Here is a 57,671-nt window from a genome sequence, read left to right on the forward strand (position 1 = left end):
ACCACCCAAAGGGCAGTCCCACCTGCCGGCAAGATACATTGGCACACTATCGAGTTCTCAAACATCACGTGTACACCATCTCAACACCGGAACAACCAGCGCCTCAACAGCGACTCGTCCAACCCTAGCCACACACCCGGATCATGTCAACCCGAGGCAACAACCAGAATCAAACCACCAACCCGACCAACCGGACAAACCCGCCGGCCGCGCTGACCCGAATCAATCTACACACACCACCCCACACACGCAAAACACCAGGCCAGAGATAGTATTGGCGTCCCGATCCCGATGAGGTGCCGGGTCGGGGAGACCCGACGATGGCCCGTATCCCGAAGAAACCCCGGGAGAAACAAATCCCCCTCGCCACCGACGTACGGCGGGCCGAGGGGGATGGGACGGAAGTGAACGTTCGGTTACGCCGGAGTTGTGAAGTGCGCGCCCGCGAAGTTCTTCTTGCCACGACGCAGCACGATCCAGCTCCCGTGAAGGAGATCAGATTCGGTGGGCTGCCACTCCTCATCCGAGATCCGGACGTTGTTGGCGTAGGCGCCCCCCTCCCGGATGGACCGGCGCGCGGCGCCCTTCGATTCGGCGAGCCCGGTCGCGACAAGGAGATCGACGATCGTACGCGGTGCATCAGCGTCGATCTCGGCGACCGTGGTCTCCGAGACCGCGCCTTCGAGGGTGCGCTCGTCGAGATCGGCGAGCTCGGCTCTCCCGAACAGTGCCTGGGCCGCCAGTTCGACGGCTTCGGTCGCGTCAGCACCGTGGACTAGGGTCGTCATCTCCCGGGCGAGGCGCCGCTGGGCCTCACGCTTGTGCGGACGTTCGGCCACCTCGATCTCGAGCGCGTCGAGCTCCTCCCTTTCGAGGAAGGTGAACCAGCGCAGGAATTTGACGACGTCCGCGTCGTTGGTGTTGAAGAAGTACTGGTACCAGCTGTAGGGGCTGGTCATCTCGGGATCCAGCCAGAGCTTCCCTCCCCCGGTGGACTTACCGAACTTGTTGCCCTCACTGTCGGTGACCAGGGGAACGGTCAACGCGTGGACGGTGACACCGTTGACGCGACGGTTGAGGTCGACCCCGGAGACGATGTTGCCCCACTGGTCGCCACCGCCGACCTGCAGGACACATCCGTGGCTACGGTTGAGCTGCACGTAGTCGTTGGCCTGCAGCAGCATGTAGGAGAACTCGGTGTAGGAGATGCCGTCAGAGTCGAGACGCCGCCTGACCGTGTCACGATTCAGCATCGTGTTCAGGGAGAAGTGCTTGCCGACGTCCCGGAGGAAGTCGACCACGCTGAGGTTCGTCGTCCATTGCGCGTTGTTGACCATGACAGCGGCGTTGTCGCCGTCGAAGTCGATGAATCGGGCGAGCTGTTTCTGGATCCGTTCCAGGTTGGCCGCGACCGTCTCCTCGGTGAGCATCGAGCGTTCTCCGACGTCACGGGGATCACCGATCATGCCCGTCGCTCCCCCGGCGAGGGCGACCGGACGGTGGCCGGCCCGCTGGAACCGGCGCAGGAGGAGAAGGGGAACGAGGTGTCCGGCGTGCAGGGAGGGACCGGTCGGATCGAAACCACAGTAGAGGGAGATCGGGGACTCGGTTTCCTCGCGGAGTTTGTCGAGGTCGGTGGACTGGTTGATCAGGCCACGCCAGCTCAGCTCGTCAATGATGTTCATCGTCAATTCCTCTTCGTTGGGAGACTGCTCGGAAAGGTGTCGGTGGGTCAGTCGGCGGACGGCCAGGGAACCGCCTCGTCAATGAGAAGCACGGGGATGTCGTCGTCGATGCGGTAGGCGAGACCGAGCCTCCTGTTGACGAGCAGCTGGTCGTCCTCGAGATACTCCAGCGGCCCCTTGTCCTTCGGACAGGCGAGCACATCAAGCAACTTCGGATCGATACTCATGGGCACCGATCCTACCCGGGGGTACGGGCGCGTCAGCACCGTGCCCCGGTGATACATCCTGGACACGGTGGGGCACGGAGCTCCCGACCGTGGCACCACACCACGATTCACGGGTAGAAAGGTCGCAACGGATTCAGGTGAACGGGAGAAAGGACTGAATATGGGCGCACAGACGGGTCGGAACTCAGACGGGATCGACCGGAAGGTCGCGGTGATCACGGGAGCGGGTGACGGGATCGGGAGGGCGATCGCACTGAAACTCGCACAGGACGGTGTCGCGGTCGTGGTCAGCGACATCAACGACGAGAAGGGGCGTGCGGTGGTCGCGGAAATCTCGGACCACGGCGGTACGGCCAGCTTCATCCACGTCAACGCGGGAAGTGTCGAGGACAACGAGGCTCTCGTCACGTTCGCTCTCGACGCCTACGGGCGCCTCGACTACGCGGTGAATAACGCCGGTCTGGGTGCTCCCCCGCACAAGCTCGCCGAGATCGACGACGCCGCATTCAACCGCGCCATCGACGTGACCCTCCGGGGTACGTTCTACGGACTACGGGCCCAGCTCGCACACATGAATGAGCGGGGTTCCGGTGCGATCGTCAACATCGCGTCGATCGGGGGGTTACGGCCGTCCAGGCTCCTGTCCCCCTACATCTCGGCGAAGCACGGGGTCGTCGGCATGACCCAGACCGCCGCACTCGACTACGCGGCAGAGGGGATCAGGGTCAACGCGGTCGCGCCCGGGCCGATCCGCACCGCCGCACTCGAGAGTCTCCCGGCTGACCGTCTCCGCGAGGAGGAGGGGAAGGTTCCCCTGCAGCGTCTGGGCGAGCCAGGGGACATCGCGGAGGCTGTGGCGTGGCTTCTCTCAGACGAGGCCGCCTTCGTCACGGGTGTGGTACTCCCGGTCGACGGTGGCGCGAGCCTCACCTGACCGGTCCGTGCCGGCGGGGAGAGCCGGTACCCGTGAACCGGGCACCGGACTAGACTTGGCGCCCATGTCACGCCTCGTATCCCGACTCAGTCACTTTCCCGAGACCATCTTCGCCACGATGACCACCCTGGCCGTCGAGAGGGGAGCGGTGAATCTCGGTCAGGGATTCCCGGACGAGGACGGGCCCCGGTCGATGCTCGAGGAGGCCGTACGGCAGATCCGCGCGGGCAACAACCAGTATCCGCCCGGACGCGGTTTCGCCGGGCTCCGCGCCGCGGTTGCCGCGGACCGCCGGCGGAGTTACGGACACAGCCTCGACCCGGCCACCGAGGTACTGGTCACCGTCGGTGCGACCGAGGCCATCTCCGCGACGGTGCTCGCGCTCGTGGAGCCAGGCAGCGAGGTGGTGGTGATCGAGCCGTACTACGACGCGTACGCGGCCGCGGTCGCGCTCGCCGGCGCGACCCTGGTCCCGGTTCCTCTGCTGCTCGACGCCGGCAGCGACACCGGTTGGCGACTGGATCACGCCGCGCTCCGCGCAGCGGTGGGCGCGAATACGGCGATGATCATCATCAACACACCGCACAACCCGACCGGGCACGTGTTCGGCGCCGACGATCTGGAGGTCGTCGCGGATCTCGCGCGGCGGCACGATCTTCTGGTCCTGGCGGACGAGGTCTACGAGAAGCTCCTCTACGACGGCCGCAGGCACTCCCCCATCGCCCTGCTACCGGGTATGCGGGAACGCACGGTGACCGTCTCCTCAGCCGCGAAGTGCCTCAACGTCACCGGTTGGAAGACCGGCTGGGCGATGTCAACTCCGGAGATCATCGACGCCGTGACGAAGGCGAAGCAGTTCCTGACGTTCGTCGGGGTCGGTCACGTCCAGCCCGCTGTCGCACACGCCCTGGAAAATGAACAGGCCTGGATGGAACGGCTCCGCGGTGACATGCAGCGGCGCCGCGACCTGCTCATGGACGGGCTCGACCGGGCCGGCTTCGACGTCAAGGCCTGCGCCGGTGGCTACTTCGTCATCGCGGACGCCGGCCCCCTCGGGGTCACGGATGCCACGGACTTCTGCACCGGGGATCTCATCGACCGGGGAGTGGTCGGGATCCCGGTGTCCGCGTTCGCCACGAGCGGAGACGCGGGACACCTCGATCCCCTGGTCCGGTTCGCCTTCTGCAAGCGGGAGGACCTGATCCGGGACGCCGTCGCGCGTCTCGTCTGAGACCTCGGCGGAGACGCCCCGGCGCCCGGTGGATCAGGGATCCGGTCAGCCGCGGACCGGGGTCTGTGCCCAGGTGCGGAAGCCGGCGGACCGGTCGGCGACCCGCTCACGCTGTTCGATGACGCGCACACCGGCGGTGCCGCCACGCGTCGCGCGTGAGGCGACCGCGCCCTCGACCGTGAGGACCTTCCGGACCTCGGGGGTGAGACGCGGATCGACACCGGCGAGCTCGTCATCGGTCAGTTCGTCCAGGCCGACACCTCGGGCCTCGGCGATACGGACGCAGGCACCGGACGCCTCGTGGGCCTCACGGAAGGGGACCCCCTGGCGGACCATCCACTCGGCCAGGTCGGTGGCGAGGGTGAACCCCGCGGGGGCCAGTTCCGCCATCCTCTCCGGGTGGAAGGTGAGGGTGGAGACGAGACCCGTCATCGCGGGCAGCAGGAGGTTGAGCTGCGCGACGGAGTCGACGATGGGTTCCTTGTCCTCCTGCAGGTCGCGGTTGTAGGCGAGCGGCTGCGCCTTGAGTGTCGCCATCAGTCCGGTGAGGTTGCCGATGAGGCGACCGGTCTTTCCCCGCGTCAGCTCCGCGACGTCCGGGTTCTTCTTCTGCGGCATGATCGATGAGCCGGTCGACCAGGCGTCATCGAGCGTGACGTACCCGTACTCGGGGGTGCACCAGTAGATGATCTCCTCGGCCAACCGGGACATGTCGACGGAGATCTGAGCGAGCACGAACGCCGTCTCGGAGGCGAAGTCGCGGGAGGAGGTGCCGTCGATGGAGTTGTCCGCCGCCGAGTCGAAGCCGAGCTCCTCGGCGATCGCCTCGGGGTTGAGGGTCAGGGAGGACCCGGCGAGGGCACCGGAGCCGTAGGGGGAGACCGCGAGACGCTTGTCCAGGTCGCGGATGCGGTCGACGTCGCGGAGCAGGGGCTGTGCGTGCGCGAGCAGCTGATGCGCGAGGAGCACGGGCTGTGCGGCCTGCGAGTGTGTCTTGCCCGGCATGATGGCGTCAGGGTGCGCCTCGGCCTGGCCCACGAGGGCGTCGACGAGATCGGTGACGCCGAGAGCGATGTCCCGGACCGCGTCCCGGACCCACATGCGGAACAGAGTCGCGACCTGGTCGTTGCGGGAACGACCGGCGCGGAGCCGACCGCCGACCTCAGGGCCGACGATGTCGATGAGCCCCCGTTCCATGGCTCCGTGAACGTCCTCGTCGGTGGGTTCGGGTCCGAACTCCCCTGAGGCGACCTTCTCCCCGAGTTCGTCGAGGCCGGCGAGCATGGTCTCCAGATCGGCGTCGGACAGGAGTCCCGCGGAATTGAGGACCTTCGCGTGGGCCTTGCTGGCCAGCACGTCATAGGGTGCGAGTACCCAGTCGAAGTGGGTGGACACGCTCAGTGCGAACATCGCCTCGGAGGGGCCTCCGGAGAAACGGCCGCCCCAGAGGGCACCCTCGTTTGTCTTGTGCTGTTCCACGGTTATCGTCGGCTCCTTCGGGAGTGGCTTACTTCTTCGGTTCTCTTCTGGTGTGCTGCGTTGTCGCGCGGTGGCCCACGGAGTCATCGGTCACGGCGAAAACCCCTCCACCGATGGCGCCGTGCCCGGTTCGGGTGACGTCATCGGTGGAAGGGCGCGTGCATGACCGTGGATTCTACTTGCCGGCCTCGCGGTCGCGGCGGCAGGCGATCTTCGAGGACAGGCCGTGCAGCTCGACGAAGCCACGGGCGAGGGTCTGATCGAAGGTGTCGCCAGTGTCGTAGGTGGCCAGGTTGAAGTCGTAGAGGCTCGACTCGGAGCGGCGGCCGTTGACGGTCACCCGGCCTCCGTGGAGGACGACGCGGATGTCACCGGTGACGTTCTCCTGGGTGGACTCGATGAAGGCGTCGAGGGAGCGCTTCAACGGGGCGAACCAGAGACCGTCGTAGACCTCCTCGGACCAGCGGGCGTCGATGAGCCGCTTGTAGCGGGCGAGTTCCCGCTCGACGGTGACGTCCTCGAGCGCCTGGTGCGCGGTTATGAGGACCATGGCACCGGGGGCCTCGTAGACCTCGCGGGACTTGATGCCGACGAGGCGGTCCTCCACCATGTCGAGCCGGCCGACACCCTGGGCGCCACCGCGGCGGTTGAGCTCCTCGATGGCCTCCAGGACGGTGACCTTCTTGCCGTCGATGGCGACCGGGACACCGTGCTCGAAGGAGATGATGAGCTCGTCGGGGGCATTGCCCATCGCCGGGTCCTCGGTGTAGGCGTACAGATCCTTTGTCGGCGGGTTCCAGAGATCCTCGAGGAAACCGGTCTCGACGGCACGACCCCAGACGTTCTGGTCGATGGAGAACGGCGACTTGGTGGACTGTTCGATCGGGAGGTTGATCTCCTCGGCGAAGGCGATCGCCTTGTCCCGGGTCCAGGCGAAGTCCCGCGCGGGGGCGATGATCTTCAGGTCGGGGTTCATGTCTGCGAAGCCGACCTCGAACCGGACCTGGTCGTTGCCTTTACCGGTGCAGCCGTGGGCGACGTGGGTTCCACCGTGTTCCTCAGCGGCCTCGACGAGGTGCTTGACGATCAGCGGACGGGAGATGGCGGAGACCAGCGGGTACTGCTTCATGTACATGCCGTTGGCCTTGATGGTCGGCAGACAGTACTCCTCGGCGAACTCGTCCTTGGCGTCGACCACGACCGCCTCGACGGCGCCGCAGTCGAGGGCACGCTGACGCACGCTCTCCATGTCCTCGCCGCCCTGGCCGAGGTCGAGGGCCACGGCCACGACCTCGCCGCCGGTCATCTTGGCCAGATACGGGATGGCCACCGAGGTGTCGAGGCCGCCGGAATAGGCGAGAACTACGCGATCAGTCATGTCTTCTCCTTGAGAGGTGCTTCATCGTTTGTATTGTGGGTTCTACCAGCGGCGATCACGATGCCTCCGGGTAACTCATGTGTGCACCACACACTAACAGTGCGGATGGTGCGGGTGCAGCAGGTGCCGGTGCGTGAGATCCGGGCGCCGCTGTCCGACAACCGCAACTCTAGACGGTTTATTCATTCAAATGCAAATTATGCAGTCGCCGCCCGTCGCCCCGTGCGCCGGCGCCGTCCTCCGGTAGTCGACGTACGCCGTGGGCGCACCACCTGCGCGGCGGAATCCCCGGACAGGGTCTCCGGAGGCGGACCGGCGGGCTGCACCGAATACGCGCAGATTGGCGTTGCGTGTCCGTCTGTTCCGCCCAAGCTGGCTCCGGCGCCGGCAACCGGGATCCGACGGATGCGGGATCAGCGTCGTTCGAACATCTCACCGAGCTGTTTGCCCGTCAGGGGTTCGCGGGCGATGACGAAGATCGTGTCGTCCCCCGCGATGCAGCCGACAACCTCGTCCATCTGGACCCGGTCGATGAAACTCGCCAGGTACTGGGCGGCACCCGGCGGGGTGCGCAGCACGGCGGTGTTCCCGGAGGAGTCAACGCTCACGAGGAGGTCCTCGAGCATCCGGCGGAGTTTCTCCGCCGGCCCCCGCATCTGCTCGGTGAGCGGAGCCTCCGCGGGACCGATCGTGTAGAAGGCCCTCCCCCCGTCGGGCCGGACCTTCTTCGCACCGAGCTCATCGAGGTCGCGCGACAGGGTGGCCTGGGTGATGTCGATGCCCTCGTCGAGCAACAGCTCGGAGAGCTGGACCTGCGAGGAGACGCGGTACTTCTCGAGGATCTCCACGATCCGGCCCTGCCTCGCGGCACGGGTCACCGGTGCGGGCCGACTCATCGTGCCGCACCACCGGGCTGGTTCTCCAGCAGCCACGCCATCAGGGCCTTCTGGGCGTGCAGGCGGTTCTCAGCCTCGTCGAACACCACGGACTGCGGTCCGTCGATGACCTCGGCGGTGACCTCACTTCCCCGGTAGGCGGGCAGACAGTGGAGGAAGATCGCGTCGGCCGCGGCGCGGGCCATGACGGCGTCATCGACCTGGTAGGGGCGGAAAACCGCGGCGCGGTCGACCCCGTCGTTCTCCTGGCCCATCGACACCCAGGTGTCCGTGATGACGATGTCCGCACCGTCCACACCGTCGAGACCGTCGGTGACGGTGATCCGGGCACCGGTCTCCGCGCCGATGGCGCGCGCGCGATCGACGAAGCGTTGTTCAGGCTGGAAGCCCGCGGGCGCGACGATGGTCATGTTCACCCCGGCCGTCGCGAAGCCGATCAGGTAGGAGTTCGCCATGTTGTTGGCCCCGTCACCGAGGTACACGGCGCTCCTGCCCCGAATACCCGCCGGACCCTGTTCGGGCGCGAGTTTCTCGATGCAGGTCTGGAGGTCCGCGAGGATCTGGCACGGGTGCAGGTCATCGGAGAGCCCGTTGACGATCGGGACCGTCGCGGTCTCCGCCATGGCGAGCAGGTTGTCGTGGGCGTAGGTGCGCCACACGATCATGGAGACGAACCGGGAGAGCACCGCTCCGGTGTCCTGGTAGGTCTCCCCCTTCCCCATCTGCGTCTTGTCGGCCACGGCGACGATGGCGTTGCCGCCGAGCGCGGCGATACCCGCGTCGAAGGAGAAGCGGGTGCGGGTCGAGGTCTTGTCGAAGAGCACGGCGACGGACTGCGGACCGGCCAGCGGCTTGCGTGAGTACGGGTCGGCCTTGAGCTCGGCGGCGAGGGTGAGGACCTCCGCCTGCTCCGCCGGGGTGAGGTCGTCGTCGGCGAGGAAATGCCGGACGTTCGGTGTGGTGGTCATGTGTCTCCTACCCTTCGTTGTTCTGCGTGGCTTTCCGGGCCTGGGCCCGGGTCTCGGCGAGAACGGCGCCGAGGCGTCGTGCCGCGTCGTCCAGCTGCTCCGTGGTGATCACGAGCGGCGGGGTTATGCGGATCACGCCCTCCGACGGAGCGTTGAGGATCAGGCCGTGCGCGAATCCGACCGTGACCGCCTTCTTCGCCACCGGCTCATCCAGGACGAGGCCCAGCATGAGGCCGCGTCCGCGGACCTCGTCGACACCGTCGACGGCCTTCATCGCAGCCGTGAAGTGCTCACCCTTGGCCCGGACATCGGCGATGAAGTCCTCGTCGATCGTGTCCAGCACCGCGAGCGCCGCGGCACAGGCGACGGGGTTTCCGCCGAAGGTCGTGCCGTGGCTTCCCACACCGAACAGGGATGCGGCCCTCCCGTGCGCGAGGCAGGCACCGATGGGCAGGCCGGCCCCCAGTCCCTTCGCCATCGTGACGACGTCGGGCAGGATGCCCTCGTGGGCGTGGGCGAAGAAGTCCCCGGTCCGACCGACGCCCGTCTGCACCTCGTCGACGATGAACAGGATGCCGTGCTCGTCGCAGAGTTCCCGCACCGCGGCGAGATAGCCGTCCGGGGCGGGGATCACGCCCGTCTCGCCCTGGATCGGTTCGAGGATGATCGCCGCGGTGTCCGTCGGGTTGACGCCGACGAGCTTCCGCAGGTAGTCGATGTCGCCGTAGGGGAAGAACTCCACCCCTCCCGGCAGGGGCTCGAAGGCGGTGCGCTTGTCCGGCTGACCGGTCAGCGCCAGGGATCCCATGGTCCGGCCGTGGAATCCGTGCTCCGCCGCCAGTACCCGCCGCTTCCCGGTCAGTCGGGCGAGCTTGAAGGCGGCCTCGTTCGCCTCGGCACCGGAGTTGCAGAAGAACACGCGGGTCGATTCCGCGACCGCTGCGTCACCGTTAGCGAAACGTTCCTTCAGCTTCTCCGCCACCTCGACCACCGGACGGGACGCGAAGAGGTTGGACACGTGGGCGAACCGGCGGATCTGCTGTTCGACGGCCCCGATCACGGCCGGATGCGCGTGTCCGAGGGAGTTCACCGCGATACCCGCGAGCAGGTCGAGGTAGACGGTTCCGTCGGCGGCGGTGACCTCCGCACCGTCACCCGAGACGAGATCGAGCGCCGGGGCGTAGGTATTCATCAGCGCGTCGGGCCACCGGCCGAGGGCGTCGTAGTTGTCGGTCCTGGATTCGTTCATGGTTTGACCTTCTGGAACTCGGTGGGTGCTGGGTAGTCGTCTCGGTCGTAGGTGTCCGGAAGGACCATTGTGCCGATTCCGCCCTCGGTGAGCAGCTCGAGCAGCACGGAGTGCGCGACACGACCGTCGATGACGTGCGCGGCGTGGACGCCCTGACGGACCGCGTTGAGGCAGGACTCCATCTTCGGGATCATGCCTGCGTCGAGGGACGGGAGGAGATCGGAGAGGTCGCCGACGGAGATTTTGCTGACCATCGAGGAGGTGTCCGGCCAGTCGGTGTAGAGACCCGGGACGTTCGTGAGGATGATCAGGCGTTCCGCACCGATGGCGCTGGCGAGCGCCCCCGCCGCGGTGTCCGCGTTGATGTTGTGGACCTGTCCGTCCTCGTCCGGGGCGATCGTGGAGACCACCGGGATCCGGCCGGCATCGATGATGTCCATGAGTGAGGAGGCGTCGACGTGCGTGATGTCACCCACCAGGCCGATGTCGGTGAGTTCACCGCCGACCTCGACGAGGCGGCGCTCCGCGGTGAATAGCCCCGCGTCCTCACCCGAGCAGCCGACCGCATAGGGGCCGTGGCAGTTGATCAGGCCGACGAGATCCCGGCCGACCTGCCCGAACAGAACCATGCGGACGATCTCCATCACTTCGGGGGTGGTGACCCGGAATCCACCGCGGAACTCCCCCTCGATACCGAGCTTCTGCAGCATGGCGTTGATCTGGGGGCCACCGCCGTGGACGACGACGGGTTTCGCGCCGACGGTCCGGAGGAAGACCATGTCGGCCGCGAAGGCGGCGCGGAGATCCTCGTCGATCATGGCGTTTCCGCCGTACTTGACCACGACGATCTTGTCGCGGAAGTGCTTGAGCCAGGGCAGCGCCTCGGCGAGCACGTTGGCCCGTACCTCGGGTGTGATGTCCTTCAGCATGTCGTTCATGTCTCGTCCCGGTTTCTGGGGTGTCGTGGAGGGGTCTTCGCGCCGGTGGGCGGAGACCGTCTAGGTGGAGTACGCGGAGTTGATCTCGACATAGGCGTGGGACAGGTCGGTGGTGCGCAGGGTCGCGGTGCCGGGCCCACCGGTGCCGAGATCCACGGTGACGTCGATGTCGCGGCCGGAGAGGTCGACGTCCCGGGCGCCGGGCGCACCGCATGAATCAAGGCAGACAGGTTGACCGTTGAAGTGGACGGAGATGTGCTCAGGGTCCATGTCGGCGTCCGCCATGCCCACGGCGGCGAGCACCCTGCCCCAGTTTGGGTCGGAGCCGAACATCGCGCACTTGAACAGCGGGTCACGGCAGAGGGTGCGGGCCGCGTTGGCGGCCTGGGTGTCGTCCGTGGTCCCGGTGACGGTGACGGCTACGCGCTTGGTGACGCCCTCCGCATCCGACTGGAGCTGCTTGGACAGGTCCGTGCACACCCGCAGGACAACCTCGTTGAGATCCTCCTGATCCGGGGTGACACCGGACGCCCCGGAGGCCAGGAGGATCACGGTGTCGTTGGTGGAGGTCGAGCCGTCGATGTCCAGGCAGTCGAACGTCACCGCGGTCGCGGCACGCAGTGCCGTGTCGGCCATCTCGTGGGTGACCGCCGCGTCGGTGGTCAGGCAGACGAGCATCGTCGCGAGAGAGGGAGCCATCATACCCACGCCCTTGGCCATCCCGCCGACCGTGTATCCGGCACCGTGGGCGACCGACTCCTTGACGATGGTGTCGGTGGTCATGATCGCCTCGGCGGCTGCCCCACCGTTGTCACCGTCATTCACGGTGAGTCCGTCGACGAGCTTGTCCACGCCGGCGAGCACGATGTCCATCGGCAGCGGTTCCCCGATGAGCCCGGTGGAGCAGGCCGCGACGTCCCCCGGCTCGACCCCCAGCGACTCCGCGACGCGTTCGATCGTAGCCGTCGCGTCGGCCTCTCCCCTGGATCCGTTGCAGGCGTTGGCGTTGCCGGAATTGTAGACGACGGCTCTGAGACGGCCGTCGGCGACGTTGGCGCGGCTGATCTTCACCGGCGCGGCGACGATCCGGTTCCGGGTGAAGAGGGCCGCCGCCGTGAGGTCGGGCCCCTCGTTGACGATGAGGGCCATGTCGGGCTTGCCCGACGCCTTGATTCCGGCGGTCGTGGCGGCGGCTGAGAATCCTTCGGGGGCGGTGATTCCGGTGTCAGACATTGGGTACTTCCTGGGCGTTGGTGATCGGTGGGGTGACGGTACGGCTGCGGTGGATCAGGGGGCCACCCCGCATCGGGGCAGGCCCGCGGTCTCGTCCAGCCCGAGGGCGAGATTCATGCACTGGACCGCGGCACCGGCGGTGCCCTTGGTCAGGTTGTCGATGGCACTGGTGACCAGCAGGCGGCCGGCATCATCGTCTACCTCGACCTGGACCTGACACATGTTCGAACCCAGCACGTTCTGTGTCTGGGGCTGGGTCCCCTCCGGAAGCAGCTGAACGAAGGGCTCGTCAGCGTAGGCGTCGCGGTACGCGGCACGTGCGTCCGCGGCGGTGACTCCCTCAACCAGCGGGGCTGACGCCGTGGTGAGGATGCCCCGGGGAAGCGGCGCGAGGACCGGGGTGAAGGACACCGTGACCGGGGATTGACTGTGGAGGCGGAGATTCCTTGCGATCTCCGGGGTGTGCCGGTGCCTTCCCGCGGTGTTGTAGGCCTTCAGCGATCCCATGGTCTCGCTACCGAGCAGCCCGACGGAGGCCTTCTTTCCGCCGCCGGAGACTCCGGTGACGGAGACGATCGCGATGTCCGGGGTGATGAGGCCGGCGGCGACCGCCGGAAGCAGGGCCAGCGTGGCTCCGGTGGGGAAACAACCCGGGACGGCGACGCGCTTCGTTCCCCGCAGCAGCTCCCTGTTCCCCGGCATCTCCGGGATGCCGTAGGGCCAGGTGCCCGCGTGTTTCGACCCGTACCACCGTTCCCAGTCGCCGGCGTCGTCGAGCCGGAAGTCGGCGGCGCAGTCGATCACCACGACATCGGGACCGAGCTGTTCGGCGATCTCCGCGGAGTGTCCGTGGGGCAGGCCGAGGAACACGACGTCGTGCCCGGCCAGTTCCTCGGCGGTCGTCGGTGCGATGATCCGGTCCGCGAGATCGGTCAGGTGGGGCATGAGCTCGCCGACGGTGCTACCGGCGGTGGAGGCACCGGTCAACGCTCCGATCCGCAGTCCGCCGTTCCCGTATTCGGGGTGTCCGAGGAGGATCCTCAGGATCTCTCCTCCGGCGTATCCGCTGGCACCTGCGACTGCAACTGTGACTGACATGGATGCAACCATATCATTTATGCGCCCTTATGCAAATTATGCATTCCCTCGTTGGCCACCACCTCCGTTCCCCCCCCGCTTAGGACGGAGTCGCTCCCCTGCTGCGTGGCGAACCCTAGAATCGGCGGTAGCAGCTCCGCATCCGCCCCGGTGTCACTCCGCACCGGCGGTACCACCCACCCGGAGGAAACCATGTTCACGACAAGACGGACCACCGGCAGGCTCCCCCGACTGGCACTGTCCGCCGTGCTGACTGCGGGAGCCCTCACCGCGTGCGGGGGAGATCCGTCCCCCGAGCCGCCGACCCGCACCGAAGTGTCACCGGCACCGACCCACCGGGCCGCGGACACGATCGAGGCCCCGGTCCGACAGCCGACCGAGGATGAACTCCGGTGGAGATCCCGGATTCCCGACGGTGAGTACGTCACCGCGGTCTGTCAGGGGTACAGCGACCTCCAGTTCACCAATTTCAAGGCCGAGGAAGGGATCGCCCCGGAAGTGATCGCGGGCGATCTCAGGCGGGCCATCACATCATTCCGGACGGCCACCTCGACCCTGCCGGAACCGGCGAACGAGGTCATCGCCCGCTCCGGTGACGACCTCGCATCGAGATTCGACCGCATCGAGCCGATGGTCTCCCCGGACGCGTCTCCGGCACAGATGGCGGAGGCCCTCCCACTCCTCACCGGCCACCCGGAGATAAAGGGCATCTACTACGACTTCAGCACGGAGGTGGGTAATCTGCCACCGGAACAGGACGCAGCAGCCAGACGGATCCCGGCCTGCTCCCACGTCTTCCGGGACTACGACAAGGTTCTGGACGACCGTGTCGTGCTGCCCCTCGCGGATGCAGCGGTCAGACTGCAACAGGCAAGGGACGGCTGGACCATCGCCATGGAGGAGGCCGGCATGCTCCGGAAGGATCCATCGGCCGAAACCGTCACCGATTACCCGAGATCGGAGGGGGAACCGCTCATCCCCATCCTGCCACCGGATCCCGACGAACTCGGGCCGCCCAAGGAGTACTTCTTCGCTCTCGCCGACAGGGACCCGGAGAAGTGGCGTGCCGTATCCGATTCCATGATCGAGGGAGCGGACATCCTGGACACCTGGGAGAACACCGCGACGGACCCGATCGAGTTCGACGCGGCACAGGAGGTGGTCGTCTACCGGGAGAACCTGAAGTACGCCCTCTACGACGCCGCTGCGGCACTGAGCGAAGCCGCGGACCGGGCGGACGGGATCCTCGACGACACCGGCACGGATCTCTCCGGAAAGCTGGACGCGCTCACGGCGTTCGACGATGACGTCGACGCCCGCATCAGGAACGTGGAACTGATGGCCAGGATGCTGCTCAAGCTGACGCTCGAAAAAGCCGGCCTCATGACACAGGAGGCGGTGGAAAACGCGGTCAAACTACAGAACAGGGAGGACGTGGGGCAGAAGATTCTCGAGGATTTCGACGAGGACCTGAGGGAGATTCTCTGAATCGGTGCCCTGGCCGGCGACACCGCAACCGGCGGCCGGGGCACTCTCAGGAGGCCGGAACCCCCGCCGCGACGGCCTCCGAGTTCGCGGTTCCCCGGGTCTTCTCCGGTCGTTCGAGCGCCATGTCGCCGGGACGGATCCAGCCGGCCCGTCTCATTGCCTCGGAGATCAGGAGCGTCACCAGTGCGGGACCGACGATGTTCAGTCCGAGGATCATCAGCGTGAGGGACACCGCACCGTGGTCGGGGGACATGACGCTCCAGGTCATGAGCTGGCCGACGAGGCCCGAGGTCCCCATGCCCGACCCGGCCGGGTTGTTCTCCATCGCGAACACGGTCGTGGCGATCGGCCCCAGGATCGCAGAGGCGATGATCGGCGGCAGCCAGATCACCGGACGACGGACGATGTTCGGCATCTGGAGCATCGAAGTGCCCAGCCCCTGGGACACCAGACCCGCCCAGCGGTTCTCCCGCCAGCTGGCGACCGCGAAACCGACCATCTGGCAGCAGCAGCCCACTGTTGCGGCACCCGCCGCCAGTCCCGACAATCCGAGGATGATGCCCAGGGCCGCCGATGAGATCGGCAGGGTCAGGCAGATGCCCATGATCACGGCGACGAGGATGCCCATCAGGAACGGCTGCCGCTGAGCGGACCAGTTGATCATCTCCCCCAGCGCCGTCATGAACTCGGAGATCGTCGGGCCGATGAGCAGGCCGACCGCCGAACCCGAGCAGATGGTCACCAGCGGGGTGACGAGGATGTCGACGGGGGTCCGTCCCGACACGAACAACCCGCACTCGACAGCGATGAACGCGGCGATGAACGCCCCCAACGGCTCTCCCGGGCCGAGGAGCTGGAAGGACAGGCCGTCGACGACCCCTCCCCCGAGGATCTTGCCCGCGTGGGCACCGACCATGCCCGCGACGCCGGTACCCGCGATGACGAAGGTCGACGCCGAGAGCCGGTGGGCGACACCGATGCCGATACCGAATCCGGTCAGCACCGAGGCCACGGATCCGGTGACGACGAGGAACTCGCCGATGGTCCCCGGAACGTGGCGGCCCAGCTGGACCATGATCGTTCCCACGATGAGGGTGGCGAACAACCCGAAGGCCATGCCGGTCAGTGCATCAATGAAGAACAGGGACGCCCATCTGCGTATCAGTCGGTTCACAGCAGTTGACTTTAGTGAGTTCAGCGCAAAACCGGAACTATACGGGCATCGTGGAAGCCAGCCGCCACCCCCGACATACACCTCTCCCACCCCGGTCGAGAAAGCGGCCCGCCCCGTCACGGGCCGGGCCGTCGGAATAGGTGCGGATCAAGCGCGGATTGTGGCGCCGTGCTCCCGACCCGCCGCGTCGGCCGCGGCGAGCCGCGCCTCCGAACACTCGTCGTCGGTCAGCGTACGGTCGGTGGCCCGGAACCGCAGCGCGAACGCCAGCGACTTCCGGTTATCGCCGAGGCTCTCCGAGCGGTAGACGTCGAAGAGCTCGACGCTCTCGATCAGCTCCCCAGCCGCCGACAGCAGGGTCCGGCGCACGTCCTCCGCCGGAACGTCCTCGTCGACCACGAGTGCGATGTCCTGCATCAGCGCCGGGAACGGGGACAGCACCGGCGCCGGTGTCGAGGGGGCGAACGGCAGTGCCGTGACGTCCAGCTCCATCGCGCAGGTGCGCGCGGGCAGGCCCGCGCGCTCCAGGATCTGCGGATGCAGCTCCCCGGCGTACCCGACGACGGTTCCGTCGACACTCAGCGCGGCGCACCGGCCCGGGTGCCAGGGAAGCTGTTCGGCGGCCGAGACCTCGATCTCGACATCGGCGGCTCGGGCGACGACGCGTGCCGACTCCACCGAATCAGCCCACGTGTAGGCGCGGGAGGATCCCAGCGGGCCGGCGGCCTCGATGTCCCCGGCACCGACGGTGGCGACGTGCAGCGGCTGCGCGGGCAGCGAGGCGAGGAGTTCCGAGACAGCCTGATCCGACGGACGGCTCCGGACGTCGGGCATCGGTGACCGGTCGATCTCCCCCGCGATCGTGACCTGCTCGACCCCGTAGAGCGAGACGTCGCGCTGCCCCCTGGCGGCGTTGCGCCGCACGGCGTCCAGCATGTTCGGCAGCAGGGTCGTGCCGAGGACGGAGCGGTCGGCCTCGAGCGGGTTGAGCACCGCGACGGTCCGCCGCCTGGGATCGTCCGCGTCGAGCCCCCAGACGTCGAAGACGTCGGCCTCGGTGAACGGGCTCGGGAGGATCTCGGTGTAGCCGTTGTAGGCGAGGGCGTGACCGATCGCGCGGCGCCGCCGCTGCGCGGGGGTCAGGCCGCGGCCGGCCGGGGCGGTGGGGACGACGGAGGGGATGTCCTCCAGCCCCTCGAGGCGCAGCACCTCCTCCACGAGGTCCGCGTCCATCGTGATGTCGGGGCGCCACGTCGGGGGTGTGACCGTGAGGACGTCACCGTCGCGGTCGACAGCGCATCCGACCTCCTCGAGACGGGAGATGACGGTGTCGTGGCTGATGTCCATCCCCGCGATACGCGCGGGGCGGTTGACGTCCATCCGTACCGTCGGCATGGCGGGGACGTCACCGACCAGGGTCCGCCCGGAGTCCACGGAGCCTCCGGCGATCCGGGCCAGCAGATGGGCCGCGACGTCGAGCGCGACCTCGACGAGAGCGGGATCGACCCCCCGCTCAAATCGGCGCGAGGCCTCACTGGACAACCGGTGCCTGCGGGAGGTCCGGGCGACGGTGATCGGGTCCCAGTTCGCGGCCTCCAGATAGACGTCAGAGGTGTCGTCGCTGATCTCGGAGGAGGCTCCGCCCATGACACCCGCCAGTGAGAGCACACCCGAATCGTCGGCGATGACGACGTCCTCCGGGTCGAGGGTGCGCGTCACGTCATCGAGGGTCTCGAGCTTCTCCCCCTTCTCCGCGCGACGCACGACGAGCGTGTCACCGGTGATCCGGGCCGCGTCGAAGGCGTGCATCGGCTGCCCGAACAGCATCATCACGTAGTTGGTGACGTCGGTGGCGGCGTTGACCGGCCGCTGGCCGCAGAGCATCAGCTCCCGCTGCATCCACAGCGGCGACTCGGCTCCGGCAGCGGTTCCCGTCACCCGGCGGAGTCCGAACCGGACGGCCTTCGTCTCCGGACGCACATCGACAGTCAGTAGTTCACCGTCGGGCGTGGGCACCGAGACGTCGATGCCCGCCACACCCGGCTGGAGCGCCGGATCGGTGAACGCGAGGCCGAAGGCGCTCGCGATCTCGCGGGCCAACCCCCGCGCGGAGAGCGCGTAGCCACGGTCCGGCGTCACGTTGACGTCGAACACCGTGTCATCGAGTCCCATGACGTCGCGCGCATCGGAACCGAGCTCGTGGTCCCCGTCGGCCGGGAGGGTGATGATCCCCTTGTTCTGCTGGGCGGTGAGCCCGAGTTCAGCGGCGGAACAGATCATGCCCGCGGACATCCGCCCGTAGGTCTCACGCGCGGCGATCTCGAAGTTGCCCGGAAGCACGCAGCCGGGAAGAGACACCACGACGTAGTCTCCCTCGCTGAAATTGCGGGCGCCGCAGACGATCGACTGCAGCTCCCCGGTCCCGTTGGCGTCGCCTACGTTGACGTGGCAGTGTCGGATGGGCTTCTTGAATCCGGTGAGCTCCTCGATCGACTCCACCCGGCCGATCACGAGCGGACCGGTGGTCTCGGGGATGGCGGAGAAGCCTTCGGTCTCGAAACCGACACGGACGAAGCCGCTGTCGAGTTCAGTGTCGGTGACCGACCAGTCCGACTGGGATCCGTCGGCGGAGCGCAGCAGCCGGGTGACCCAGTTCTTGGCGATGAGCATGTGGGGTTCTCCTGGGGGGTTGAAAGCGGTGGTGAAAAGCTGGAGGGAAGGGTCGGTCAGACCTGCACGCCGAACGGCTGGGTGAAACGGATGTCGCCCTCGACCATGTCACGCATGTCGGACAGTCCGTTGCGGAACTGGAGGGTCCGCTCCAGCCCCATCCCGAACGCGAAGCCGGTGAACTCCTCCGGATCGATACCGGCGGCCCTCAGAACGTTGGGGTTGACCATGCCGCAGCCGCCCCATTCGATCCAGCCGGCCCCGCCCTTCTTGTTCGGGAACCAGACGTCGACCTCTGCGGAGGGCTCGGTGAAGGGGAAGTAGTTGGCGCGCATCCGCGTACGGGTGTCGGGCCCGAACAGGGTCCGGGCGAGGTGATCGAGCGTCCCACGGAGGTGCGCCATGGTCAGACCGCGGTCGACGGCCAGGCCCTCGATCTGGTGGAACACCGGGGTGTGCGTCGCATCGAGCTCATCCGTCCGGAAGACCCGTCCCGGACACGCGATGTAGATCGGCACATCACGCGACAGCATGGTCCGCATCTGCACCGGTGAGGTGTGTGTCCGCAGCACCTGGGAGGAGCCCTCGGGTGCGATGTGGAAGGTGTCCTGCAGGGTGCGGGCCGGATGATCGGGCAGGAAATTCAGGGAGTCGAAGTTGAAGTACTCGGCCTCCACCTCGGGGCCGTCGGCGATCTCCCAGCCCATGCCCACGAAGATGTCGGCGATCTGTTCGCTCAGGGTGGTGATCGGGTGCATCGCACCCGGCTGGGTCCGCCCGGTGGGCAGCGTCACGTCGACGCGCTCGGCGACGAGCACCTCGGCGTTGCGCTTCTCCTCGAGCCGGGTCTTCGCCTCGGCGAACGCCTTCTCCACCCGTCCCCGGGCCATGTTGACGAGCCGGCCCGCATCCTTGCGCTGATCCTTGGGAATCGACCCGAGCGAGCGGCGCGCCTGGGGAATCGGCGCATCGTCGCCGAGATGAGAACGCCGGACGACGGCGAGCTCCTCGAGTGAGTCGGCGGCGGCGAACGCGGCGATCGCCTCCTCGGCCGCTTGATTGAGGCTGGCTTCGGTCAGCTGGCTGTCAGTCACCGGGGCTCTGACTCCTTCTGGGTCTGGTGGATCGATCGGTTGTTCGGTGGAGGGATACGGCCACGGCATCACCGGCACTCCCACCCACGGGTTCCCGGGATCATGCGGGTAACCGTGCTCTGCAGGATCTTACCCGGTCGTGTGACCGGGACGATGTTGCGGGGACCCGTCGCCCGGTTCTCAGGAGCGGTGTTGCGCCCGGGCGGAGGCGTAGAGGCAGATCGCCGCGGCCGTGGCCAGGTTCAGGGATTCCGCACGTCCCCGGATCGGGATGTGGATCCGGTGGTCGGCGGCCCCGAGCAGATCCTCGGGCAGACCGTGTGCCTCGTTGCCGAAGAGCCACGCGGTCGGTCCGCCGAGGACCCGGTCCGCTTCATCGAGACTGAGTTCACCGTCCGCTGCAGTGGCGATGACCGTCAGCCCCCGCTCCCGGAGCTTGCCGATGACATCGGTGTGCGAGTGGTACCGCACCACGGGCAGGTGGAACAGTGATCCGGCCGAGGCCCGGGCGGATTTCCCGTTCTGCGGATCAACCGTGTCCCCGGTGAAGATCACGGAGTCGGCACCGACGGCGTCGGCGACACGAATCACGGTTCCCGCGTTGCCGGGCTCCGACGTCTCCACCGGAACCGCGACCAGGCGGGGATCCGCGACGAGCGCCTCATCCAGACCTGTGAGCACCGGTCTGCACACCGCGACCAGGCCGGTCGGGGTCACGGTGTCCGACAACTGCCGACCGGCTCTGTCGGTGACCGGGTGAAGGTACACCCCGGCTGACGCGGCCGTGTTGAGAAGGCCCGCAAACCGACCGGCGGCGTGCTCGGTGGCGAAGATGTCCGTGGCCACTCCCCGCTCGACGGCCGCCTCGACGCAGTTGACCCCCTCGACGAGGAACAGACCGGCCTTGCGCCGCCCGGCGCTGCGGTGGAGTTTGACGGCGGACACCACACGGGGGGTCCGCTCTGTCGCTGGTTCGGAGAAATCGAGGTGCATGCGATCCAACCTAGCAGCGGCGGTGGAGTGCCCCGTCGTCCGGTGGACGCCGGGTGCCGGGCCGCGGACGGGAAAACCGCCCCGGCTCCCGGTGCGGGAGGGGGCGGTTTCGGGAATCACCCGGTGGGGTGGTTCCGGATCCGGTGACCTAGGCGGCCTTCGGTGCGTTGACGTCCTCGGGGAGGGCGGCCTTGGCGGCCTCGCAGATCGCGGAGAAGGCACCGAAGTCGTTGACGGCGAGCTCGGCGAGGATCTTGCGGTCGACCTCGATCTCGGCGAGCCGCAGGCCCTGGATGAGGCGGTTGTAGGTGATGCCGTTCATCCGGGCCGCCGCGTTGATGCGCTGAATCCACAGGCGGCGGAACTGGCCCTTGCGTGCGCGACGATCGCGGTACGCGTAGGTCATCGAGTGGAGCATCTGCTCCTTGGCCTTGCGGTACAGGCGTGAGCGCTGTCCACGGTAGCCCTTGGCGGAATTGAGGATGACGCGACGCTTCTTCTTGGCGTTCACTGACCGCTTGACACGTGCCACGGTAAAACTTCCTTACGAATCTTGGGGGTTAGTTACTTTGGAGGGGGACGCTGACCGCCGGTACCGGCGGCCCGGCATCACGCCCGGCCGAGGAGACGCTTGACGCGCTTGGAGTCGGCCTTCGAGACGTCCGTGGTGCCCTTCAGGCGACGGGTCCGGGTGGAGGGCTTTCCCTCGAGGAGGTGGCGACGGTTGGCCTTCTCGCGGCGCAGCTTGCCGGAACCGGAGACCTTGATTCGCTTTGCGGTGCCCTTGTGGGTCTTCTGCTTCATGAGTGATGTCCTTAAAAAGCTAGTTGTTTACTTCTTGCCCTTGCGGAGCGGACCGATGACCATGGTCATGTTGCGCCCGTCCTGCTTCGGCTTGGTCTCGACGACGCCGTACTCGGCGACGTCCTGTGCCAGTCGATCCAGCAGCCGGTAACCGAGCTCCGGCCGCGACTGCTCTCGGCCCCGGAACATGATGGTCACCTTGACCTTGGAACCCTTTTCAAGGAACCGGACCACATTACCCTTCTTCGTCTCGTAATCGTGGTCGTCGATCTTGGGACGAAGCTTCTGCTCCTTGACAACAGTCTGCTGCTGGTTCTTCCGGGACTCGCGCGCCTTCTGCGCGGCCTCGTACTTGAACTTGCCGTAGTCCATGATCTTGCAGACCGGGGGCTTTGCGGTGGGCGCGACCTCGACCAGGTCCAGGTCCGCGTCATACGCGAGCTTCCGGGCGTCGTCGATACGGACGATGCCGACCTGCTCGCCGCCGGGTCCGACGAGACGGACCTCAGGGACTCGAATTCGCTCATTGATGCGAGCTTCAGCGCTGATGTGTACTCCTAGGGTTGCAGTGAATAATGCGTGATACCGCACCGCAACCTGGATGTCCCGTACACCGCGATAAACCCGGAAACGACGAAACCCGCTGACCCGTCACGACGTGACGGAGACAACGGGAGATCCGGGCGTTCGGTCGATGGCACGGGATCCCCCGACGTTCCGACATCCACCGAATTCTGACTTCAGCGGGCGGACCGCCGGATGAACCGGACGATCGACACTACGCGACAACCACTGTCCAACCTGGCTCGGGGCCAGGCGGCGTATGGTGGGAGGGACCTCCACTTTGCGGCCCTGTGTGCTTTCCCGTATCGAGATCATCGAGGTAATCGACACCGGCAAAAGGCGTCGGGCACCGTTCGATGATCGAACAAGGGGAGAAGCCCACACTGGGCGGTAGTGATCTGAACTGTATCACGGCCACCCGCCGCATCCAAACCCGATGGCCTCTCCCCCGTTCCACGTACCGGCTCTGTTCCGGACCGGGTCAGGGGCTGACGTAGACCACGGCGTTGTCTCCGCCCCTGCAGACCCAGGCGCCGGCTCCCTTCGGTGAACACTTCATGCGGTAACTCTTTCCGGTGACCGGTGACACGGCGGAGATCGACCGGGACGAATTACCGCCCTGACCCGCGATCTGCTTACCGACGTTCATCGCGAAACCGCAGCTGGTCACGTCGGTCCCGGCGTACACGCCGGATCCGCCGGATTCACCGCACCCTGTCGCACCGTCCGGAACCGAGAACCTCGGTTTCTTCGTCGTCGTCTTCGTGGTCGTTCTCTCCGTCGACGACTTCTCCTTTGTCTTCTTCGTCGTCTTCTCCGCCTCATCCGTCTCGGATTCCGTGGACGGGGACGGGGATGCGGTCTCCCTCGCCGTCTCCCCGGACGGATTCGCCGTCACGGTGCCGGTGTCGACCACCGCCGGCGTCTCCGGGGACTTCGGGGCGCCGCGACCGGTGTCCCCCCATCCGAGCACGGTGAAACCGAGTGCCACGACGGAGAGTGCGGCGATGATGACGACGACGAGGAAACCGATCACGACTCCCGTGGCCCCCCGTTTCCGTGGCCCCACGACCGTCGTGTATCCGGCCGGCGGCACCTGCTGCGGAACCCGAGCCCCGGCGGCCCCGGAACCGACGGGGGTCATGTACCGGGTCGGTTCCGGATCGGAACCGGGGTTCCAGCCGGATCCGGGACCGTGCGCGAACACGTCACTCTCCGGGGGAACATCACCCCACGGGTCCCGTCCCCCACCGGTGCCGCCCGGAAGCTGATCGCCCCGACCGTTGGAACCGTCGCGTCCGTTCGTGTCAGTCACGGGTACACCTCACAACTCTTCGTCTCTGTTCCATTCATGCCGTTCATCGTCCCCGGGGTGCACACAGCTCACGTTCACTGTGTGCACGTACCGGGGTGCTCGGGGCCGGTTCAGGGCCGCACCCACGAGGATAGTGCGCGCGGTCCGGTTCACACACTGCCGGCGACCGCCGGTGGCTCTCCACGGCACACTTAACCGGGCATGTTCCGGACACACCACCACGGATGGTACCGGTTACGCTACCCGGGAGCCGGGGTCGTCTCCGGGGCTGACGGTCTTCCGCGGCGCGACCTAGACTCTGGAGACATGCCGACCAACGACAGGAAACGGGAGGCTCTGGCGGAAGCGCTCCGGAGTCTCGATGCCGCCGAACAGGCACTCACGGAGGCCCGTCACCGGGTGCTCCGGGCGCTTGACGGGGAGGTGCGGCCGAACCACCCTCTCCCGACGGAGCACGGACGGGCGGTCCCACCGGAACCGCCCCGTCACCCCTCATTCGACGGGGGACCGCCTCCCGCGGAAGGACCGACGGGGGAAGAAAAGACCGCGCCCGTCGGGGACGCGGGAACACACGCCGCGCCAGCCGGTCCACGGCGTGCCGGGGCGGCGACCCCCTCCCCACGTGAGCCGTGGTGGCACTCGGAGAACGTCGTCATCAGGCTCCTCGCTGTCGGCGGCGCGCTGATCACTCTCGGTGGTGTCGCGCTGCTCGTGGTTCTCGCCGCGCAGAGCGGGCTGCTCGGCCCCGTCGGCCGGGTGATCCTCGCCTATCTCCTGGCCGCCGTGCTCGGCGCCGGGGCGGTGGTGGTGCGCCACCGGTTCAGTGAACGGGCCTCGAATACTCCGACGATCATCACCTCTTTGCTGTTCACGGCGCTGCTCACCGGTCTGACGACGACCTGGTTCGTGGTTTTCGACTACAGGTGGTTGCCGGTGTGGGTGGGGTCGACCCTCAGTCTGGTCCTGTTCGGCCTGTGCCTCTCCCGTGTGCGCAGGTGGAGGATGGAGCTTCCGGGGCTGGTGCTCACCATCGGTGTGACCCTGTTCATGATCGTGTGGAACTGGTCTCCCGTCGGGAACGACGTCACCGCGATCGACCGGGCGTGGCCCGCAGGTGTCCCGGGGCTGCTCCTCCTCGTCGCGACCGCAGGTCTCGGTTGGCGGCGGTCGAGGATCGTCGCCGCCGGATCGGCACTCGGCGCCACTGCACTCGCCTCGTGGACCCTCATATTGAGCCTGGACAGTGCCTGGCCGGAATTCGCGGGGGCCGTCATCGTCGCGGTGATGTTCACCACGGTGGTCGTCAGGGACCCGGTGCCGACATCGGCCGGGGCCGAGAAGCTGGCTGCGGCGTGGGCTCCGGCACTGACCGTGCTCGTCATATTCTTCATGAACCCGGTCGAGCAGATGCCGCAGGTGGTGTACACGCTCCCTCTGCTCCTGTCGGTCGCGATGATCGTCGTCGGGCACACACTGCGCTCGACCGGGGACAGCGGGGGACGCCCGTCCCCGGCCCGTTTCGTCGCACCGACGTTGATCTCGGTCGGCGCAGCCGCCGCTCCCTTGTCGTTCTTCATCATGACGGACACGCTGCGGATCTGGTCGACGGCAACGTACATCCTCCCGTTCCTCCCCGCGTTCTTCCTGGCCGCCACCGTCCTCGCCGTCACCGTTCTACCCCGGGTTCTCCCCACCCCCTGGCCGTGGATCACCTGGACGTTGGCGGTGCTGCTCTACACCCTGAACGTCTCGTTCATGGTGTGGTACCGGGACATCGGGGGACTGCGGGAGAATCCACCGTCCGTCATGGGGTTGCTCATCATCGTCCTGATCGCCACGGTGCTGCTCACCCGGTCCCGTTTCACCGGGATACCGGTTCCGGGGAAGATCGTGCTCGCGGTGGTGGCTCTGCACCTGTCGGCTACCGCGGTGGTCGCCGTGTTCACCCGTGCCGGTGCCCTCACCGGCTCCGCCGAGCTCGGGTTCTTCCTCGGCCACGCCACGGTGTCGGTGCTCTGGATCGCTCTCGCCGCCTACGTGCTCCTCTGGGCGCGTGATCTCAGTGCTCAGGCGTCCCTGGGGGCGGGGGTCCTCCTGGCTGCCGCAGGTACAGCGAAACTGATCCTCGTCGACCTGGGGACCATCAGCGGGATACCCCGGGTCCTCGCTTTCCTGGTATCCGGTGTGGCCCTGCTGAGCATCGCGACACTCCGCGCCCGTCGTGACCGGACGGACCCGGTCGGTGACACCACGGTGCGGACCGAGCCACCGCTGCCGTCGTCCCGACCGGAGACGACCGGCGGTGACCGGTCCGCCACGGACCGGTGACCCGGTCGACGGTCCCCTGTCACCCGGAGGTGGTGAGCAGCGGGCGGAGGAACTGTCCGGTGTAGGAACCCTCCACCCCTGCGACGTCCTCCGGGGTTCCCTCTGCGACGACCCGCCCGCCGCCGGCGCCACCCTCGGGACCCATGTCGACGATCCAGTCCGCCGCCTTGATCACGTCGAGATTGTGCTCGATGATGAGCACGCTGTTGCCCTTGTCCACGAGCCCCTGGATCACCAGCATGAGCTTGCGGATGTCCTCGAAGTGCAGGCCGGTTGTCGGTTCGTCGAGGATGTAGATCGTCCTGCCGTTGGACCGTTTCTGCAGTTCACTCGCGAGCTTGACCCGCTGCGCCTCCCCACCGGACAGGGTCGTCGCGGACTGTCCGAGACGCACGTATCCGAGGCCGACATCAACCAGCGTGTTCAGGTACCGGTGGATCGAGGTGATCGGCCGGAAGAACTCCGCGGCCTCACTGATGGGCATGTCGAGCACCTCGGCTATCGACTTTCCCTTGTACCTGACCTCGAGGGTCTCACGGTTGTACCGGGCGCCCTCGCACACCTCGCACGGCACGTACACGTCCGGCAGGAAGTTCATCTCGATCTTCAGGGTCCCGTCACCACGACAGGCCTCACAACGTCCCCCCTTGACGTTGAAGGAGAAACGTCCGGGTTTGTATCCGCGGACCTTCGCCTCATTGGTTTCGGCGAACAGGGTGCGGATCTTGTCGAACACCCCGGTGTATGTCGCGGGATTCGAACGCGGGGTCCGGCCGATCGGTGACTGATCGACCTGCACGAGTTTGTCCAGGTGCTCGATCCCGTCCACCCGCCTGGCCTTACCGGGAACCTGGCGGGCCTTGTTCAACCGGTTCGCCAGGACCCTGGCGAGAATCTGGTTGATCAGGGTGGATTTGCCGGAACCCGATACGCCGGTGATGCAGCACAGGACGCCGAGGGGCAGGTTCACGTCGACGTTGTCGAGGTTGTTCTCCCTGGCACCGACGACGGTGAGCATCCGGTCCCGGTCTATCGCCCTGCGTTCCTCCGGCACCCCGAGGACCCGCTCCCCGGAGAGGTACTGCCCGGTCAGGGAATCGGGGCAGTTCCGGATGCCGTCGGGTTCACCCTGGTAGACGATCTCGCCGCCGTACTCACCCGCCCTCGGTCCGATGTCCACGAGCCAGTCCGCCGCGTTGATGGTGTCCTCGTCGTGTTCGACGACGATGAGGGTGTTGCCGATGTCCCGGAGATGTTCGAGTGTCGTGATCAGGCGCTGGTTGTCGCGCTGGTGGAGACCGATCGACGGTTCATCGAGGACGTAGAGGACGCCCGCCAGACCGGAGCCGATCTGGGTGGCCAGCCGGATCCGCTGGGCTTCGCCGCCGGAGAGCGTGCCGGCGGCACGGTTGAGTGAGAGATAGTTGAGACCGACGTCCAGCAGGAACTTCAGGCGCGCCTGGATCTCCCTCAGCACGGCCCCCGCGATCATCTGCTCCCGCCTCCCGAGGGTGAGCGTGTCGAGGAACGCGGCCGCGTCGGCGACCGACAGCTGGGTGAGGCCCGCGATGGACTGTTCGCCGTGGCTCTCCGAGGCCAGCCTGACCGCGAGGATCTCGGGCTTGAGCCTCGTTCCGGAGCACGTCGGGCACGGGACCTCCCGCATGTACGACAGGATCCGGTCCTTCTGACTGTCGGAATCGGTCTGGTCCAGTTTGCGCTGGAGATACGGGAGCACTCCCTCGAAGGGGGCGGTGAAGTTGCGGATCCGACCGTAACGGTTCTTGTACCGGACGCTCACCTGGTGCCTGCTGCCGTGCAGGACGGCCCTGCGCTGCGCCGCGGTCAGCTCACTGAAGGGGGTGTTCTCGCTGAAGTCCATCGCCTGCGCGAGACCGGTGAGCAGTTTCCCGAAGTACTTGGTGTTGAAGCCCGTGCTCCACGGCTGGATCGCCTCGATCAGTGGCGCGTCGGGGTCCGGGACGACGAGGTCGATGTCGACCTCGAGTTTCGTGCCCAGACCGTCGCAGGCGGGGCAGGCACCGTACGGGGAGTTGAAGGAGAAGCTGCGGGGTTCGAGTTCGTCGACGCCGAGCGGATGGCCGTTCGGGCACGCCATCTTCTCGGAGAACCTCCGGGTCCGGTTCTCGTCCTCGTCGTCCAGCCCGACGAAATCGAGGATGACGACCCCGTCCGCCAGTCCGAGGGCGGTCTCGACCGAGTCGGTGAGACGCTGCTTCTGACTGGACTTGACCTGAAGTCGGTCGACGACGACCTCGATGTCGTGTTTGACCTGTTTCTCGAGCTTCGGCGGATCCGAGAGCTGGTGCACCTCACCGTCGACGCGGACACGTGAGTACCCCTGTGCCGCGAGATCCGCGAACAGGTCGACGAACTCTCCCTTCCTGGTCCGCACGACCGGTGCGAGAACCTGGAACTTCAGGCCCTGCTCCATGTCGAGCACCTGGTCGACGATCTGCTGCGGCGTCTGGCGCTCGATGACCGCGTCGCATTCGGGGCAGTGGGCCGTTCCGGCCCGGGCGTAGAGGAGTCTGAGGTAGTCGTAGACCTCGGTGATCGTGCCGACGGTGGAACGGGGGTTCCGGTTCGTCGACTTCTGGTCGATGGACACGGCCGGCGAAAGGCCCTCGATGAAGTCCACGTCCGGTTTGTCCATCTGACCGAGGAACTGCCGGGCGTAGCTGGAGAGCGATTCGACGTAGCGCCGCTGCCCCTCGGCGAAGATCGTGTCGAAGGCCAGGGAGGACTTTCCGGAGCCCGACAGGCCGGTGAAAACAACCATCGTGTCCCGGGGAAGGTCGATGTCGACCCCCTTGAGATTGTGCTCGCGCGCTCCGCGCACGATGAGCCGATCAGCCACTGGCTTCGGTACCTTCCGTTGGACGTGTTGAGGGCAAACAGTATCGAACATATCAACGACTGGATTGTTTGGCTACTCTGGTCGGCATGTCCCATGAAGTCACCTTGCGCTCCCTGTCCGTGTCCGAGATGGACAACAACTGCTACTTCCTCTTCGCCGGCGACCGGGCCCTGCTGATCGACGCCGCGGACGACGCCGAGCGGTTGATCGCGTTCGCCGCCGAACACGACGCGCGGATCACCGGCGTCGTCACCACCCACCGGCACTGGGACCACGTCCGGGCCCTGCCCGATGTCCTCAGGGCGACCGGAGCCACGCACTACTCGTCGTCGCTGGACGCCCCGGCTCTTCCCTCCGACGTCGACGTCGAGCTCGACCACGGAGGAACGCTCGACTGGGAGGGCATGACCTTCCCGGTCGTCGTTCTGCGGGGCCACACCCCTGGCGGGCTCTGCGTGGAGGCCACGCTCGACGGCACGAAACACCTGTTCGTCGGCGACAGCCTATTTCCGGGTGGCGTCGGGAAGACGAACGGTGACGGCGACTTCCGGAGGCTCCTGTGCGATGTCTCGACCCGCGTCTTCGACGTCTACCCGGACGACACCGTCATCCATCCGGGCCACGGCGACGGAACGACGGTCGGAGCCGAACGCCCGAAGCTGCGGGAGTGGAGTGAACGCGGCTGGTGACGGCGAGTACTTCCGTGTGCACCTCACCGCGGGAAACCGGTAGGATTGGCGGACAGTCGCACGTCGCGCCCGTCGCCCGTCATCCCGGCGGGCCGGAGAACGGCGTGCCGGACCCGGTACTCAACCAAGGAGCCAAGTAACCCATGATCCGCAAGCTCGCCCGACCGATGCTAGCTTCCGTGTACATCGCGGACGGCGTCGACACCCTCGCCAACACCGAGGCACACGTGGAAGGCACCGGGTCGGTCATCGACCGGCTGCGCGGCGTCCTGCCGCGGCAGTACGCCGCGCTCGTGCCCACCGACCCCGAGCTCGTCACCCGGGGCCTCGGGGTCACCAAGGTCGGCGCAGGCAGCATGCTGGCGCTCGGCAAGTTCCCGCGCCTTTCCGCCCTGACCCTCGCGATCACCGCCATCCCGACGATTCTCGCCCGGCACGCGTTCTGGGAGGCGGACGACAGCCAGGAGAAGAGCGCCCGCCGTTCCGGTTTCCTCACCTCCATCGCCCTCCTCGGTGGTCTGTTCATCACCACCGCGGACACCCAGGGCAAGCCCGGTATCGCCTGGCGCACGAAGCACGCCGCGAAGGTGACCAACAAGAAGGTCCAGAAGGCGCTTCCGACCAAGTCCGAGACCGAGAAGTTCGCGGAGACCGCCTCCGAGCAGGCCTCCGCACTCGCCGAGTCGACCCGTGGATTCTTCGGTGAAGCCACCGAAAAGGCTTCGGAGTACATCGAGGCCGCACAGGAGTACTTCGAGGACAACAAGGACGACTGGCTGAAGGCCGCGGAGTCCAACGCCGAGACCGCCAAGAAGCGGGCCGTCAAGCTCGCCGGCCAGGCGCAGGAGCGCGCCGATGAGGCACGGAAGAACGCCTCCAGGAACGCCGCGAAGTACCAGAAGGAAGCCGACAAGGCCGCCAAGAAGGCCAAGAAGAAGTGGGGCAAGAAGCTGGACATCTGATCCGGCCCCTCACCCGACGCCCCGCCCACCGGAACCCCGGTCGGCGGGGCGTCGCACGTCCGGCGGGCGCGAGCGGGGATGGACCCGCCCGGTCCGCGTAACTAGAGTTGTCCCCTACCGTTCCTTCACCGGTTTTTTGTCGCCCAGCACCCCGAGCGGACCGCCGCGTCGGGACCTCGAGAATCTCCCCAGGAGTATCAGTCGTGCAGAACCGCCCCCTCCCACCGCACCAGGAAGAACACGGGGACCCGGAGATCGCAACCGAGCAGGAGTACACGGACATGCTCTTCGCTCGGCTCGACACGGAGGTCGCACAGTCCAATGAGCGGCTGCGGGAGGTAATGAAGCGGGTCGACGCCGCGAATCCGGATGCAGAAGCCCTCGTCCAACGCGAAACCGAGTATCACGCACTCAACGCCCGGTTGGACCGGTTGAATCTAGCTCAGCTGGGGCTCGTCTTCGGTCGGATCGACGTGGCCGACGGGGATGCGGAGAATCCGGTTCCCGGGGCACCCGGTCTGGACCGCCGCTACATCGGCAGGATGGGGCTCGATGCCCGGGAGGAGGGGTACCGCACACTCCTGCTCGACTGGCGAGCCCCCATGGCCCGCCCGTTCTATCTGGCCACCACCGCACAGCCGGAGGGTGTGACGGTCCGTCGCCACATCCGGACCAGCGGGCGGACCGTGACCGGTGTGGACGATGAACGGCTCTCGGCATCCCCGACGGATGGGAAGACGACTGAAACGCGGAGCGGGGTCGGCAGCGAGTCCGCCCTCCTGTCCGTGCTGACGGCACCCCGGACGGGTCACATGGTCGACATCGTCGAGACCATTCAGCGGGAGCAGGACGAGATCATCCGTGACCGGACCCGCGGTGTGATGGTGGTGGAGGGGGGTCCCGGGACCGGTAAGACAGCCGTGGCGCTCCACCGCGTCGCGTGGCTGCTCTACACCTGGCGGGAGCAGCTTGCGGCCACCGGCGTCCTCATCATCGGGCCGAACCGGACCTTCCTGGACTACATCTCCCGCGTGCTTCCCGAGCTGGGTGAGACCGGCGTCGTGCTCTCCACCATCGGTGAACTGTACCCGGGGGTGACCCCGACAGCCACGGACTCACTGCTCACCCGGGAGATCAAGGGGTCGGAGGAGATGACGGTCATCCTCGCCGAGGCGGTCAAGGCCCACCAGACACTCCCCGAGACGCCGGTCGTGCTGAAGGTGGAGGGCATCGGACTCACGCTCACCCCGGCGATGGTGAAGAAGTCGAGGACGCGGGCCCGCCGCTCCCGCCGCCCCCACAACCTGGCGCAGCCGATCTTCCGGGAGCATCTCATCGGGCAGCTGGCCGAGCAGCTCGCGGAGAAGATCGGTGCCGACCCGCTCGGTGGGAACAACCTCCTGGGCGGCGGGGACGTCGCACAGCTGCACGAGGATCTCGAGGAGGAGCGGACGGTGGTCGACGCCGTGGAGGCGTACTGGCCGTTGCTCGACCCCGGAGCCGTACTGGACGATCTGCTCACGGACGAGTCCGCGATCGCCGTGGCTGCCGCCGGATACGACGACGAGACCCGCCGGGCGCTGCTCCGGGCTCCGGGTTCGCCGTGGACGACGTCGGACGCGGCACTTCTCGACGAACTCGCGGAACGGCTCGGTATGCCCGACCCGGAGTCCGCGCGTGAGGCCGCCGACCGGAAGTGGCGCGAACAGGTCGAGGACGCCCAGGAGGCCCTCGACATCCTCAGTTCCTCGGCGTCATCGGATCTCGATGACGGTTTCGAGGCGGAGATCCTCTCCGCCCACGACGTCGTCGACGCGGAGACACTCGCCGAACGGCAGCGGATCCGGGACACGCGCACCACGGCGGAACGCGCCCGGATGGATCACACCTGGGCCTACGGTCACGTCATCGTCGACGAGGCACAGGAACTGTCGCCGATGGAGTGGCGCATGGTGATGCGCCGGTGCCCGTCCCGGTGGATGACCCTTGTCGGTGACACCGCCCAGACCGGGTCTCCGGCCGGAGTCGACTCCTGGACCGAGACCCTCGCGCCGTACGTGCACAGCCGGTTCCACCGGCACGAGCTGACGGTGAACTACCGGACGCCCCGGGACATCGCCGATGTGGCGGACGCGCTGCTGCCGATAATCGCTCCCGGTCACACCCCGGCGACCGCGATCCGGGACACCGGCCAGGGGGTCAGATTCCTGGCGGCCGGGACCGATCCGGCGACGGTGGCCGGTGAGCTGGCGGAGCGGGACCCCGAGCGGACCTCGGTCATCATCGCCCCCGATGACGGGCAGGTGCCGGGGAGCACCACGGTGGCGGGTGTCAAGGGTCTCGAGTTCGACCACGTCGTCATCCTGGACCCCGCGGGCATCGTGGAACAGTCGCCCCAGGGTTGGCAGGACCTCTACGTCGCGTACACCCGTGCCACCCAGTCACTGACGGTCATCGGGCGGCCACCCCACGAGGACAGCGTCGTGGGGTGACCGCCCGGGCGGAGGTGGGATCGCGTCAGTTGACGGTGTGCACGATCATGACGTCGCACTGCGACTGGCGGGCGACATCGGCGGGGACGGAACCCAGCAGGCGACCCGTGAGCGAGTTGATCCCGCGGTTTCCGACGACGAGCAGGTCGGCGTCGTGCTCATTGACGATGGCCATGAGGGCCTCCACCGGAGTGCCGGGCTTGATGGCGGTCTCCACGTTCGTGCAGCCGATCTTCCGGGCCGCTTCAGCGGCGGCGTCGAGGTTCCGCTGTGCGGGATCGTCGCCGAGGACGGTGACGGAATCCTTGCGCAGTGTCTTCGACGCCTGCTCCTCGGACTCGTAGTACGCGCAACCGACGATCAGAGTGGCGTCGAAGGCCGCGGCGATCGCCGCGGCCCGCTCGACCGCTAGCATCGACGACTTCGAGCCGTCCGTTCCGACGACGATCTTGGTGTAGTCACTCATGGTGAACCTTCCGATGGGGTATCAGGGGGTGATGCTCCGGTCGGCCGGTTCCACGTCAGTCCGCGGGCCGACCGTAACCGAGGTCTTTCTTCCCGTCCATTGTAGGCAAAAGAGTGCGGGCCCCGTGGAAGGTACCGCACCCGGAGGTCCGAACGTCAGATTCCGGCCTCCTTCATGCCACGCAGTTCCTTCTTCAGGTCCGCGATCTCGTCCCGCAGGCGTCCGGCGAGCTCGAACTTCAGCTCGCGGGCGGCGGCGGACATCTGCGCGGTCAGATCGTCGATGAGAGTCTGCACCTCCCGCCGGGGCATCGAAGAGACGTCGGGCCTGTCGACGAGCGCCGCATCCCCGGTCGCTGAGGCACGCCGCTCCCCGTCGTCACCGGTGTTCTCGTACACCTGGTCCAGGATGTCGGCGATCTTCTTGCGCAGCGGCTGCGGATCAACGCCGTGAGCCTCGTTGTACGCGATCTGCTTCTCCCGGCGGCGCTCCGTCTCGTCGATGGCGCGCTGCATGGATTCGGTGACGCTGTCGGCGTACATGTGGACCTCCCCGGCGACGTTTCGGGCGGCACGCCCGATGGTCTGGATCAGCGATGTCGTCGAGCGCAGGAAACCCTGCTTGTCGGCGTCGAGGATGGCGACGAGCGACACCTCGGGCAGGTCGAGGCCCTCGCGCAGGAGGTTGATGCCCACGAGCACGTCGTACTCCCCCAGCCGCAGCTGGCGCAGCAGCTCGACGCGCTGCAGGGTGTCGATGTCGCTGTGCAGGTAGCGGACCCGGATACCGTGCTCCAGGAGGTAGTCGGTGAGATCCTCCGCCATCCGTTTGGTCAGGGTGGTCACGAGCACCCGTTCCTGCCTGGCGGTGCGCTGGTTTACCTCGTCGATGAGGTCGTCGATCTGCCCCTTCGTCGGTTTGACGACGATCTTCGGGTCCACCAGGCCGGTCGGTCGGATCACCTGCTCGACGAACTCGCCGCCGGAGGCCGTCAGCTCATAGGTGCCCGGGGTGGCGGACATGTAGACGCACTGTCCCTTCCGGGCGTCGAACTCCTCCCAGGTCAGCGGCCGGTTGTCCAGGGCACTGGGGAGGCGGAAGCCGAAGTCGACGAGGTTACGCTTCCGGGACATGTCACCCTCGAACATCCCGCCGATCTGCGGGACCGTGACGTGGGACTCGTCGATGATGGTGAGGAAGTCCTCCGGGAAGTAGTCGATCAGTGTGGCCGGCGCGGATCCAGCCGCGCGGCCGTCGATGTGCCTCGAGTAGTTCTCGATACCGGAGCAGAACCCGACCTGCTCGATCATCTCGAGATCGTATTCGGTGCGCATCCGCAGCCGCTGCGCCTCCAGCAGCTTGCCGCGGTTCTCCAGGTCGGCGAGCCGGTCGGCGAGCTCCTCCTTGATCGCGGCCACCGCCTTCTCCATGCGTTCGGGGCCCGCCACGTAGTGCGTCGCCGGGAAGATCCGCAGCTCCTCCACGTTCCGGACCACATCGCCGGTCAACGGGTGGATGTAGTACAGCGAATCGATCTCGTCGCCGAAGAACTCGACCCGCACGGCGAGTTCCTCGTAGGCGGGGATGATGTCGACGGTGTCCCCCTTCGCCCGGAAGGTACCCCGGGTGAACGCGACGTCGTTGCGCGCGTACTGGATGTCGACCAGCAGCCGCAGGAACCGGTCACGGTCGATCTCGTCCCCCACTCTCAGGACCACGGACCGGTCCAGGTAGCTCTGCGGCGTACCCAGGCCGTAGATGCACGACACCGAGCTCACAACGACAACGTCACGGCGGGACAGCAGCGCCGATGTAGCGGAGTGCCGGAGGCGCTCGACGTCCTCGTTGATCGAGGAGTCCTTCTCGATGTAGGTGTCCGTCTGCGCGATGTACGCCTCCGGCTGGTAGTAGTCGTAGTAGCTGACGAAGTACTCGACGGCATTGTTGGGCAGCAGCTGCCGCAGCTCGTTGGCCAGCTGAGCCGCCAGTGTCTTGTTCGGCGCCATCACCAGCGTCGGGCGCTGCACCTGCTCGATCAACCAGGCCGCGGTCGCTGATTTACCAGTGCCCGTGGCACCCAGGAGCACGACGTCCCGTTCCCCCTTCTCCAACCGGTCCCTCAGGGCGGCGATCGCTGCCGGCTGATCGCCCGCGGGTTCGTAGTCGGAGATCACCTCGAAGGTGGCGGCGGTGCGCTCGACCTCACCGACGGGCCGGTGCTCGGAATGGGAGAGGACGGGTTGTTCAGCAGCGAAAGCCATGGCCACGAGTCTACCCACCGGTACCGGGATCCTGTCCCGCGCGGTCCCGCGCGGATCACACCGGGCGACTGGCGGGGCGGCTCAGGCACCGGCTAGCGTGAGACGCATGAGCGGATCACACGACGGTCGACGGTTCGGGAGGAGACTCGCCCCGCTGGCCGCCATCGCGGTGACGGGACCGTTTCTCTCCGTTGCCGCTCCCGCGGCGGTTGCTGCCGGCGGCCCGTGTGTGCCCGACCACCGGCAGCAACCGCTGACCGGGAAACCCGCCGGGTCAGCGAAATCCCGGACCCCGGACTCGCCGAACGGAGGGTCCGGCGGTCCCTGGGCCGCCGGGACCGACGATGGCCCACCGTGGCTGAAAGGCCGCCCGGGGCAGTTGCCGATCATCAGGGGACACACCGAGGCGCTGCAGCTCATCACCGGCCCCGGGTCCCCCGGCAGGACCGACCACGCCTTCGGCGTGGCGGGAACGGATCTCGGTGTCGCCCTGTCGGACACCGGGGGCAGGCTGATGCTGGTGTTCGGCGACACGGTGGCCTGCGACGACTCTGCCCCGGACTGGCGCAGCAACACACTCGTGCGGACCCGGGATCTCGAATACGGCGACGGGTTCGACATCGACGAGGCCCTGACGGAGGACGGATGGTCGGAACGGGGCCGCGCCGTGGAGTTCATCGACACACCGAGGGACCCGGGTCGCGAACGGACGGTCGTCCCCACCGGTGCGATCACCGTGCGAGGGATCCACTACGTGGATTACGTGTCGGTCCGTGACTGGGGTGACCCCGGTGAATGGACGACGAACTACGCGGGCACGGTCCGCTCGGACGACGGTGTCGACTGGACCCTGGTCGAGGAGTCCCTCCGCACCGGTGATCGGCCCTCCGCGCAGACCCGGGTGGCCGGACTCCCGCGCTTCCGGGACGGCGACGAGAAGCTCCAGATGTCCGCGTTCATCGAACATGACGGATATGTGTACCGCTTCAGTACCCCGTCGGGACGCGACGGTTCCGCGATCCTCGGTCGGGCTCCGGTGGACGACTTCCCCGACGAGAGCGCCTTCACCTACTTCGACGGTGAGAACTGGTTCTCCCCCGGTGACCGGAATCCGGACACCGGCGTCGAGCTCGGCCTTGACGCCGCCGCCACGGTCATCGAGAACCCGGTTTCGGGGCTCTCCGTGACCTGGAACGAGCATCTCGGCAGGTTTATCGCGCTCCATCAGACGGGTGAGGGCCTCGTACTCCGGACCGCGGAGGCACTGACGGGGCCGTGGAGCGGGGAACGCATGGTGCTCGATACCGGGACCGTCCGTGATCTCCACGGTGGTTTCATCCTCCCGGGGGACTCCGGTCGTGACCTGTACTTCGTCGCGACGACATGGAGCAACTACAACGTCCTGCTGATGCGCACCGATCTCGATGAGCTTCTCGGGCCGGATTCGGCGGAGCGTCCGGACAGCAGGGGGCGGATCTCCCGCACCGGTCCGGGACCGGCCGCCGGCCGGGACTACGATCCGTCCCGTGATGACGGTCTCGAGGCCGTCGGGGTGGTCGACTACCGCGATCAGTGAGCCGGGCGTCGTCGTTCCGCGTCGATGATCGGTGCGACGATGCTCTTCACCTGGGGTTCGAGCGCACTCAACGGCCCGTTGTTGTCGATGATGATGTCAGCCCCGTTCCGCCGTTCCGCATCACCGATCTGTGCCGCCATCCGACGCCTGGCGTCCGCTGCGTTTATGCCACGGTGTTCAGTGAGCCGCCGGACCCTCTCCTCGCTGTCGACGTCGACGACGATGACGGTGTCGAACTTGTCCGCCTGCCCGGTCTCGAAAAGCAACGGCATGTCGTAGACGCCGGCGACTGCGCCGTCCCGCTCCGCGGAGTCCAGACGCCGGCCCGCTTCACTGATGATCCTGGGGTGCATGATCGCGTTGAGCCGTTGTGTGGCGGCACCGTCGCTGAAAGCGCGCTCCGCCAGGAGGCCGCGGTCGAGGCTGCCGTCGGCCAGGAGGATGTCGGATCCGAACTCCCGTGCCAGCTCCTCGAGGGCGGGTTGGCCGGGTTCGACGATGTGGCGGGCGATCTCGTCGGCATCGATGACGGTCACCCCGTCAAGCTCCGCCAGCGCGGCGGCGACCGTCGATTTACCGCTGCCGATTCCCCCGGTTAATCCGATTCTCAACATGTTCCCAAGTCTATCGGTGCCGTGCCACCGGACCACAGCCGGGCCGCACAGACCGCCCGGCGGAACCGCCCTCTGACAGCCGAGAGCCCCCTCGCGCCCTGGAAGGGTGCGAGGGGGCTCTGCGTGGTGCGGGTCCGACCGGTTGGTCCGGTCGGGGTGCCGCTACTTGGCGGTCACGGTGATGATCGTCGTGGTCGCATCGGCGGAGTCCGCGATGTGGCCCTCCACGGAAGCGAACTTCCGGTGGTTCTGGACGACGACCGGGGTGATGATCGGCTTGCCCGCCGCAGCGATGACCTCGGGATCGAAGGTGATCAGCGGGTCACCGGCGCGGACGCGCTGCTTCTTCTCGACGTGGGAGGTGAAGCCCTTGCCCTCGAGCTCGACGGTGTCGAGGCCGATGTGGACGAGCAGTTCGATGCCGTTGTCGAGGCGGATGCCGACAGCGTGCGGGAACAGGGCCAGGATCTGCCCGTCGCCCGGGGCTGTCACGGTGGTCGAGCTCGGCATGACGGCGACGCCCTTACCGACGTTTCCGCCGGAGAACATCGGGTCCGGAACCTCGCTCAGGGGGACGACACGGCCGGCCAGCGGAGCGGTGATGGTGGTCACCGCGCCGGGGCGCAGAGCGGTCTTCTCGGTGGTGGCCGGTGCCGGAGCTTCGGCGACCGCGACGGAGCCCGCAGCACCCGAAGTGGCGGCGGTACCCGTGGTGGCTGAGGTGGCAGCGGCATCCTCGATGTCGGCCTCCGCAGCGAGATTGCGCTCGTACTCCGCGGACGCCTCGCGGGCGCTGATCTTCTCCTCCTCGGAGCGGTAGTCGAAGAGCACCACCAGGAAGAAGGAGGTGAAGAAGGCGACGGCGATGCCGGCCACGTAGAGGCCGACGGAGTTGAAGGCCGGGATGGTCAGCAGCGAGGTGAACACGAAGGCGTTCGCGGTGACGGGATTGATCGCGGGGATGATCATGGGCACGAGCCCCATGACGAGGCCACCGGCGAAACAGCCCGGCAGCAGTCTCAGGTAGGACTTCTTGAACCGGAGCATAACACCGTAGAGCGAGGGCTCGGAGATACCACCGAGCAGACCCGCCATCATGCCACCCAGGGAGACCTGGCGCATCTGGCGGTCACGCTCCCTCATGGCGACGAACATGACACCGGTGACGGTGCCGAAGCAGGCGAAGTTCCAGGCACCCATGGGACCCTGGATGATGTCGTAGCCCAGGGTCGCGATGTTCTGGATCATGATGGCGTTCAGCGGCCAGTGCAGACCCAGCGGCACGAGGAAGGGGTACAGCATCGGGATGATGATGGCGAGGATCAGGGGCGAGAACTCATTGACGGAGTTCAGCAGGTTCGAGATGCCGTTGCCGATGCCGATGCCGAAGGGACCGAAGACGAAGGCCGTGGCCGGGATCATGATGAGCAGAGAGAAGAACGGCACGAAGACCATGTGCACGGCGGAGGGGATGATCTTCTTCAGACCCTTCTCCACCCAGAACAGGCCGATCGCCGCGATCAACGGGGGGAACACCTGACCGGAGTAGCCGTTGAGAACCATCGGCAGGCCGAACACGGTGACCGTGTCCCCGGGCTCACCCAACCCGATGAAGGACGGGGTGAGGAGTGCGCAGGGAATGGCCGCGCCCACCCACTCGTTGGCACCGAGCTTCCGGGCCGCACACGCACCGACCATGACCGGCAGGAAGTAGAACACCGACTGCCACATCGCGTGCATGAAGATGAAGGTGGAGTCCGTGGGCTCACGGAAGTCCTGGATGTCGAACGTGTCGAAGAGCACCAGGAGGGTGATGATCAGCGACGCACCGAGCAGGGCCCAGAGGACCGGCCGGAACGTGTCGGAGAGGAACTCGAAGCAGTAGTCGACCCACGAGTACTTGCCGCGGACCCCGTCGTACTGCTTCTTACCGTTGGTGGGCTTGCCGCCCTCCCCCATTCCCGGCTGGGTGATGAGCTCCTGGTAGTAGTCCGCGACGCCACCGCCCATGACGACCTGCAGGCCGGTCGTACCCTGCGGCACGACTCCGAGAACGTCGGGATTGGAATCCAGCGCCTTCTGATCAGCCTTGGACTGATCGTGGAGCTGGAAACGCAGCCGGGTTGCGCAGTGGGTGAGGTTGGCGACGTTTTCCGCGCCACCCACCTTCTCCAGGATGAACTGTGATGTCGTCATCGTTTTAGACGCCATGTACGAACCTTTCTTACATCACCTCCGCACGGTGCACGGGGTGAAACCTCATCCGGTTCAGGCTTGTTCCTGACCGGCTCAACCGCGGCCATGTAACCGGTGGACCCGGTAGAGCAACATCTTCCGACGATTATTTCTACCTGTGATCAACCTGGGAGACGGTGATATGTTTTCACAGTTTAAACTGTGTGATGCAACAGTGATCGAGGTCATACATGCCCGAGTTTGCGGCGAGTTGCCACAATCATATGTTCATTGCCGTGGTTGCTCCAACTTCCAAATGTCCGAACCTGGCGGAAAAACGCCCGTTTGTCACCTGTATAAGCGCCATTTCGCCCGCTACCGAGAGTAAAACCGGCAATGGACCATTCATTTGTAAGCTAAATCACAGTATAGCGGACAGGGGCCCCGGAACACCAATGGCTCATGAACATGTGTGAAACTCTCAGCAATCCGGCGATGGACGATGCCGTATATCCCGACCTCGAGGGGACATCGACCCCTCGCGCCCCTCGACTCCCGCGACCCCACGAATCACCCGTCAACGCCGGATCGACAGACAGAGTTCCCGGACCACACGACCGCTGAGCACAGAGAAGGGCCCCACACCATTCATGGTGCGGGGCCCTTCGATCCGACTGTGCTCCGGTCACCTCAGAAAGAGACCGCCCGGGGCAGCAGCGGGATGTGGTGCCTAGTTACCGGCCAGCTTCTCGCGCAGAGCGGCGAGCTGCTCATCGGAGGCGAGCGAACCACCGGTGGTCTCCGGTTCGCCGGCGGCGGCGGCCGGTGCGGCGTCAGAGGACTCGGAGGAGTAGTTGGTCGCGCCGGCGACGGCGGCCTCCTCTGCGGCGGCACGGTGACGCTCGATCTGAGCGGTGTGCAGCTGGAAGCGACGCTCGGACTCGGCGTAACGGGCCTCCCAGGCCTGACGCTGCTCGTCGAAGCCCTCGAGCCACTCGTTCGTCTCCGGGTCGAAGCCCTCGGGGAAGATGTAGTTGCCCTGCTCGTCGTAGGAGTCGGCCATGCCGTACTTCGACGGGTCGAACTCCTCGGTGTAGTCCTCGTCGGCCTGCTTCAGGGACAGGGAGATACGACGACGCTCGAGGTCGATGTCGATGACCTTGACCATCGCCTCTTCACCGACGGTGACGACCTGGTCCGGGACCTCGACGTGGCGCTCAGCCAGCTCGGAGATGTGGACGAGACCCTCGATGCCCTCTTCGACGCGGACGAACGCACCGAAGGGAACCAGCTTGGTGACCTTGCCCGGGACGATCTGACCGACCGCGTGGGTGCGGGCGAAGACACGCCACGGATCCTCCATGGTGGCCTTCAGCGACAGCGAGACACGCTCGCGGTCCAGATCGACGTCGAGGACCTCGACCGTGACCTCGTCGCCGACGGTGACGACCTCGGACGGGTGATCGATGTGCTTCCAGGAGAGCTCGGAGACGTGGACGAGTCCGTCGACACCGCCGAGATCGACGAAGGCGCCGAAGTTGACGATCGAGGAGACGACGCCCTTGCGGACCTGACCCTTCTGCAGCTGGTGCAGGAACTCGGAGCGGACCTCGGACTGGGTCTGCTCGAGCCATGCGCGGCGGGACAGCACGACGTTGTTGCGGTGCTTGTCCAGCTCGATGATCTTGGCCTCGATCTCCTGGCCGATGTACGGGTCCAGGTCACGGACGCGACGCATCTCGACGAGGGAGGCGGGCAGGAAGCCACGGAGTCCGATGTCCAGGATGAGACCACCCTTGACGACCTCGATGACGGTACCGGTGACGGGCTCGTCCTTCTCCTTGAGGGCCTCGATGGCACCCCACGCACGTTCGTACTGCGCGCGCTTCTTGGAGAGGATCAGGCGGCCTTCCTTGTCCTCCTTGGTGAGGACGAGTGCGTCGATCTCGTCGCCGACAGCGACGACCTCGCCCGGGTCGACATCGTGCTTGATGGACAGCTCACGGGAGGGAATGACGCCTTCCGTCTTGTAACCGATGTCGAGCAGAACCTCGTCGCGATCGACCTTGACGACGGTACCTTCGACGATGTCACCGTCGTTGAAGTACTTGATGGTTGCGTCGACTGCAGCGAGGAAGTCCTCAGCGGAGCCGATGTCGTTGACGGCAACCTGAGGGGCGTTGTTGGTGGGCATATGTTTGAGTGCTCCGAAATGGATAGGAATCGAAAGTGGACAGGGAATGTGTGCCATCCCGTCTCCCCCACGTGACCTGTGAAGATTCACCTACAGAGGAAACCGGCCGAGGTGCGGAGGGAGAGAAGTCGGAGCGCAGGCTCCGGAGGGACCCGTAACGACGTTTCCCGATGCCACCCTCCTATTGTGAGCGGCATCTTGTCGCCTTTACAGACACACGAGATCAACAATAACCGGGATTCGATGTTCGGGCAACCGGAACGCATACCATGACGGGATGAACGATTTCGACCCCTTCCCCCCGATCCGCCCGGACTTCCGGCACGTGAGCACCGACCCCCTCGACTCCGCACTCGTCACCGACGCGGAGTCCGCCGCGGCGAACCGCGCGTGGTGGGACTCCGACGCAGCCGCCTATCACCGGGAGCATGCGGCGTATCTGGGTGCGGACTCCCCTGTCGGCGAGTTCCACTGGTGCCCGGAGATGCTGCACGAGCGGGACGTCAGGCTCCTCGGTGACGTCCGTTCCGCCGGTGTGCTGGAGATCGGTTGCGGATCCGCCCCGTGCGCCCGGTGGTTGGCCGCGGACGGCGTCGGATTCATCACCGCCTTCGATCTCTCCCGGGGAATGCTCGAGCGGGCGGACAGCTCGGGTGCCGGGCGCCACGGCGTTGCCCTGGTCCAGGCGGACGCGATGTACCTTCCGTACCGGGACGCATCCTTCGACGTGGCATTCAGCGCCTTCGGTGCCATCCCCTTCGTCTCCGACAGCGCCGGGCTCATGCGGGAGGTCGCCCGGGTCCTCGTTCCCGGCGGCCGGTTCGTGTTCGCCGTCAACCATCCGATGCGGTGGATCTTCCCCGATGACCCCGGGGAGGAGGGACTGACGGCCTACATCAGCTACTTCGATCGGTCCGGCTACGTCGAGCGCGATCCGGAGACAAGGGAGGTGACCTACGCCGAGCAGCACCGGACGATCGGCGACCGGATCCGCGAGCTGATCGGGGCCGGTTTCGTCCTGGACGATCTGATCGAGCCGGAGTGGCCCGACGACCTCACGGAGACCTGGGGCCAGTGGTCTCCACTGCGTGGGAACCTCTTCCCGGGGACGGCGATCTTCGTGGCCCACCTTCCCCGTTGACCACGGGCCGGGTCAGTGCGCCGCAGCGTCCCAGTTCTCCCCGGATCCGGCGGACACCTCGAGCGGCACGTCGAGGGTGATCGCCCCGTCCATCTCGCGCTCCAGGATCCCCCGGACCTGGTCCAGCTCCCCGTCCGCGATCTCGACGACGAGCTCATCGTGCACCTGGAGCAGCACCCGGCTGCGGACACCGGCGGCGCGCAGTGCGGCGTCGACACGCAGCATCGCGACCTTGATGATGTCGGCGGCGGTCCCCTGGATCGGGGCGTTGAGCGCGGCTCGTTCCGCGTTCTCCCGCGCCACCCGGTTCGTCGAGGACAGTTCCGGAAGGTAGCGCCGACGGCCGAAGAGCGTGGCCGTGTAGCCGTCCTGACGGGCGGTGTCGACGACCGTGTCGAGGTACCGTTTCACTCCGCCGAAACGCTCGAAGTAGTTGCCCATGATGTGCTTTGCCTCGCCCGCCGAGATATCCAGCTGCTGCGACAGGCCGAAGGCGCTCAACCCGTAGACGAGCCCGTAGGACATCGCCTTGACACGGCGCCGGAGTTCCGGGGTGACCTGATCGACCGGCACGTCGAACACCCGGGAGCCGACGAAGTTGTGCAGGTCCTCACCTTCCCGGTACGCCTGGATCAGCCCCGCATCTCCCGAGAGATGGGCCATCACGCGCATCTCAATCTGGGAGTAGTCGGCGGTGAGCAGGGTGCTGTACCCGTCGCCGACCACGAATGCGCCGCGGATCCGGCGGCCGGCCGGGGTGCGCACCGGAATGTTCTGCAGGTTCGGATCAGTGGAGCTCAACCGGCCGGTGGAGGTCACCGTCTGGTTGAACGTCGTGTGGATGCGTCCGTCATCCGCGACGGCCTTGATCAGCCCGTCGAGGGTGGTCTTCATCTTCTGGAACTCGCGGTGCGCCAGCAGATGATCGAGGAACGGGTGCGGGTGCTTTACCGCGAGCGACTCGATCTCCTTCGCCGCGGTCGAGTAGCCGGTCTTGGTCTTCTTCGTCTTCGGCATGTCGAGGGTGTCGAAGAGCACCACCTGCAGCTGCTTGGGGCTGGACAGGTTGAGGGTGTCGTCCCCGGCGATCTCACGCGCCGCGGTCTCCTCCGCCTCGACCTTCGCGATGAACTCGTCCCGCTGCTGTTCCAGTCTGTCCGTGTCCACGGCGATGCCGGCGTGCTCCATCCGTGCGAGGACAGGGATCAACGGCAGTTCCAGCTCCCGGTAGAGCGCGAACGAGTCGATCTCCTCCAGAGCTGCGGTGAGGGCGACGGCGAGATCGGCGATCGCCTCGGCCTCGGCGATGAGACCGGTGTGGTCCTCGTGCACGTCCAGCAGGGAGAGCTGCCCGGAACCGTTCCCGGAATCAGCGCCTTCGAGCTGCCGCTGCAGGTGGCGTTGCAGGACGTCGCCGAGCCCGTAGGTGCGCTGACCGGGGCGCAGCAGGTAGGCGGCGATGGCGGTGTCGTGCGTGATGCCGGCCAGCTCCATGTTCCGGCCCGCGAACATGTGCCAGGCACTCTTCGCCCCGTGCAGGTACTTCGGGGCCGCCGAGCTGACCCACTCGGCGAGTGCCTTCTCCTCGGCGGGGTTCAGGTCCGCGACCTCGACGACGAGGGCGTGCCGGTCGGCGTCGACGAACGCCACGGCCTCGATGTCCCCGGCTCCGGGGGTCGCGGTGCCTGCTACGGCGACAGCGAGCCCCCGCTCAGCGCGGACGGACAGCCAGGTGTCGAGAGCCTCCGCGTCCACGGTCAGCTCCGGACGTTGTTCGGCCGGCGGTGCACCGTCGGGTGTCGCTCCGTCGTGTTCGACCGCCGCCAGGATCCGCTCCCGGAGGTTCGTCCCGAACTGCAGCTCGTCGAACTTCTCCGCGAGTGCGCTCACACTCGCGGGGTTGAGTTCCAGCTGATCCGGACCGTACGGCAAGTCCATGTCCTTGACCATCTCGGTCAGTTCGCGGTTCATGCGCACCTGGTCGAGGCGCTCCCGGAAGTTGTTCCCGATCTTCCCCTTGATCTCGTCGGCGTGCGCCAGCAGTTCGTCGAGGCTGCCGTACTGGGTGATCCACTTGGTCGCCGTCTTCTCCCCCACGCCGGGGATGTTGGGCAGATTGTCGCTCGGGTCCCCCCGTAGGGCCGCGAAGTCCGGGTACTGGGCCGGGGTGAGGCCGTACTTCTCCTCCACCGCGGCGGGCGTGAACCGGTGCAGGTTCGAGACACCACGCATCGGGTAGAGAACCGTCGTCGTGTCGTTGACCAGCTGGAAGGAGTCCCGGTCGCCGGTCACGATCGAGGTCTCGAAGCCGAGCGGCGCAGCGGCGACGGACAGGGTGGCGATGATGTCGTCGGCCTCGTAGTTCTCCTTCTCGATGGTGACGATACCGAGGGCCTCCATGACCTCCTTGATCAGCCCGATCTGCCCCTTGAACTCCTCCGGGGTCGCGTCCCGCTGCGCCTTGTACGCGGGGAACCTCTCGCTCCTGAATGTCTGCCGGCCCACGTCGAAGGCAACGGCCACGTGGGTGGGCTTCTCCTCCCTGAGGAGATTCGCCAGCATGGAGATGAATCCGTACACAGCGTTGGTGTGCTGGCCGCCGGTGGTGGAGAAGTTCTCCGCGGGCAGGGCGAAGAACGCGCGGAAGGCCATCGAGTGACCGTCGATGAGCATCAGTCGTTTGACGTCTTGGGGCTTTTCTGCAGAGGCACTCACGGGATACGAGTGTACTGGGCGGCGGGTGCCCGCCGGGGCGTCCGTCGCGTCTTCTGCCCCGATCTACGACAGCCGGTGGGACGGGACCGTGGTCCCGTTGTGGGCCTCCGTCCCCCTTCAGGTATCATCGTCACGCACGCCCCCGTAGCCCAATTGGCAGAGGCAACGGATTCAAAACCCGTCCAGTGTGAGTTCGAGTCTCACCGGGGGCACCACGGGCAGGGAAAGCCGGCAGGATCTCCCGGATCCGACAAACGTCCGGGGACAACGCGCACGGCGCTGTTGTCCCCGGACGTTTCCGTCGGTTCATGCCGACATCCCGGGATCGCGACCCTCACGCCGCGCTCCGGAAACCCGGTCCGCACGCCCGCCACAGCACGATGACCGTCCCGACCAGTCCCGCGGTCGCGAGGATCACACCACTGATCACCGACGACCACCGCTCGGGCCACGGGAGCATCTGCGGGGGCGAGAGCATGCGGAGGAGCTGAGGCTCCGCCACCGCCCCGACCGGCACCAGGAGCCTGGCGACGACGCCTGTCCGGTCCGTGCGCGCGGCGAGCAGTCCACACAGGCCGAGCGGCACACACAGCAGCACACCGGCGTAGAACCACATCAGGTTGTCGCGCCAGATCGTGTCGGGGTAGATCCCCACCATCCGGCCGAATCCGTAGTGGATGATCAGGGTGAGCTCCGCCGCGACGCCCCCGCCCAGAGCGGACGGGAGGGGCCGGCGGAGTCGGTAGCCTGCGAACACGGCGACGGCGGCCCAGACTGTTCCGCTGCTCAACAGCTTGCTGACGGTTTTCCGTACCACCGAGTAGGCGGTCAGCTGACCGCTCAGTTCAGCGGTGGATGTCCAGTTCGACACGGCGGACAGGACCCCCGCAACGAGACACACCGTGAGAATCTGGCGGACATCCCGCCAGAGGACCGGTTCCCCCGATCCGGCGTTCCAGGGACGAGACCCGCGATCGTCTCTATTCATGCAGGTCATCATACCGGGCGCAGTGCGGCGGCGCCTTCGTCCTGGGCCGGACACCGCCCCCTTCACAGCGCCGCTCCCGGCGTCCGCCGTGGCGAGCGGCGCCGAGCCATCCCGGACCGTGCCGACCTACGGCCCCGGGGAGGGTCCGGGTACCGGTGAGCGGGCGCTGAACGGGTATACGGCTCACCGGATTCCCACGATCGACACACCGCCACGTCTTCGTCGCCCCCCGCAGGCGTCCGGGGCGACCCCTCCCCTGATCGTCATCCGTGGCAACCCTCGGCGGGCCGGCGGTCGGACACCGTCGGAGCGCGTGATCCGCAACCGAGCTTCCGTTGAAGGCCTCGGCGGGTGGAATCCACCCATGGCCCGCACGTCATCCGTCACCCTGATGCCTGCGCCGTCGCCGTGGGTGACGGACACACCGTGGACGGATCGACCACCTCGTCCGGGGACGACCGGAAGCGACCGGACACAGTCCCGGAGGATGGGGTGACGGTCCCGGTCCCGGGTACTCAGCCCTTGGTGGCGACGATCTCGTCCGGCGTCGCGGGGAGGTCGACGGAGACCGGGTCCGTGCCTCCGGTCAGCACCACGGCGTGGAGTTTCCCTGCCGCGGGATCGGTGACGTAGGCGCGGTTTCCGGCGACGGCGAGCGCGGGGCGCGGTTCCTGCCACTCGTCCGGTTCCTCCCAGGGCTCGAGGACGTCGATGGTCCGGATCTCGCTGGCGGTACCGGGATCGATGAGGTGGAGCTTTCCGTCGGTCCCGAGAACGACCGCGGTGCCGTCGGCCGTCATGGCAAGTGAGCGGAAGGTGTAGGACGTCCCGAGGTCGACCAACCGGAGTTCACCGGTCTCGACGTCGATGATGCTGACCCGGGTCGGATGTTCACGACGATCCTCCTCGGCTGCCTTCTGATCGGACTTGTAGTCCCCGAGAACGAAGCGTGAGGTACCGTTTCCGACCTGGGTGGCGATCCGTCCGTAGGGATCGGGCGACGTTGCCTTGGTGGCGCCGTCTCCACGGTGGATCAGCGCTCCGTCGGTGCAGCCGACCACGACGGCCCCGCCCCCGGCCTCAGCTGCCCCGTGTGCACCGGGACACTGTTCGAAACGCTTGAGCTCCGAACCGGACGCGTCGTATTCGGCGATGCCGATCCGTTCGGCATCGTCGTCCGCGATGGTGGCGACGTAGGTGCCGTCCTCGTTCCGGACCGCGATTCCGTGGTGCGGGGGCAGCGTGAACTGCTCGGACACCGTCATGCCCCCCAGATCCACGTCGGTGACCGTTCCGGTCTTGTCGTCGAAGAGAACGGCGTGACCTTCTCCGCCGACGACATGTCCGGGCTTGACGGCGTCCACCGTGAACTGGAGCAGGGACGGGTCACCCGCGAAGTGGTGTGAGTGGTCACCGTGGCTCTGTGAGTAGGAGCCGATGTCGAGGACGCGGAATCCGCCGGGTGTGGAGACGAAGACGTGCCGGTCGTCACCGGCGCGGTTGAGCCGCAGGTATCCGTCCTCGGGCAGATCGGCGATGACCGCGGGTGCTGTTCCGGCCCCCGGATCCCCGGCGTCCAGGACGGTGATCCCGCCCTCATGGGCCACGGCGATCCTGGGCTGGGCACGGCGGGACTCGGCGAGCTCTCCCGCCTCTCCGTCGGATTCTCCGTCACGGTGTTCCGCGTTCGTCGTCGGCGGAGCCGTCTCACCGGAGGATGACGGGGTTTCCTCGGTGGAGGGGTCTGCGCCGCATGCCCCGAGCAGGAGCGCCGATGCGGCGAGAACCCCGATCAGGGTTCGGTTCTTGGTGGTGGATGTCATGGGGATAATTAAACGGTATTGATTTTCATTGTCAAATTCGGGTGGTTTTCCGGTACTCCCCCTCTCGAGTGTCGACCCGGACGCGGGACACGTCTCCGCTCCCGGAGCCGGCGGGAAACCCGTGTAATCTTTCCCCGGACACCGCAGCCCGATCAGTCGGGAAGTTCGTACCGAAGGAAACCAGGAACCATGAGTCAGTCCCCATCACCAGCACGCACCCGTACGGGCATCGGCGAAATCCTGCTCAATGTGATCCGCGGCGGACTCATAGCACTCGCGGAACTCGTGCCCGGTATCTCGGGAGGCACCATCGCCCTCGTCGTCGGTGTCTACGAACGTGCCCTCGACGCGGGCAACGATCTCATCACACTGGCGAAATCGTTCCTCACCGACCGCCCGAACATCCGGAGGAACGCGCGTGCGGTCGACTGGGGACTCATCATCCCGGTCGGAACGGGAATGCTGCTCACGGTGTTCGCACTCGCCGGAGTCATGAAGAGCTTCGTCGAGAACCAGCCCGAGATCTCCCGGTCGTTGTTCCTCGGCATGGTCGCGGCCTCCATCATGGTCCCCCTCCGGATGGTCGACCGGACTGACCTGCGGAAGAGGGGTGCCGTCGCGGGGATCCTGTTCGTCGTCGCCGCCGCCGGCACCTTCGTGCTCACCGGCTTCACCGCGGCCGAGAACACCTCCCCGGCGCTCCCCCTCGTCTTCGTCGCCGCGGCGTTCGCCGTCTGCGCGCTCGTTCTTCCCGGGGTCTCCGGTTCCTTCCTTCTCCTGGCACTCGGACTGTACGGTTTCGTCCTCGGCGCGGTGCACGACCGGGATCTCACGGTGATCGCGGTATTCGTCGCGGGAGCCGGCACGGGAATCATCCTGTTCATCCGCCTGCTCGGATACCTCATGCACCACCACCGCACCCTGACCCTGGTCACGATGGCGGGCCTGATGCTCGGATCCCTGCGCGCACTGTGGCCGTGGCAGACCGCGGACGCCGAACTCCTCACCCCCTCCGGCAACGTCGGCGTGTCCGCCCTGTTCATCGTGATCGGCGCCGGGGCTGTGGTGGGCACACTCCTGGCCGAGCGGATGACACAGCACCGCAACCGTCAGGTGAAGGCCCTCCGCGACCTCAGCTGATCCGGAAGCACGACCGACAGACCCCGGATGGCGGACAGGGCGGCTAAAGCAGTTGTTAAGCATGGGTTAGAATCGCTTCATGCTTTCCCACTTCCCCCGTACCGGTGGCACCCGGAGCCGCCTCGCCGCCACGCTGACCGCCTCGGCTCTGGCACTCACCGCCTGCGTGACCAACGAAGAGACCGGCCACCCCGACGGGTGGGAGGAACTCGACATCGCCGCAGTTCCCGAGATCGCCGCCATGGTGCCCCCGGAGATCGCGGCGGACGGCACGATCACGATCGGGACGAACGTGCCCTACGCCCCCGCCGAATTCAAGGACTCGGCCGGCGACATCATCGGTTTCGACATCGATCTCGCCCGCGCCGCCGCACAGGTGATGGGCCTCGAGCTCGAGGTGGCGGACCAGGACTTCTCGCTCATTCTCCCCTCGGTGAGTGCGGGCACCGTGGATTTCGGGGCATCGAGCTTCACCGACAACGAGGAACGGCGACAGAGCTACGACTTCGTCGATTACCTCTACGCCGGTATCCAGTGGTCCGCCCAGACCGGAGACCCGGTGGATCCGGACAACGCCTGCGGACTGACCGTCTCCGTCCAGCGGAACACCGTCAGCGAGACCGACGACATCAACCCCAAGTCCGAGGCGTGCGTCGAAGCGGGCCTGGAACCGATCACGAAACTCGCCTACGATTCCGCGGACGGCGCGGCCACCGCGCTGGTCCTCGGGCGGGCGGACGCCATGTCGAGTGACTCCCCGGTCGCGGACTTCGCGGTCGCACGCGCGGACGGGAAGATCGAGACCACCGGCGACCTCTTCGACGCGGCCCCCTTCGGCTGGCCCGTACCGAAACAGTCCCCGCTCGGTCCCGCCCTCGCCGCTGCGCTCCAGCACCTGGTGGATACCGGGGACTACGAGCGCATACTCGGCTTCTGGGGGATCGAGCACGGCCTCATCGAGACCGCACAGATAAACGGAGAGCCGTACCGGCCCTGAGCGACGCATCCCGCAGCCCCACCCGACCGACATTCTCACAGACACAGAGGATCCCCATGCCACACACCACCGCCACGGCGCCGAAACCCATCGAGGCGAAACAGCTGCGTCATCCGGGCCGCTGGATCGCCTCCGCCCTCCTGCTGCTCATCGCCGTCGGAGTGCTCTATTCGGTCGCCACCAACGAGGCTTTCTCCTGGGACGTCTACCGCAGCTACGTCTTCGACACACGGATCCTCACCGCCGCCGGACGCACGATCCTCCTGACGATCCTCGCGATGATCATCGGTGTCGTCCTCGGCGCCATCATGGCGGTCCTCCGGATGTCGCCGAACCCGGTCATGCGGTCGGTGTCGTGGTTCTACCTCTGGATCTTCCGGGGAACCCCGGTGTACGTGCAGCTGGTCTTCTGGGGTCTGCTGTCCACGCTCTACCAGACCATCAACGTCGGTGTCACCGAAATCGACGTCGAGACGCTCCTGCAGAACACATTCTTCCTCGCGGTCATCGGTCTCGGGCTCAACGAGTCCGCGTACATGGCGGAGATCGTGCGTGCAGGCATCCAGGCGGTCCCGGAGGGACAGACCGAGGCTTCCAAGGCACTCGGCATGAGCTGGTGGCAGACGATCCGCCGCACCGTTCTCCCGCAGGCCATGCGCATCATCATCCCTCCGACCGGCAACGAGCTGATCTCCATGCTCAAGACCACCTCGCTCGTGGTCGCGGTGCCCTACTCACTCGAATTGTTCGGCCGGTCGATGGACATCGCCAACAGCCTCTTCCAACCGGTTCCGATGCTGATGGTCGCCGCGACCTGGTATCTGGTGATCACCTCGGTCCTCATGGTCGGTCAGTACTACCTCGAACGCCACTTCGCCCGCGGCTCGTCGCGAGAACTGTCCTCGCGCCAGCTCGCCGCACTCGCCGACGCCGAGGGTGTCCCGCCCAGCAACATCACCGTCTCCCCGACCACGAAGTAGGACTACTCACATGACAGACCTCATGATCGACGCACAACAGGTGTGCAAGAGCTTCGGACAGCTCCAGGTGCTCAAGGGCATCGATCTCCGGGTGCCCCGGGGATCCGTCACGTGCCTGATCGGGCCCTCCGGCTCCGGAAAATCGACGATGCTGCGCTGTGTGAACCACCTCGAGAAGTTCAACGCGGGACGCCTCTACGTCGACGGCGAACTGATCGGCTACCGGGAACGCGACGGAATCCTCCACGAGATCTCCGAGAAGGAGGCCGCCCGGCAGCGCGCCGACATAGGAATGGTGTTCCAGAGCTTCAATCTCTTCCCCCACCGTACCGTCATCGAGAACATCACCGAGGCCCCGATCCAGGTCAAGCGTGTCCCCGCGGACAAGGCCCGGAAGAAGGCCCTCGAACTGCTAGACCAGGTGGGCCTGGTCCACAAGGCCGACGCCTACCCGGTCCAGCTGTCCGGTGGACAGCAGCAGCGTGTCGCCATCGCCCGCGCGGTCGCGATGGACCCGAAGCTGATGCTCTTCGACGAGCCGACCTCCGCACTCGACCCCGAACTCGTCGGTGAGGTGCTCGGCGTGATGAAGCAGCTCGCCGCCGACGGCATGACCATGCTCGTGGTCACACACGAGATGGGGTTCGCCCGCGAGGTGGCCGACCAGGTCGCGTTCATGGACGCCGGTGTGGTCGTCGAGTCCGGACCGCCCTCGCAGGTGATCACGAATCCGCAGCACGAACGCACGCAGGCGTTCCTCTCCTCCCTCCTCTGATCGACCGGCACCGCGTTCGGTGGCGGTGCCGGGCCGGTCGACGGGGATGAGGGGACCACGGTGGGACACCTGTCCCCGTTTCGATCCGGCCCGGCTCCCGGTCGTCCGTGGGGTGCATCTCCCGCGCCCCACCGGACGGCACCGCCGAAATCGGATCCGCCTCCGCGGGGACCCGCGCACAGATGCACCCGCGGCAGCCCATCCACATGATCCGACCCGGTGCCGGTACAGAGCGGATCGATCCACATCTCGCGGTGGTCCTGCACGGCGCCTCCCTGTCCGCACGTTCGCGCGACGATGACCGGGCGGGCGTCAGGAGCCGAGGGAGGTGACGCCCTGGATGATCGCGGTGATCCCACCGAGACCGGCGACGGTCAACGCGGTCCGACGTGCGGTCTCCCGGGGGATGACCCGCGACAGCATGGTCCCACCGAAGATCCCCACGAGCATCCCGACGAAGGCCACCGGCCAGATCGTGGGCGGAACGGCGGTCACCGAACTGGCACCGAGGAGAATCTTCAGGATGAAGGACAGCCCACCCGAGATCACGAACAGCGGTTGCAGGGTCGCGGCGAGCATCTGGTGCTGCCACCGCGCGGCCTGCGCGTAGACGGTGATGGCGGGCCCCGCGGCGCCCGCGAGGGTATTCATGAACCCGCCGATGACGCCGGCGGTGAACAGGCTGCCGTTGCCGGATACATGCGGGATGTGGCGTCGTCCGCCGAGGACGACCGCCAGGGCGACGAGGAGGAGCGTACCGACGATGATCTGCAACGGTGCCGCGTTGATCGCACGGATGAGGAACACCCCGGGAAAAGCCCCCACGAGGAGGGGAACGGCCAGCAGCCTGACCTTCCGCCAGTCGACGTACTGACGCACCGTCCAGGTGGTCAGCGCCGCGTTCACGGCAGCCAGGGCGTTGACCACCAGAACACCGTCCGCGGGGCCCAGGAGTATCGCCAGGACCGGGACGACGAGGAGACCGAATCCCATGCCCGATATGCGCTGCAGACAGGACCCCAGCATGACGATGATCACCGTGATCGAGACGGTGGCGAGGACACTCATGCGGGGAATGGTACAGCCGCGGCCGGAATTCACCGTGTCGGCCCCGAATTGGGCTCCTCCGGTCGCACTTGCACCGGTCCGGCACCACCGGAACCTGTGCGGATGCAGACATGTCGTTCCGGCAGAGGGGTAAAGCGGGGGTGACGTCCGGAGGTCGACCGTCTCGGCCCGGTCCGGCCTCCGGCGGCGCCGAACAACGGGATGAGGCGTTGCGTCCCGTGCGGGCGGTTCCGGCCCGCACCGCCGAATATCCGGCGAGGTCGGGCCGGTCAGTGCCCGGTGGGACCGTCAGAGAACTTCGCGCGGATCGCCGTGGCGACATTCGGCGGCAGAATCCCCGACACGTCACCGCCGTGCCGGGCCACTTCCTTGCACAGGGTGGATGAGATGTACCCGTACTTCGGGTCCGTCAGGAGGAAGAACGTGTCCACGCCCGACAGCCTCCGGTTGATCTGCGCCATCGGCAGTTCGTATTCGTAGTCGATCCCGGAACGGAGGCCCTTGACGAGGGCGGTCACACCGTTTTGCGTGGTGTAGTCGACGAGCAGACCGGACCAGGTGTCGACGGTGATCCCGGAGATCCCGGAGACCGCCTCCTCGATGAGCCGGACCCGCTCATCCATCGTGAACAGGCCCTGTTTCTTCGGGTTGACCGTGACCAGAACCGTGACCTCGCCGAACTGGTCGGCGGCGCGCCGGAAGATGTCGAGATGACCCATGGTGACGGGATCGAAGGATCCCGGGCAGACGACCCGCATCGTCACTCCCCTGTCCCGTCGTCGGATGAGGGAACGCCGACCACGTCCCCGGCCAGGTCGGCGTGGAAGACGGCCATGTCCATCCGGGCGCGACCGTAGGTGCGCTTCTTCAGCTTCTGGGTGGTCGGCACGTAGCAGGCGGGCCACGCCGTTTCCGGGGACTCGACGTGTCGTTCGACGACGACCGCGGCGCCATCCGCGAGTACTGGGACCAGCGCGGTCAGCATCTCCGCCACCGCCTCATCCGCGAGCTCGTAGGGGGGGTCGGCGAGAACCATGTCGAAGTGCCCGCGGGGCGCACCCGCGACGTAGACGGAGGCCTTCATCTCCGCGACGGTGACGTTCGGATGCCCGACGACCGTGGCATTGTGCCGGATGGTGTCCGCGGCAACCCGGTTGTTCTCGACGAGCACGACCTCATCGGCGCCCCGGGAGGCCGCCTCGAGACCGAGTGCACCGGATCCGGCGAACAGATCCAGGACCCGTCTACCGGCGAATCCGAACCTCACCTGCAGTGAGGAGAACAGGCCCTCGCGTGCCCGGTCGCTGGTGGGACGTGTTCCCGCCGGCGGCACCTTGATCTTCCGCCCCCGGGCCTCACCGGAAATGATGCGGGTCAGGCCCATGTCAGTTCTCCTCCAGTTCGAGTAGCATGTCACCGCCGGTCACATCGGCGAAGTCGGGGAACCTCCGCCCGCGGACGACTCCGGGCCCCGGGGCGATGACGGGAGCCTCGAGTTTTACCGTCTCGACGACGGCGAGGGGGTGTCCGGTGTCCACGTATTCACCGTCCGCCACCGTGTAGCGGACTATTCCGGCGAACGGAGCACAGATTCTCATGGCTTTCAGCCTATCGCACCGACGGAGCGGGGAGAGCGGTTGACCGGAAGCCGTCGCACCGGCCGGTATCAGCCCCTGAACGGGGGCGCTACACCTAGTAGATCCGCTGCGTCCAGGCACCGGATAGAGCAGAATCGCAAGCAGACGGTTCGTCGTCGGTCCCGTCATCATCAGCCATGCCGCCGTGTCGACGACGGCGGGGAGCCCGAGGAGAGACCATGTCCCCAGAACGACCACCGAACGATCCCTCCGGCTCCAGTGGCCGCCCCTATCCCGGGCCCGGCCCGGGCTCCCCGTACCCCCGCATTCCCGGGGACGCGCCCGGCTCCGGTTTCGGCGGACCGGGCCCCACCGGGAACACCCAGCCCGGGCCACCCCCCGGCTTCTATCCCCCACCACCGGGCCCCGGCGTCCCCCAATACCTCCCGTCGGGTGCACACCAGGGGCCGCCCCCCGGTTCCCCTCCTCCCGGCTGGCGACCGGGGCAGTCCCCCGTACCCGCGCCCCAGCCCCGGGGTGACCGACGGAAGCACTCCGCCGGAGACGGCGAACGGAAGCCGTTCTTCCGTAGGTTCGGGATGTTCTTCGCCGGCTTCGTGGCGGGTCTCATGACCTGGGCGGTCGGTCTCGGTGTCTCCTCCTACATGGTCGACCGCGACATGGAGAATGCGGAGCGGACACTGTATCTCCAGGACGGCCCCAGCGTCGGTCCCGGTAAACACGAGGTCGGCGTCGACGCCGAAAGAAGCTGGTACTGGTCGCCGGGCGGCGACTCCTGCACCTGGCGCGTACTTGACGCACGGGGAAGGGTGCTCTCCGAGAAGAGTGACTGGGTCAATGAGATGGCGGATCTCCTCGATCCGAAGGCCGCCGTCTTCGAGTCCCTGGGATGCGGCGACTGGCGGCCCGTCTCATTCCCGAACGAGGTCCTGATGGGACCGGACGCGCCCCGGGTGAAACCGGTCCCGGCGGGAAGCACCCCGGGAATCTCGCTCTGACCTGACGGGAACCGGGCCCCGTCGCGGGCCTGTTGACACTCCCCCACCACCGGCCCCACGGCCCGTGGTGCGGGGACGGATCCGGGGCGTCGGATTCTCCGACCCCCGGACGAAGGTGATGGTGATCATTCCCACAGCGGGGCGTCACCGCTCGCGGACGGGTGAAAAAACACGTTCTGCCTGCACCTCCCCGGAGTCGACCGGTAACGGGGTGACCTTTTTACCCCCGTCATCGGTGGAATGTCCTGCACGCCTCCGGCTATCAGGCGTAGCGTCGAAAATGTTGACGCGATGAGCTCTCCGAGGAGCCGGACGCCACCCCCGATTCTTCAGGGGGACGGAAGGCCAGTCGAACGCGATGGGATATTCGACCGCTGCACACCAGTCTGATGGGACTCGTTCGCGTGAGTGAACCTGAAACCTGGATTCCCCAGTTGACACCCCGTCTTGGAAAGGTCTGAAGCAACCGTGACCACATTCGCTCCAACCCCCACCGACACCGACTCCCCCTGGGAAGGGTTCGAGTCCGGTCCCTGGTGCGATCACATCGATGTCCGCGACTTCGTCCAGCGGAACTACTCCCCCTACACCGGGGATGCGGCATTCCTCTCTGGACCGACCGCCAAGACCCTGCGGGTCTGGGACACCCTGGAGAAGGACTACCTCGCGGAGGAACGCAAGCGCAGGGTGTACGACGTCGACACGCACACACCCGCGGACGTCGATGCCTTCCCCGCCGGCTACATCTCCGATGATGACGATGTCGTCGTCGGCCTGCAGACGGACGTTCCGCTCAAGCGGGCGATGATGCCCAACGGTGGCTGGCGGATGGTGGAACAGGCGATCCGCGAAGCGGGGAAGGAGCCCGACGAACGGGTCAAGGAGATCTTCACCCGCTACCGCAAGACCCACAACGACGCCGTCTTCGAGATCTACACCCCGCGTATCCGCGCGGCCCGGTCCTCGCACATCATCACCGGGCTCCCGGACGCCTACGGACGCGGGCGCATCATCGGTGACTACCGTCGCGTCGCGCTCTACGGTGTCGACCGGCTCATCGAGGACAAGGAGGCCGCGAAGCATGCGGTTGGCTCGAACCCGTTCAGCGAACACTGGTGCCGCTACCGCGAGGAGCACTCCGAACAGATCAAGGCGCTGAAGAAGCTGAAGAAGATGGCCGCGGACTACGGCTTCGACATCTCCCGGCCCGCCGCGACCGCGCAGGAGGCCGTGCAGTGGACCTACTTCGGCTACCTCGCCTCGGTGAAGAGCCAGGACGGTGCCGCGATGTCCTTCGGCCGCCTGTCCCCGTTCTTCGACATCTACTTCGAGCGTGACCTCGCCGCGGGCCGGATCACCGAGGAGGACGCGCAGGAGATCATCGACCAACTG

The 57,671-nt window shown here is 66.8% G+C and carries 45 protein-coding genes, 1 tRNA gene and 1 pseudogene (1 of these 47 running past the window's edge); 16 read left to right on the forward strand and 31 right to left on the reverse strand.

Features of this window, described 5'->3' with window-relative positions:
* Window positions 1–416 precede the first annotated feature (416 nt).
* A complete protein-coding gene (tyrS, locus tag KRX55_RS03930; RefSeq protein ID WP_218406515.1) occupies window positions 417–1,691 on the reverse strand; it encodes a tyrosine--tRNA ligase in 1,275 nt (424 codons plus the stop codon).
* Window positions 1,692–1,732: 41 nt separating this feature from the next.
* Entirely contained in the window at window positions 1,733–1,912 is a 180-nt protein-coding gene (locus tag KRX55_RS03935) for a Trm112 family protein (RefSeq protein ID WP_200259411.1), read from the reverse strand.
* A 160-nt stretch (window positions 1,913–2,072) separates the two neighbouring features.
* Here KRX55_RS03935 and KRX55_RS03940 point away from each other — a divergent pair, with 160 nt between their 5' ends.
* On the forward strand, window positions 2,073–2,846 hold the full coding sequence (locus tag KRX55_RS03940) for an SDR family NAD(P)-dependent oxidoreductase (RefSeq protein ID WP_218406516.1): 774 nt from the start codon (window positions 2,073–2,075) through the stop codon (window positions 2,844–2,846).
* A gap of 64 nt (window positions 2,847–2,910) precedes the next feature.
* A complete protein-coding gene (locus tag KRX55_RS03945) occupies window positions 2,911–4,077 on the forward strand; it encodes a pyridoxal phosphate-dependent aminotransferase (RefSeq protein ID WP_218406517.1) in 1,167 nt (388 codons plus the stop codon).
* 45 nt (window positions 4,078–4,122) lie between these two features.
* Here the strand turns inward: KRX55_RS03945 and argH are convergent, their stop codons facing one another.
* The 8 genes from argH to argC form a co-directional block, all read right to left on the reverse strand.
* A complete protein-coding gene (argH, locus tag KRX55_RS03950) occupies window positions 4,123–5,556 on the reverse strand; it encodes an argininosuccinate lyase (RefSeq protein ID WP_218406518.1) in 1,434 nt (477 codons plus the stop codon).
* A 175-nt stretch (window positions 5,557–5,731) separates the two neighbouring features.
* A complete protein-coding gene (locus KRX55_RS03955; protein WP_218406519.1) occupies window positions 5,732–6,934 on the reverse strand; it encodes an argininosuccinate synthase in 1,203 nt (400 codons plus the stop codon).
* 413 nt (window positions 6,935–7,347) lie between these two features.
* The gene (locus KRX55_RS03960; protein WP_218406520.1) at window positions 7,348–7,830 is read right to left on the reverse strand and encodes an arginine repressor; all 483 of its coding nucleotides are present in this window, start codon (window positions 7,828–7,830) and stop codon (window positions 7,348–7,350) included.
* Window positions 7,827–8,798 carry an ornithine carbamoyltransferase gene (argF, locus tag KRX55_RS03965; RefSeq protein WP_218406521.1) on the reverse strand — a complete coding sequence of 324 codons (972 nt, stop codon included), beginning with the start codon at window positions 8,796–8,798 and terminating at the stop codon, window positions 7,827–7,829. The genes KRX55_RS03960 and argF overlap by 4 nt, the downstream gene beginning before the upstream one ends.
* 7 nt (window positions 8,799–8,805) lie before the next feature.
* A complete protein-coding gene (locus tag KRX55_RS03970) occupies window positions 8,806–10,047 on the reverse strand; it encodes an acetylornithine transaminase (RefSeq protein ID WP_218406522.1) in 1,242 nt (413 codons plus the stop codon).
* Window positions 10,044–10,985: an acetylglutamate kinase gene (gene argB, locus KRX55_RS03975; RefSeq protein ID WP_218406523.1), complete on the reverse strand. Its 942-nt coding sequence runs from the start codon at window positions 10,983–10,985 to the stop codon at window positions 10,044–10,046. Before argB ends, KRX55_RS03970 begins: the two co-directional genes overlap by 4 nt.
* Window positions 10,986–11,045: 60 nt before the next feature.
* Window positions 11,046–12,218, reverse strand: coding sequence for a bifunctional glutamate N-acetyltransferase/amino-acid acetyltransferase ArgJ (gene argJ / locus KRX55_RS03980; protein WP_218406524.1), 1,173 nt, complete (start codon window positions 12,216–12,218; stop codon window positions 11,046–11,048).
* A gap of 54 nt (window positions 12,219–12,272) precedes the next feature.
* A complete protein-coding gene (gene argC / locus KRX55_RS03985) occupies window positions 12,273–13,316 on the reverse strand; it encodes an N-acetyl-gamma-glutamyl-phosphate reductase (protein ID WP_218406525.1) in 1,044 nt (347 codons plus the stop codon).
* A gap of 192 nt (window positions 13,317–13,508) precedes the next feature.
* Between argC and KRX55_RS03990 the strand changes: the two genes are divergently transcribed.
* Complete coding sequence (locus tag KRX55_RS03990; RefSeq protein WP_218406526.1) at window positions 13,509–14,804, forward strand: hypothetical protein; 1,296 nt, start codon at window positions 13,509–13,511, stop codon at window positions 14,802–14,804.
* A 46-nt stretch (window positions 14,805–14,850) separates the two neighbouring features.
* Here the strand turns inward: KRX55_RS03990 and KRX55_RS03995 are convergent, their stop codons facing one another.
* The 8 genes from KRX55_RS03995 to KRX55_RS04030 form a co-directional block, all read right to left on the reverse strand.
* Complete coding sequence (locus tag KRX55_RS03995; RefSeq protein ID WP_218406527.1) at window positions 14,851–15,978, reverse strand: PTS transporter subunit IIC; 1,128 nt, start codon at window positions 15,976–15,978, stop codon at window positions 14,851–14,853.
* Window positions 15,979–16,125: 147 nt separating this feature from the next.
* A complete protein-coding gene (pheT, locus tag KRX55_RS04000) occupies window positions 16,126–18,648 on the reverse strand; it encodes a phenylalanine--tRNA ligase subunit beta (RefSeq protein ID WP_218406528.1) in 2,523 nt (840 codons plus the stop codon).
* Window positions 18,649–18,704: 56 nt separating this feature from the next.
* Window positions 18,705–19,742 carry a phenylalanine--tRNA ligase subunit alpha gene (pheS, locus tag KRX55_RS04005; protein ID WP_200259372.1) on the reverse strand — a complete coding sequence of 346 codons (1,038 nt, stop codon included), beginning with the start codon at window positions 19,740–19,742 and terminating at the stop codon, window positions 18,705–18,707.
* Window positions 19,743–19,922: 180 nt separating this feature from the next.
* Window positions 19,923–20,735, reverse strand: coding sequence for a TrmH family RNA methyltransferase (locus KRX55_RS04010; protein WP_218406529.1), 813 nt, complete (start codon window positions 20,733–20,735; stop codon window positions 19,923–19,925).
* 148 nt (window positions 20,736–20,883) lie between these two features.
* Window positions 20,884–21,267, reverse strand: coding sequence for a 50S ribosomal protein L20 (rplT, locus tag KRX55_RS04015; RefSeq protein WP_198737254.1), 384 nt, complete (start codon window positions 21,265–21,267; stop codon window positions 20,884–20,886).
* A 77-nt stretch (window positions 21,268–21,344) separates the two neighbouring features.
* On the reverse strand, window positions 21,345–21,539 hold the full coding sequence (gene rpmI / locus KRX55_RS04020; protein WP_200259366.1) for a 50S ribosomal protein L35: 195 nt from the start codon (window positions 21,537–21,539) through the stop codon (window positions 21,345–21,347).
* 27 nt (window positions 21,540–21,566) lie between these two features.
* Window positions 21,567–22,130 (reverse strand): translation initiation factor IF-3, encoded by a 564-nt coding sequence (gene infC / locus KRX55_RS04025; protein ID WP_200259364.1) that lies wholly within the window; start codon window positions 22,128–22,130, stop codon window positions 21,567–21,569.
* Between the two features lie 454 nt (window positions 22,131–22,584).
* On the reverse strand, window positions 22,585–23,418 hold the full coding sequence (locus tag KRX55_RS04030; RefSeq protein WP_218406530.1) for a hypothetical protein: 834 nt from the start codon (window positions 23,416–23,418) through the stop codon (window positions 22,585–22,587).
* 306 nt (window positions 23,419–23,724) lie between these two features.
* Here KRX55_RS04030 and KRX55_RS04035 point away from each other — a divergent pair, with 306 nt between their 5' ends.
* Complete coding sequence (locus KRX55_RS04035; protein WP_218406531.1) at window positions 23,725–25,746, forward strand: DUF2339 domain-containing protein; 2,022 nt, start codon at window positions 23,725–23,727, stop codon at window positions 25,744–25,746.
* Window positions 25,747–25,765: 19 nt separating this feature from the next.
* Here KRX55_RS04035 and uvrA read toward each other — a convergent pair whose 3' ends face one another.
* A complete protein-coding gene (gene uvrA / locus KRX55_RS04040) occupies window positions 25,766–28,627 on the reverse strand; it encodes an excinuclease ABC subunit UvrA (protein WP_218406532.1) in 2,862 nt (953 codons plus the stop codon).
* A gap of 86 nt (window positions 28,628–28,713) precedes the next feature.
* On the opposite strand from uvrA, the gene KRX55_RS04045 reads away from it, so the two are divergent.
* The 3 genes from KRX55_RS04045 to KRX55_RS04055 all read left to right on the forward strand — a co-directional run bounded on the left by KRX55_RS04045 (window position 28,714) and on the right by KRX55_RS04055 (window position 32,770).
* A complete protein-coding gene (locus tag KRX55_RS04045) occupies window positions 28,714–29,316 on the forward strand; it encodes an MBL fold metallo-hydrolase (RefSeq protein ID WP_218406533.1) in 603 nt (200 codons plus the stop codon).
* A gap of 143 nt (window positions 29,317–29,459) precedes the next feature.
* Entirely contained in the window at window positions 29,460–30,278 is an 819-nt protein-coding gene (locus KRX55_RS04050; RefSeq protein ID WP_218406534.1) for a DoxX family protein, read from the forward strand.
* Between the two features lie 281 nt (window positions 30,279–30,559).
* The gene (locus KRX55_RS04055; RefSeq protein WP_218406714.1) at window positions 30,560–32,770 is read left to right on the forward strand and encodes a HelD family protein; all 2,211 of its coding nucleotides are present in this window, start codon (window positions 30,560–30,562) and stop codon (window positions 32,768–32,770) included.
* 25 nt (window positions 32,771–32,795) lie between these two features.
* Here the strand turns inward: KRX55_RS04055 and KRX55_RS04060 are convergent, their stop codons facing one another.
* The gene (locus KRX55_RS04060) at window positions 32,796–33,236 is read right to left on the reverse strand and encodes a universal stress protein (protein ID WP_218406535.1); all 441 of its coding nucleotides are present in this window, start codon (window positions 33,234–33,236) and stop codon (window positions 32,796–32,798) included.
* Between the two features lie 155 nt (window positions 33,237–33,391).
* Window positions 33,392–35,497 (reverse strand): excinuclease ABC subunit UvrB, encoded by a 2,106-nt coding sequence (gene uvrB / locus KRX55_RS04065; protein WP_218406536.1) that lies wholly within the window; start codon window positions 35,495–35,497, stop codon window positions 33,392–33,394.
* A gap of 106 nt (window positions 35,498–35,603) precedes the next feature.
* On the opposite strand from uvrB, the gene KRX55_RS04070 reads away from it, so the two are divergent.
* Window positions 35,604–37,073 carry a DUF4185 domain-containing protein gene (locus KRX55_RS04070; protein WP_255567554.1) on the forward strand — a complete coding sequence of 490 codons (1,470 nt, stop codon included), beginning with the start codon at window positions 35,604–35,606 and terminating at the stop codon, window positions 37,071–37,073.
* Here the strand turns inward: KRX55_RS04070 and coaE are convergent.
* The 3 genes from coaE to rpsA form a co-directional block, all read right to left on the reverse strand.
* Window positions 37,067–37,687 (reverse strand): dephospho-CoA kinase, encoded by a 621-nt coding sequence (coaE, locus tag KRX55_RS04075; protein ID WP_218406537.1) that lies wholly within the window; start codon window positions 37,685–37,687, stop codon window positions 37,067–37,069. The genes KRX55_RS04070 and coaE overlap by 7 nt on opposite strands.
* A gap of 162 nt (window positions 37,688–37,849) precedes the next feature.
* Window positions 37,850–39,898 (reverse strand): glucose PTS transporter subunit IIA, encoded by a 2,049-nt coding sequence (locus KRX55_RS04080; RefSeq protein ID WP_218406538.1) that lies wholly within the window; start codon window positions 39,896–39,898, stop codon window positions 37,850–37,852.
* A gap of 694 nt (window positions 39,899–40,592) precedes the next feature.
* The gene (gene rpsA / locus KRX55_RS04085) at window positions 40,593–42,056 is read right to left on the reverse strand and encodes a 30S ribosomal protein S1 (protein WP_218406539.1); all 1,464 of its coding nucleotides are present in this window, start codon (window positions 42,054–42,056) and stop codon (window positions 40,593–40,595) included.
* A gap of 277 nt (window positions 42,057–42,333) precedes the next feature.
* Between rpsA and KRX55_RS04090 the strand changes: the two genes are divergently transcribed.
* Window positions 42,334–43,197, forward strand: a complete 864-nt coding sequence (locus KRX55_RS04090) for a class I SAM-dependent methyltransferase (RefSeq protein WP_218406540.1) — start codon at window positions 42,334–42,336, stop codon at window positions 43,195–43,197.
* Window positions 43,198–43,209: 12 nt separating this feature from the next.
* Here the strand turns inward: KRX55_RS04090 and polA are convergent, their stop codons facing one another.
* Window positions 43,210–45,870, reverse strand: coding sequence for a DNA polymerase I (gene polA, locus KRX55_RS04095; RefSeq protein WP_218406716.1), 2,661 nt, complete (start codon window positions 45,868–45,870; stop codon window positions 43,210–43,212).
* A 180-nt stretch (window positions 45,871–46,050) separates the two neighbouring features.
* Between polA and KRX55_RS04100 the strand changes: the two genes are divergently transcribed.
* A tRNA-Leu gene (locus tag KRX55_RS04100) sits at window positions 46,051–46,127 on the forward strand.
* 119 nt (window positions 46,128–46,246) lie between these two features.
* On the opposite strand, the gene KRX55_RS04105 is transcribed toward KRX55_RS04100, so the two are convergent.
* Both KRX55_RS04105 and KRX55_RS04110 read right to left on the reverse strand, forming a co-directional pair.
* Entirely contained in the window at window positions 46,247–46,900 is a 654-nt protein-coding gene (locus KRX55_RS04105; RefSeq protein WP_218406541.1) for a hypothetical protein, read from the reverse strand.
* A 515-nt stretch (window positions 46,901–47,415) separates the two neighbouring features.
* Window positions 47,416–48,723 (reverse strand): hypothetical protein, encoded by a 1,308-nt coding sequence (locus KRX55_RS04110; protein WP_218406542.1) that lies wholly within the window; start codon window positions 48,721–48,723, stop codon window positions 47,416–47,418.
* A 189-nt stretch (window positions 48,724–48,912) separates the two neighbouring features.
* Between KRX55_RS04110 and KRX55_RS04115 the strand changes: the two genes are divergently transcribed.
* The 4 genes from KRX55_RS04115 to KRX55_RS04130 all read left to right on the forward strand — a co-directional run bounded on the left by KRX55_RS04115 (window position 48,913) and on the right by KRX55_RS04130 (window position 52,615).
* Entirely contained in the window at window positions 48,913–49,863 is a 951-nt protein-coding gene (locus KRX55_RS04115; protein WP_218406543.1) for a DUF368 domain-containing protein, read from the forward strand.
* Between the two features lie 79 nt (window positions 49,864–49,942).
* Complete coding sequence (locus KRX55_RS04120; protein WP_200259317.1) at window positions 49,943–50,860, forward strand: ABC transporter substrate-binding protein; 918 nt, start codon at window positions 49,943–49,945, stop codon at window positions 50,858–50,860.
* A gap of 56 nt (window positions 50,861–50,916) precedes the next feature.
* On the forward strand, window positions 50,917–51,840 hold the full coding sequence (locus KRX55_RS04125; protein ID WP_200259315.1) for an amino acid ABC transporter permease: 924 nt from the start codon (window positions 50,917–50,919) through the stop codon (window positions 51,838–51,840).
* Between the two features lie 10 nt (window positions 51,841–51,850).
* Window positions 51,851–52,615 carry an amino acid ABC transporter ATP-binding protein gene (locus tag KRX55_RS04130; RefSeq protein WP_304505529.1) on the forward strand — a complete coding sequence of 255 codons (765 nt, stop codon included), beginning with the start codon at window positions 51,851–51,853 and terminating at the stop codon, window positions 52,613–52,615.
* A gap of 312 nt (window positions 52,616–52,927) precedes the next feature.
* On the opposite strand, the gene KRX55_RS04135 is transcribed toward KRX55_RS04130, so the two are convergent.
* From KRX55_RS04135 to KRX55_RS04150, 4 genes are all read right to left on the reverse strand, one after another.
* Entirely contained in the window at window positions 52,928–53,683 is a 756-nt protein-coding gene (locus KRX55_RS04135; RefSeq protein WP_218406544.1) for a sulfite exporter TauE/SafE family protein, read from the reverse strand.
* Window positions 53,684–53,952: 269 nt separating this feature from the next.
* Complete coding sequence (gene coaD / locus KRX55_RS04140; RefSeq protein ID WP_218406545.1) at window positions 53,953–54,441, reverse strand: pantetheine-phosphate adenylyltransferase; 489 nt, start codon at window positions 54,439–54,441, stop codon at window positions 53,953–53,955.
* Between the two features lie 2 nt (window positions 54,442–54,443).
* Window positions 54,444–55,061: a 16S rRNA (guanine(966)-N(2))-methyltransferase RsmD gene (gene rsmD / locus KRX55_RS04145; RefSeq protein WP_218406718.1), complete on the reverse strand. Its 618-nt coding sequence runs from the start codon at window positions 55,059–55,061 to the stop codon at window positions 54,444–54,446.
* 7 nt (window positions 55,062–55,068) lie between these two features.
* Window positions 55,069–55,281 (reverse strand): acetyl-CoA carboxylase biotin carboxyl carrier protein subunit, encoded by a 213-nt coding sequence (locus tag KRX55_RS04150; RefSeq protein WP_218406546.1) that lies wholly within the window; start codon window positions 55,279–55,281, stop codon window positions 55,069–55,071.
* 578 nt (window positions 55,282–55,859) lie between these two features.
* Here KRX55_RS04150 and KRX55_RS04155 point away from each other — a divergent pair.
* Together KRX55_RS04155 and grcA2 are read left to right on the forward strand one after the other, a co-directional pair.
* Window positions 55,860–56,279, forward strand: a complete 420-nt coding sequence (locus tag KRX55_RS04155) for a DUF3319 domain-containing protein (protein ID WP_218406547.1) — start codon at window positions 55,860–55,862, stop codon at window positions 56,277–56,279.
* A 468-nt stretch (window positions 56,280–56,747) separates the two neighbouring features.
* Window positions 56,748–57,671 (forward strand): annotated as a pseudogene (gene grcA2, locus KRX55_RS04160) (autonomous glycyl radical cofactor GrcA2) (it continues 1,473 nt past the right edge of the window).

It is taken from the genome of Corynebacterium sp. TAE3-ERU16 (assembly GCF_019209935.1).
GTDB lineage: Bacteria > Actinomycetota > Actinomycetes > Mycobacteriales > Mycobacteriaceae > Corynebacterium > Corynebacterium antarcticum.

Coding starts and splice junctions, on each gene's coding strand:
- KRX55_RS03935 (WP_200259411.1), bottom strand. CDS start 1,912: ATGAGTATCGATCCGAAGTTGCTTGATGTGCTCGCCTGTCCGAAGGAC.
- KRX55_RS03940 (WP_218406516.1), top strand. CDS start 2,073: ATGGGCGCACAGACGGGTCGGAACTCAGACGGGATCGACCGGAAGGTC.
- KRX55_RS03945 (WP_218406517.1), top strand. CDS start 2,911: ATGTCACGCCTCGTATCCCGACTCAGTCACTTTCCCGAGACCATCTTC.
- KRX55_RS03955 (WP_218406519.1), bottom strand. CDS start 6,934: ATGACTGATCGCGTAGTTCTCGCCTATTCCGGCGGCCTCGACACCTCG.
- KRX55_RS03960 (WP_218406520.1), bottom strand. CDS start 7,830: ATGAGTCGGCCCGCACCGGTGACCCGTGCCGCGAGGCAGGGCCGGATC.
- argF (WP_218406521.1), bottom strand. CDS start 8,798: ATGACCACCACACCGAACGTCCGGCATTTCCTCGCCGACGACGACCTC.
- KRX55_RS03970 (WP_218406522.1), bottom strand. CDS start 10,047: ATGAACGAATCCAGGACCGACAACTACGACGCCCTCGGCCGGTGGCCC.
- argB (WP_218406523.1), bottom strand. CDS start 10,985: ATGAACGACATGCTGAAGGACATCACACCCGAGGTACGGGCCAACGTG.
- argJ (WP_218406524.1), bottom strand. CDS start 12,218: ATGTCTGACACCGGAATCACCGCCCCCGAAGGATTCTCAGCCGCCGCC.
- argC (WP_218406525.1), bottom strand. CDS start 13,316: ATGTCAGTCACAGTTGCAGTCGCAGGTGCCAGCGGATACGCCGGAGGA.
- KRX55_RS03990 (WP_218406526.1), top strand. CDS start 13,509: ATGTTCACGACAAGACGGACCACCGGCAGGCTCCCCCGACTGGCACTG.
- pheT (WP_218406528.1), bottom strand. CDS start 18,648: ATGCTCATCGCCAAGAACTGGGTCACCCGGCTGCTGCGCTCCGCCGAC.
- KRX55_RS04010 (WP_218406529.1), bottom strand. CDS start 20,735: ATGCACCTCGATTTCTCCGAACCAGCGACAGAGCGGACCCCCCGTGTG.
- rpmI (WP_200259366.1), bottom strand. CDS start 21,539: ATGAAGCAGAAGACCCACAAGGGCACCGCAAAGCGAATCAAGGTCTCC.
- KRX55_RS04035 (WP_218406531.1), top strand. CDS start 23,725: ATGCCGACCAACGACAGGAAACGGGAGGCTCTGGCGGAAGCGCTCCGG.
- KRX55_RS04045 (WP_218406533.1), top strand. CDS start 28,714: ATGTCCCATGAAGTCACCTTGCGCTCCCTGTCCGTGTCCGAGATGGAC.
- KRX55_RS04050 (WP_218406534.1), top strand. CDS start 29,460: ATGATCCGCAAGCTCGCCCGACCGATGCTAGCTTCCGTGTACATCGCG.
- KRX55_RS04055 (WP_218406714.1), top strand. CDS start 30,560: ATGCTCTTCGCTCGGCTCGACACGGAGGTCGCACAGTCCAATGAGCGG.
- KRX55_RS04060 (WP_218406535.1), bottom strand. CDS start 33,236: ATGAGTGACTACACCAAGATCGTCGTCGGAACGGACGGCTCGAAGTCG.
- uvrB (WP_218406536.1), bottom strand. CDS start 35,497: ATGGCTTTCGCTGCTGAACAACCCGTCCTCTCCCATTCCGAGCACCGG.
- KRX55_RS04070 (WP_255567554.1), top strand. CDS start 35,604: ATGAGCGGATCACACGACGGTCGACGGTTCGGGAGGAGACTCGCCCCG.
- coaE (WP_218406537.1), bottom strand. CDS start 37,687: ATGTTGAGAATCGGATTAACCGGGGGAATCGGCAGCGGTAAATCGACG.
- KRX55_RS04080 (WP_218406538.1), bottom strand. CDS start 39,898: ATGGCGTCTAAAACGATGACGACATCACAGTTCATCCTGGAGAAGGTG.
- rpsA (WP_218406539.1), bottom strand. CDS start 42,056: ATGCCCACCAACAACGCCCCTCAGGTTGCCGTCAACGACATCGGCTCC.
- KRX55_RS04090 (WP_218406540.1), top strand. CDS start 42,334: ATGAACGATTTCGACCCCTTCCCCCCGATCCGCCCGGACTTCCGGCAC.
- polA (WP_218406716.1), bottom strand. CDS start 45,870: ATGCTCATCGACGGTCACTCGATGGCCTTCCGCGCGTTCTTCGCCCTG.
- KRX55_RS04105 (WP_218406541.1), bottom strand. CDS start 46,900: ATGAATAGAGACGATCGCGGGTCTCGTCCCTGGAACGCCGGATCGGGG.
- KRX55_RS04110 (WP_218406542.1), bottom strand. CDS start 48,723: ATGACATCCACCACCAAGAACCGAACCCTGATCGGGGTTCTCGCCGCA.
- KRX55_RS04115 (WP_218406543.1), top strand. CDS start 48,913: ATGAGTCAGTCCCCATCACCAGCACGCACCCGTACGGGCATCGGCGAA.
- KRX55_RS04120 (WP_200259317.1), top strand. CDS start 49,943: ATGCTTTCCCACTTCCCCCGTACCGGTGGCACCCGGAGCCGCCTCGCC.
- KRX55_RS04125 (WP_200259315.1), top strand. CDS start 50,917: ATGCCACACACCACCGCCACGGCGCCGAAACCCATCGAGGCGAAACAG.
- KRX55_RS04130 (WP_304505529.1), top strand. CDS start 51,851: ATGACAGACCTCATGATCGACGCACAACAGGTGTGCAAGAGCTTCGGA.
- KRX55_RS04135 (WP_218406544.1), bottom strand. CDS start 53,683: ATGAGTGTCCTCGCCACCGTCTCGATCACGGTGATCATCGTCATGCTG.
- coaD (WP_218406545.1), bottom strand. CDS start 54,441: ATGCGGGTCGTCTGCCCGGGATCCTTCGATCCCGTCACCATGGGTCAT.
- KRX55_RS04150 (WP_218406546.1), bottom strand. CDS start 55,281: ATGAGAATCTGTGCTCCGTTCGCCGGAATAGTCCGCTACACGGTGGCG.
- KRX55_RS04155 (WP_218406547.1), top strand. CDS start 55,860: ATGTTCTTCGCCGGCTTCGTGGCGGGTCTCATGACCTGGGCGGTCGGT.